Source organism: Streptomyces sp. NPDC107522, from assembly GCF_055657525.1.
Genome location: NZ_JBVKAU010000021.1, coordinates 57,672 through 115,342, shown reverse-complemented (window position 1 = coordinate 115,342; position 57,671 = coordinate 57,672). Strand labels below are relative to the sequence as shown.

Here is a 57,671-nt window from a genome sequence, read left to right as displayed (position 1 = left end):
CTACCGCCGAGTAGGAGTTAGCCGGGCTTGAATTGCGAACGTATTGTTCGCCACGTCTTCCCATGAAAAGAGACCCACGTCACGTGGTGACGTGGGTCCCTCTCTACGTTCATGACACCGACCCGCCATGCTCGCCTCGCGGCAAGTGGTCCCTCTAAGGGACGAAGGTTGGGCCCGGGGGCTTGGATCGAGCCGGTGTCACACCCAGGCTAACAAACAGATCCCGTACGGCCATTCCCGTACCGGTGGTTCATCCGGATCAATCTCTGCCGGATCACTGACGGATCAGTCTCTGAGCAGGTCCGGCACCCCGGTCGCGTCCGGCTCGTCCCGCTCCGCCGAGACGACCGTCAGCTGCTGGGTGGCCCGGGTCAGGGCGACGTACAGCACTCGCAGTCCGGCCGGCGACTCGTCCGCGATCTCCGCCGGGGAGACGACGACCGTCGCGTCGTACTCCAGGCCCTTCGCCTCCAGGCTGCCGAGCGCCACGACCCGGTCGCCGAGCCCGGCGAGCCACTTGGCCGCCTCCTCGCGCCGCTGCATCGCGACGACCACACCGACCGTGCCGTCGACGCGGTCGAGCAGCCGGGCGGCCTCCTCACGGACGGTCTGTGCGAGCGAGTCCCGTACGACCGTGAAGCGAGGCTCCACGCCGGTGGACCGTACCGCCGACGGTGACGTCGAGCCCGGCATCGCCAGCGCCAGCACCTTCGACGCGAGCTCGGCGATCTCGGCCGGGTTGCGGTAGTTCACGGTGAGCTGGAAGCGGCGGCGCGGGCGGGTGCCCAGGGCCTCGTCGCGTGCCTCGGCCGCCTCGTCGGGGTCGGACCAGGAGGACTGGGCCGGGTCGCCGACGATCGTCCAGGTCGCGTGACGTCCCCTGCGCCCGACCATCCGCCACTGCATCGGCGTGAGGTCCTGGGCCTCGTCGACGATGACGTGGGCGTACTCGGTGCGCTCGGCCGCCAGCCGCTCGGCGCGCTCGCGCTGCGACTCCTCGCGGACCGGCATCAGCTCCTCCAGGCCGGTGAGCTGGTCGAGCGGGTCCAGCTCGCGCTTCTTCTTCGGGCGGGCCGGGGTGCCGAGGATCGCCTGGAGCTCGTCGAGCATGGCGATGTCGTGCACCGAGAGTCCGTCCCGCCTGAGCGAGCGGGCCACCTTGCGGACCTCGCCGGGGTTGAGGATCCGGCGGGCCCAGCGGCCGAGCCGCCGCTCGTCGGCCATCGCCTCCAGGACCGCCTTCGGGGTGAGCTCCGGCCACCAGGCGTCGAGGAAGGTGAGGAAGCTGTCCTCCGAGGTCACGTCCTCGTCGAAGGACGAGCGCAGCTCGGCGGCCAGCTCCGGGTCGGTGTGGCGGGAGGCGCCGCCGGACTTAGCCCACAGGGCGTCGAGCAGCAGCTTGCGGGCGCGCGGGCGCAGCAGGTTGACGGGTGCGGTGCCGCCGAGCGCGGTGCGGCGGATACGTTCCAGCTCCTGCGTCTCCAGCTCCAGCCGGCGCCCGAAGGCCACCACGCGCAGGCGGCTGGGAGGCCCGGCCGGGGCCTGCGCGGGCGCGTCGGTGCCGTCATCACCGGTGTCGTCACCGAGGGCGAGCTGCCCCGCCCGGTTCGCCCCGGCGCCCCCGGACACGCCCCGGCCAGGAGCGCCGCCCCCGCCGCCCGGTCCCAGCTCCAGCGCGCCTCGGGCCGCCTTCCGCAGCACCTTGAGCATGCGGTACGAGCCCTTGGCGCGGGCGGTGGACGGGGAGTCGTACAGGGTGGCCTCGGCGCCGTCCACGAGTGAACCGATCGCACGGATGGCGACCTGGCCCTCCTCGCCGAGGGACGGGAGCACGCCCTCGGTGTACGCCACCAGCAGCGGGGTCGGGGAGACGATCAGGATGCCGCCCGCGTACCGGCGCCGGTCCTGGTAGAGCAGGTAGGCGGCGCGGTGCAGCGCCACGGCCGTCTTCCCTGTCCCCGGGCCGCCCTCGACATACGTCACCGAGGCGGCGGGGGCGCGGATGACCAGGTCCTGCTCGGCCTGGATGGACGCGACGATGTCCCGCATGGTGTGGCTGCGGGCCTGGCCGAGGGCGGCCATGAGGGCGCCGTCGCCGATGACGGGCAGCTCGTGGCCGTCCAGGAAGGCCGTGAGCTCGGGGCGCATGAGGTCGTCCTCGACGCCCAGCACGCGGCGCCCCTTGGAGCGGATGACCCGGCGCCGTACGACCCGCCCGGGGTCGACCGGCGTGGAGCGGTAGAAGGGGGCGGCGGCCGGCGCCCGCCAGTCGATGACGAGCGGGGCGTAGTCCTGGTCCAGCACACCGATGCGGCCGATGTGCAGGGTCTCGGCGATGTCGGCGGTGTTGTCGTCGCGGACCGCGCCCTCGGCGGGCTCGACCGCGGTGTACGCGCCGTCGGGGCCCTTCTTGCCGTCCTTGCCGAGCAGCAGGTCGATACGGCCGAACAGGAAGTCCTCGAACTCGTTGTTGAGCCGGTTGAGGTGGACGCCCGCACGGAAGACCTGCGCGTCCCGCTCGGCGAGCGCGCCGGGTGTGCCGACCTGGCCGCGCTTGGCCGCGTCGTTCATCAGGAACTCGGCCTCGTGGATCTTCTCCTCGAGGCGCCGGTACACCCGGTCCAGGTGTTCCTGTTCGACGCTGATCTCTCGATCTCTCAGAGAGTCTTCGAGCGCGGTTTCCTGTTGAGCCTGAGCGGCCACCGGGCCCCCTTCTGACGTGCTGGGCAGCCGTCAACCGTACGCGAAGGGGACCCGGAAAAGCTACGGCACGGCTGGGGCAGGCCCTAGACGTCGACCTCTGCGAGCTTGTTCCCGTCGAAGTCCATGACCTCGATGTGATCGACGTCGTCCGGGGCCATGGACACACCGCCGCTGACGTAGAGCGGATTCCTGGCCTGCTCGGTCTTGGCGTCCGGGATGCCGTAACCCCACTTCGGGACCGACCAGGAGGCGGCCGTCTCGCGTTCGCCGTCCTTGCTGACGAAGATCAGGGAGCACTTGAGCGGCCCCTTGACCCCCTTCAGCTCAAGGGCCGTCTCGGTGCCCCAGAGCTTCTCGGACAGGGCGACGGTCGCGCTGACGCCGGTCGCCGAGTCGGTCCCCGAGACCTTGTTGTCGATGCTGTTGAACAGGTCCTTGGCGGGGTTGGCCGCCTGCACGGTCCTGTTCCCGTCGGTGCCGCCACCGCCGTCGCTGCCGTTCGTCGCCACGGCCACGAACGGACCGCCGACGATCAGGGCGGCCGCCGCGGCCACCATGTAGAAGCTGCGCCGGCGCTTCTGGGCGCGACGCTCGGCGACCTCGTCGACGAGCTTGTTCACCAGACGCGGGCTGGGCTTCGCCGACAGGGACTCACCGATCGCGGGCGAACCGGAACCGGGCAGGTCCGCGAGCGCGGCCAGCATGGGCTCCATCCCGGCGAGCTCGTCCAGCTGCTGAGCGCACCATTCGCAGGTCGCGAGGTGGGCCTCGAAAGCGGTTGCCTCGGCGTCGTCGAGGATCCCGAGGGCATAGGCGCCGACGGTTTCGTGCTCGCTCGGGCCCGGATGTCCCTGCATGGGGCTCATGGATCCAGACATACCCGAACCGCCCATCCCGAATCCCTGGTTTCCCCCGTAAACACTCATCACGCCGTCACCCCCCGCTCCTCCAGAGCCAGCTTCATCGACCGCAGGGCGTAGAACACCCTGGAGCGCACGGTGCCACTGGGTATGCCCAGCGTCTCGGCAGCCTCATTGACGGTACGCCCCTTGAAGTACGTCTCGACGAGAACCTCCCGGTGGGCGGGGGTCAGGTCGTCGAGTGCGTCAGACAGCGTCATCAGCCACAGCGCCTTGTCGATCTCGTCCTCCGCGGGGATGACCTCCAGCGGCGACGGATCGACCTCCTGCGGCCGGGCCTGCCGGCTGCGGTGGCCGTCGATGACGATGCGCCGGGCGACCGTCACCAGCCAGGGGCGTACCGATCCGGTCGCTCGATTGAGCTGTCCGGCGTTCTTCCAGGCACGGATGAGCGTCTCCTGCACAACGTCCTCTGCTCGTTGCCGATCACCGGCGACCAGTCGAAGGACATACGCAAGGAGGGGTCCGGCGTGCTCTCTGTACAGCGCACGCATCAGCTCCTCATCAGGTTCCGAGGGCTGGGACATGCGATGTCGGGCCCTCGATCCACGTTCATTGGCCACGACGGAATCCTTGCGCACGCCCACCTCCGATGTCCGGGGGTTCCCCCAGTCGGTCGCTCGACTACCCGTACGGAAGCGGCCCCTTGAGTGTTCAAAGCGATGCGACAGTTTTCTTGGAAGTGACGTGACGAGCGGGACATGGCAGCACATTCCCACCGTGCGATCTTTACATTTCCACCACATCGGCAAGATCGATGTGCCGTTTCCCTACGGGGGCGTAGGTAAACGACATGTAATCGAAATCACTTCGACACCCGTTTCACAGAAGCCGCATAACGGACTGTCAGGCTCGCGCGAGGGCGGCGCGACGACGGTGCCGGGCGACCCTTTCCCGGTTCCCGCAGACCTCACTGGAGCACCAGCGCCTCCTGCGCCCCCGGGACGTATCGACATAAACGATCGGGCAGTTGTCGCCCTCGCACTCCCTCAGTCCGGCCCGCGCGAGAGGATCGGTGAGCAGTTCCACCGCGTCCCGCGCGAGGGCACCGAGCAGGGCGCCGCACTCGGGCGGGTGATCCAACTGGCGGACGAGTACGCCGCCTTCACCGCGTACGGCACGCGGGGCCGGCGGTGCGGCGCGGGCGATGTCGTTGACCCGGGCGAGCGCGATGTCGTACGACGGCCAGGGCGCGGGGTTGAGGCTGCCTCGCACCAACTGTCCGATGCGTCCGCGCAGTTCGCGGAAGGCGACGAGCCAGGAGGCGTCGGCGTGGGCGAGCGGGGTGTCCGGTGGGACGAGGCCGGCGCCGATGATCCAGGCACGCAACACCGCGACGGAGTCGAACCGTTCCTCGGGATGAGTCGTCGCGAGGAGATCCAGACAGATCCGTCCGGCGCCGAACCGCAGCTCGTACGCGTCCGTGGCCGTACCCAGTGCCATGTGCCTGTCACCGCCTAGGCCGTGAGGAGGGCTGGGGGAACCGTTCCCTCTCACAGTGCCTTCCCGGTGGCGGGGGCGGAACCCCTCGTACCGGGGGTTGGGTACTCAACGCCGGTCACGGCAACTTCAGCCCGTCCGGCGTTTCAGGACGAGGCCCCTTCAGGGCCGACGGGGGTCCAGGGGGCGGAGCCCCCTGGCGGGGTCGAAGGGGCGGAGCCCCTTCAGGAGGGGACGGGTAGGGGCACCGGGGGCGAGAAACGAACGGCTCACGCGTCCGCGTACTTCGTGTCGGCCGCCGGATCCAACGCCAGCCGATACCCCCGCTTGACGACGGTCTGGATCAACTTCGGCGCCCCCAGAGCCGTACGCAACCGAGCCATCGCCGTCTCCACCGCATGCTCATCACGCCCCGCCCCCGGCAACGCACGCAGGAGATCGGCGCGCGGAACCACCCATCCCGGACGACGGGACAGGGCCCGCAGAAGGGACATCCCCGCAGGCGGCACGGGCCGCAACGCCCCGTCGACCAGCACCGCGTGCCCCCGGATCTCCACCTGATGACCGGCGATCGGCAGCGAGCGGGCCCGCCCCGGCAGCTCCTGGCACAGCAACTGCACCAGCGGCCCGAGCCGGAACCGCTCGGGCTGCACCGTGTCGATGCCACGCGCCTGCAACGGCAGCGCGGTGACCGGACCGACGCAGGCCGGCAGGACGTCATGGTTGAGCGCGGCCAGCACCTCCGCGAGCAGCCCCCGCTCCTCGGCCCGCGACAGCAGGGACGCCGCGGCCGGGGCGCTGGTGAAGGTGAGGGCGTCCAGGCCCCGCGAGACGGTGGCGTCCAGCAGACGGTCGACCGGCCCGATGTCCTCCGGCGGCAGCCACCGGTAGACCGGCACCCCGAGCACCTCCCCGCCCCCTTCGCGCAACGCCTCCACGAACCCGGGCAGCGGCTCACCGTGCAGCTGGACGGCGATACGCCGCCCGTCGACGCCTTCCTCCAGCAGCCGGTCCAGCACCTCGGCCATGGACTCGCTGGACGGCGACCAGTCCTCCGTCAGCCCGGCGGCCCGTACCGCCCCCTTGACCTTGGGCCCGCGCGCGAGCAGTTCGACCTCGCGCAGCCGTGCCAGCAGGTCCTCGCCCAGTCCCCACCCGTCGGCGGCCTCGATCCAGCCCCGGAAGCCGATAGCGGTCGTGGCGACCACGACGTCCGGCGTCCGCTGGATGATCTCCTTGGTGGCGGCGAGCAGCTCACTGTCGTCGGAGAGCGGCACAATGCGCAGGGCAGGGGCGTGCAGGACGGCGGCGCCGCGGCGCTGGAGCAGCGCCCCGAGTTCGTCGGCCCGGCGCGCGGCGGTCACACCCACGGTGAAACCCGCCAGCGGCCCGTGTTCCGGTTGCTGCTGTTCGTCGTACATAACTCTCGTCCCGCACTCGAGTTGTGGTGCCTGCGCCAGGCGGTTCGCACCGAGGGTGGCCGGAAGCGGCTCCTGATCGCACCCTTGGTGGGTACACCTGCATGCCGATCGAGCCTGTCAACGGTGCGTGACAGGCTCGGTTCGGCTTGATGTCAGCAGTGTTACGTCACACCTCTGCGTAGCTGAGCTGCGGCTTTGCCTCCGAGGCCGATGTGGCGTGGGTCTCCGAGGCGGCCGGGCGGCGAAGGTATACGGCCCAGGTGACCGCGAAGCAGGCGCCGTAGAAGGCGAGGAAGGCGACGAAGGCGCCGGTGCCGGAGCCCACGGTGAGGAAGGACTGGCGGAAGGCGAGGTTGATGCCGAGTCCGCCGAGCGCGCCGACCGCGCCGATGAGGCCCATGGAGGCGCCGGAGAGCCGGCGGCCGTAGGCGGCGGCGTCCTCACCGGTGAGCCCCTTGGCGAGGGCCTTGTTGTGGAAGATGCCGGGGATCATCTTGAACGTCGAGCCGTTGCCGAGGCCGGACAGGACGAACAGGGCGATGAACGCGGTGGTGAACAGCGGCAGCGACTTCTGCATCGAGGCCACGATGATGACCGAGGTCGCGACGGCCATGGCGACGTAGTTCCACAGCGTGATCTTCGCGCCGCCGAACCGGTCGGCGAGCGAGCCGCCGACGGGGCGGATCAGGGAGCCGAGCAGCGGGCCGATGAAGGTGACGTAGGCGGCCTGCAGCGGCGTACGCCCGAACTGGGTCTGGAGCACCAGCCCGAAGGCGAAGCTGTAGCCGATGAACGAGCCGAAGGTGCCGATGTAGAGGAAGGACATGATCCAGGTGTGGGCGTCCTTCACGGCGTCCTTGGCGGCACCGGTGTCGTTCTTCACGGACGAGATGCTGTCCATCTTCAGCCATGCGAGGGCGGCGGCGATCACGATGAACGGGATGTAGATCCCGAGCAGGACGCGCGGGCCGGCGCTCGCGCCGATGACCGCCAGGCCGACGAGCTGCACCACGGGCACGCCGATGTTGCCGCCGCCGGCGTTCAGGCCGAGCGCCCACCCCTTCTTACGGAGGGGGAAGAAGGCGTTGATGTTGGTCATGCTGGAGGCGAAGTTTCCGCCGCCGACACCGGCCAGCATCGCGCACAGCAGGAACGTGGTGAACGACGTCCCGGGCTCCATCACGGCGAAGGCGGCGACCGTCGGCAGGAGCAGCATGCTCGCCGAGATGACGGTCCACATCCGGCCGCCGAAGATGGCGACGGCGAAGGTGTACGGCACCCGGACGATGGCGCCGACCAGCGTGGCCATCGAGACGATCGTGAACTTGTCGGCGGGGGTGAGTCCGTACTCCGGCCCCATGAAGAGCACCATCACGGACCACAGGGTCCAGATCGAGAACCCGATGTGCTCGGAGAGGACGGAGAAGAAGAGGTTGCGCCTGGCGACCTTCTCTCCGGTCTCCTCCCAGAACGTCTCGTCCTCGGGGTCCCAGTGATCGATCCAGCGGCCTCCCCTGCTTGCGGCGGGGGCTGTGCTAGGGGCTGTCATGACGCCTCCACGGTACTTCGGGGCTCGGTCGCACTACGAGTGGCTGATCCCGAAGGTAGGGAGAGCTCGTTTCCGCCCTGTGGCACCGGGTGACCGGAAAGGAACTTTGCTCTCACCCGGCGAGGAGGGGGGATGAGAGGTTGTGTTGGTCGTCCCTATATAAGGGCGAGATATAGGGACGGGGCGCGGGGCGGGCGCAGAGGTGGGCACAGGGGCCGTGTCAGCGCTGCGGGGGCTGCCAGTGGGGGTTCTGCTGGGGGTGGGGTGGCTGGGGCTGCGGGGGCTGCTGGGGGCTCTGCTGCTGAGGGTAGGGCTGCGGCTGGTACGGCTGCTGGGGCTGAGGTTGGCCGTACGGCGGCTGGGGCTGCGGCTGCTGCGGGGAGGCGTACGGGCCTGAGGTCTGGGGAGCGCCGTAGGGACCCGGTGCCGGCTGGTTCCCGTACGGGCCGGGGGCCGGAGCGGCGGGCTGGCCAGGGTAGGCACCCGGCGCGGCGGGCTGAGCGGGATACGCACCCGGCGCGGCAGGCTGAGCGGGATACGCACCCGGCGCGGCAGGCTGGCCGGCGTACGGGCCGGGGGCCTGCTGCCCGTAACCGGCGCCGGCGGGGTTGCCGGGGGTGGGGGCCGGGGCCTGCTGGCCGTAGGGCCCGGCGGCGTACTGCCCCGGCATCTGCGCGCCGGGCGGCAGGTACCGCACCCGCCCGCTCTCCTCGGTGAACGGTGTGAACCCGGCGGCCTGCAGCCGGGCGGCGAACTTGGCGTTGCGCTTGCGGTTGACGAAGAAGACCACGCCGAGGAACGCCATGAAGAACGCCCACGTGAGGAACGCCGCGATCCAGGCTTCGGCGTCCGCGCCCAGCCGCACCCCGAGGATCCCGGCGCCGATCGTGAGACCGATGGCCGTGTAGCCCGCCCGCTTCTCGTTCTTGCCGGTGAGGTCGAAGTTGATACGGGCCTTGAGAAGCTCGAAGGCGTCCGGGACGAGGGGCGGCAGGGAGACCCCGTCACTGGCGTTCGGGTACTGCGCCCAGTTCTGCAGGGCGCGGGCGCGGGCCTGGGGGCTGGGGTCGGGCGCGATCATCATGATGAGCGCGCCGTTGCGCCCGCTGCTCTGCCGTACGTCCAGGTACTCGTACCCGAACTGCTGGGCGACGAAGGCCAGCGTGGCGAGCTTCTTCACGGAGGCCATGGGACTGGTGAGCTCGACGGGCCCCCCACCCGCCATCAACTGCAGCATCTTCTGCACTTGCCGCTTGCTCATCAGCCACCCACTCCCCCACCGGCCCACTCCGGCGACCCCGTTCACTTCCGCAACCCAGTCAGTGTTCCACGGGGGGTCTGACAGTCGTTACCTGGGCGGGCGGGCTTCACAGGATCTTGGTGGAACCTTGCCGCGGGAGTGGTGGGCCGCCGAATCGTGCAGTGACGCCTGGATGCGCGAGTGCGTAATCGAGTGCGTGATCACGCAGCCACCCCTCGCACTCGCTCCCGCCTATCGCCACCCACCTCGAACCACAGCAGCTTTCCCGCACCCCGGTCGAGCAGGCACCCGTCGCTCAAGGACCAGCCGCCCCAGCAGTCGGCGTACTCCTGGACAAGGAGCAGTCCGCGCCCGCCGAGGGCGTCCGCCGGTGCGGGCGGGACGCGGGCTCCGGGCGGCTGGTCGAAAGGGGACGGGATGTATGAGCTCGTGTCCCAGACACCCACCCGCAGTCGCCCGTCGCTCAGGGCGGTCAGACGGAGGGAGGCGGGACCGTTGGTGTGCCGGTAGGCATTCGTGACCATCTCGGAGACCAACAGCTCAACCTCGTCCAGGACTTCATGTCTTTCGTGGCCGCTCAGCACCGACCGCACGGTCATACGTGCGACCCGTGCCGCGCGGGGGTCGTGGGGCAGGCGGAGGGCGTACACCCAGGTGTCGGCGAGGGATACGGTGCCCATGGAAACCTCCAGAAACTCCATCAGAGAAGGGACTTGGGCTCGCTCAACGACCACGCCTAGCGGTGGCTTTGCCTGGGTTGGTGCGCTTCCGGCTATGGGCGGGGGGAGTTGGGCGGTATGAGGACTAAGGTAGGACCATGACGGGAGATGAATCTTCCAAATCTTGGAGAGATACCCACAGTTCCCTCATGTGGGCTACAGGAGCGCCGCGTCGCGGCTCGGAAGGAGGTGCCCTTGCCACCCACCAACAACCCCACCTTGCGCCTACGGCGTCTCGGCGCCGAACTGCGCAAACTCCGTGAGCGTGCCGGGTTCACCGTCACCGAGGCAGCCGCACAGCTGGGCGTCAACCAGGGCCGCGTCAGCATGATCGAAACAGGCCGCAGCCCCCTGAGCGCTGACCGTGTCCGAGCGGTGGCGTCCGCCTACGACTGCTCGGACGAGGCCCTGATCGACGCCTTGGCGGCGATGACCGGACGTCGTACGCGCGGCTGGTGGGAGGAGTACCGCGAGCACCTGCCCGCCGCGCTGGTCGACCTGGCCGAACTCGAACATCACGCCGCCGGCTTGCGCGTTGCCCTCGCCATGCACATCCCGGCGCTACTGCAGACGACAGACCACGCCCGCGCCCTCTTCCGTGCCGTGGTGCCGCCCATGCGGCAGTACGAGATCGAGCACCGCCTCACCCACCGCATCAAACGGCAGGGCATCCTGCACCGGGAGACCCCGCCTCCGTACTCGGCGATCATCCACGAGTCGGCCCTGCGGATGGGCTTCGGCGGCCCCGCCGTGAAGCGCGGCCAGCTCAAGCATCTGCTCGACATGAGCGAGCTGCCGAACGTCACCGTCCAGGCGATCCCCTTCGACACGGAGTACTACCCGAGCACGGGCCAGTCTTTCGACTACATCGTGGGCCCGGTCCCGCAGCTCGACACCGTGCAACTCGATACGCACCACGGCGGCTGCGGATTCCTGGATGCCGAGGCACAGTTGAGCAAGTACCGTGCCGTGCTCGACCACATGGAGTCCTGCGCCCTCGGCCCTGCCGAGTCGCGCGACTTCATCCAGAGCCTCATCCAGGACACCTGAGAGAGACCGACCGTGCAGACCCTCCACTGGCAGAAGTCCACTTACAGCGGCGACAGCTCGAACTGCGTCTACATCGCCGCCACCCCCACCGGAGCCATCCTCCTCCGCGAAAGCGATGACCCAGAGACGATCCTGACGACCGGCTCCCGGCAACTCGGCGCACTGATATCCGCCCTCGGGGCGCCGGAGCGATCCAGGCAGCCAAGCGAGCGCTGATCACGCAGACGGCCCCCGCCGTTCAGTCTGGCAGGACGACCATGTGGGCGGGAGGTACGCCGGGCATGGGGGGGAGGACGCGGAATTCGCCGGTCACGAGTACGTCTCGCACAACGCGGTAGACGTTCTCGACCGCCGGGCCGCGGTACTCCTGGAACGTCGGCGTGGCCTGAAGGAGCAGCGATCCGTTGGGCAGTGCGATCACGGAGTGAAAGGCCTGCGAATCCCACAGGGCGTCAGCGCCTCCCAGTCTGACGGCAATGCTGGCGGAGATGACCATGAGCCATGAATAGCCCCGCAACTCCGAGCGCCATCGAGGAGTGTTGGCCGTCGGGTCACCGGCCTCGCCCCGGAGGAAACGCTCAAGCTCCGTCATTTCGCCAGAGTGACGGTAGGAGACATGCCCGAACACGACGTTGTACCGATCGCATACCCACCGGGCGGACCTTAGTAGGCGGTCCTGTGTATCCTGGGCCCTTTCCGGATCGAGTAGTTCCGCCTCATCCACGTGAACAACCAACTTCACATATTCCGGTAGGTGCTCATCAAATGTGACTGAGATCCAGACGTCGGGGTCGCCCATTTCGCCGTCAGACGTGAATTCTCCACTCTCAATGGAGATCGACTCCGCCCGCTCGTCGATGAGACTCCTCAGCCAGGGGAAAATCTCCGGCGTGTAAGGGTTGTAGCGGACGCCGAAAGAGTCACGCGGCGCCGCCGAAACATACGACCATTGGTTCGAATCACCCCGTCGTTTCAAAGCGGGAACCCGAGAGAGTCCTTTATCAGAGATTCTGTACCGGCCAGCCCTCTGCAGTATCTCGGCTCCCGCATATTCTCGGACGCCCTCGGTGAGCCAGCGGAACGCACAGTCGTGCAAGGCGCCGGAGTCGGTGTCGAACACCGTGAACTCCATCACCAGCGCATGTGAAAGGTCGGCATTGATCGCATCGAGGATGTCCACTGAACCCGTCTCCCGTTGAGCCTCCTGTTGACTCTACTCAAGACCGAACGGGCTCGTCACCATCTTCCCGACCACATAAAGGGCTGTCGCAGCGATGGCCCCCAGTGCGATGTTTCTCTGCTGTTCGGGAGTCGGCTGCCACACCTGAATGCTCACCGGAGCGTAGACGCTGGAGGCTTCATGCCCCTTGGGGGTCTTGAAGGACTGCTTGCGCGTCCACCAGCCCACCACCCCTTGGAACCTAGGCCCCTTGTGCGGCGATCCTAGCCGCGTTCGCGTCGACTGCACGACCAGTTGCTGCTTGGGGTTCAACGGATCGATCGTCGCCAGCTGGGGGAGTTCATGACCTCGCTGAACGGTCTTGCCGTACTTGCGCTGCTCCCTTTGCATCGCCCTGACATAGCGGTCGAGCTGGGCAGGTGCGTCCTTTTCGGCAGTCTTGGCGGACTTCACTTCCCAGATGAAGATGTAGTCATCGAAGTAAACGACTACATCGGCGGATCCGTCCCCGGTCTTCCCTGTACCACCGCCGGCTATCTTCACATTGGTCCTGACCTGCACTTCGGGATTCTGCCAGTAAATAGCCGACAGATATGCGGCGATCGTTTTGACGGCGGCATTGTGGCGTATGGTGTCGGCCACCATCTCCTTACTGTCTCGGCCCTTTTTGTCCGTTGACGTTTCGCCACCACGGGGTACACCGGGGTTGGTCGGCCGCGAAGTGGCCTCGGGATGTGGCTCGCTGTGGCCCGTTCCGTCGTCGATCCACAGGCCCGTGGGGTCGGCGTGCGAGATCGGGCTGTTGTTGGAGTAGGCGTACCCGTTCATCTGCAGCGGATCCGCAACGTCGATGACCGGGTCCACGGAGAGGAAGCGGCCGGAGTTCTGGTCGTACTCGCGGGCGCCGATGTGGGTCAGACCCGTTGCCGCGTCGTCGATGCCCACGCCCAGATAGCTGCGCTTGTTGGGCCAGCTGGTCGGCTTGGTGCCCCGGGTCTCGCCGTACGGCTTGAAGGCGCGGCGGGTAACCGTCTGGCCGCTCGCCACCTCCACCGACGTGTTCGCGGTGCCCAGGTGGTCCGTGAGCAGGACGTTCAGCTTGTGGCCCGTCGTCGCGCCGTTGCTCGTGGTCCGGGTGAGCGTAGGTGCGCCGGGCTGGGCGTAAGAGCGGGAAGCCTTGGTGATCGTGCCCGTGGCGTCCGTGGTCACCTCGGTCTCGCCCAGGTAGAGCGTCGAGCCTGACGGCGAGTTCTCCAGGATGCGGTTGCCGGCGGCGTCGTAGACGTACGTCGTCTTCTTGCCGTCGTCGGTGATCGTGTCGAGCTTGTTCTCGGACGTCCAGGTCAGGCTCTGTGTGGTGGCGGGCAGGTCACGGGTCTCGGTGTTGCCCAAGGCGTCGTACGTGTAACTGCTGCCCCTGCCCGCCGGGTTGGAGCTGATGGACTTCATCGTGTGCGGCTGGGCGGTGGTGCCATAGCCGTACGTGTAGGTGACGTTCTTGGTCGCGTCCGCCGGGTCGTGTTCCGTCAGCGTGGCGCGGTTGCCCAGCCAGTCGAAGGTGAACGACTGGCGGTATGCCGTCGCACCCGTGGCCACAGTCGTCGCGTCCGCAGCCGTGGCCGCGAGGGTCGATGACAAGGAAGCGTCCGGACTCGACTTGTCGCTCGCCGTGTCTGGGGCATGGGCCACGGGGCCGGAGGAGTTCCGGTAGTCCGTGCGATAGCCCCACGTCGTGCCGTTCGACGCCTTGCAGCCGGTAGCGTTGCCAGCCGGGGTGATGTTCGAGGTCCAGGCGTTCACCAACTCGCCCATCACGTCGTACGTGAAGCACTGGGTGTCCCACGTTTCGCCCGAAGCATCCGACAGCTTGCGGGAGTTCGACGTGATGGTGCCGGTCACGTCGTACGAGTAGTAGCTGTCGGTGATGCGGTGCGGGCCGGACGTCTCGCGGTCGGCGACCGTGCGCTGGAGGCGGCCCGTGTGCGGGTCAACGAAGTTGGTGGTCCAGACCCGGTAGGGCTGGGAGCCGGAGACCGTCCGCAGGACCTCGCCGTACGGCGAGTAGGTGACGTCGGACGTGTACCAGTTGATGCCCGAAGTCGACTCGGCCAGGCCGTCACCGTTGTAGCGGGTGACGACCTTCTCCTTCGCCAGTCCGCCCACGGCAGGCAAGGTGACCGACAGCGGCTTGCCGGTCTGGGAGTAGGTGTACGCGTATGCGTACGTGCCCGCCAGGCCGGCCGTGAGCGTGCTCGACGGGATCACCGTCTCGCTGCCCGTGGGGCGGTAGTCGGTGTCGTAGCCGGTGACGCGGTTGATGTAGTCGCCGTTCGCGGTGTGCCGGGTCGACGCGACCGGCTGGCCCAGTGCGCCCGGCAGGGTGTCGTACGTGAACGACTTGACCGGAGCTGCGGTTGCCGAGCCCTCACGGACGAACCTGACCCGGCCGAGTTCGTCGTACTCCGTGTACGTCGTCCGTGACTTGGCGTCCGTCACCTTCACCGGGCGGTCGGCGTCGTCGTACCAGGTTTCCGTCCTGCCCGTGTCCGGATCGGTAGTCGACGTCACGCGGCCACGGGCGTCGTACGTGTAGCTCCAGGTGTTGCCTGCCGGGTCGATGACCTTTGTGCGATAGCCGCGGGCGTCGTACTCGTACGTCGTCTTGCGGCCGCTGCTCTCGGAGGTGGCGGCGTCCCAGTTGGCCGTGGCTACGTTGTCCTTGTAGTGACGGATCGCGGTGACCCGGCCAAGGGCGTCGGTGTACGTGCGCGTCTGGGGGGCCGTCGAGCCCACCGGGTCCGTGAAGGCGCTGGTGTCCGTATAGAAGGTGTACGACACGTGCCGGAAGGCATCGCCGTGGTACGTCAGCTGTATCGAAGGCCGTTCCAGACCGTCGTAGCGGTTCTCGACCCGGCTCGGGATCAGCGCGTTCGATCTCGGCGCGAACAACTCGGCCGCCGGCTCACCCTTCGCTAGGTAGCCGCTCGTCTGCTCACTGGCCAAGCCGTGGTCGTCATACTTCGTGTCGGTGATGATCCGGCCGGGGCCGTGCGCCTCGGACTGGGTCTGGACCTGGCGCATGAGGCCGTCGTAGATCGTCACCTGACGGCTGTACGTACCGTCGTCCTTCAACGTCTTCGTGGTGACCGCGGCGGGCCTGGTCTCGGCAGAGTTGGCCACAGCTGCCTGGTACGCGATCTCCACATCCGGGGACTTGCCGCCCGAGGAACGCGACGGCGACCACCCCTTCACCAGGCGGCCGAGCGCGTCGTACTCGTTGCGCATGACCCGGCCGTTGGCGTCGGTGACCGTCAGTGCCAGGCTGCGACCCGGATCGAAGGTCGTGATGACAGCGTGGCCCTTGGCGTTGATCGTCTTGACCGAGGTGACCGGCCCGCCCGTATCCCCAGGCGTGTACTGCGTCTCTGTGGTGCCGACCTCCGGATTGGTGATGGTGCGTGTGCGGCCCAGGGGGTCGTACGTGGTCTTGGTGACGACCGAGTACGAGGTTCCCGCGCCGTTGACCCCGGCAGCGGAAGTGACCAGCCCCTTCGTCGGCGTCTCGCCGTACCCCAGGCCGTCGTAGTTGTTCCGCACCGCCTTGATGAGCTTGGTCGCCGGGTCCGCTGTGTCGTGGGCCACGCAGGACGTGCCCGTACTGCGCTGCTCCTTCGGCAGACCGATCAGCCACGCGGATGTGTTGTGCACGTACGACGTCTTGGTGCAGGTCTGGTCGGAGAGGGTCTCGCCGGTGCTGCCGTTCGGCTTGACCACGGCGGTCTCCACCTGGATCGGCAGGCCGTATGTGTCGTCAACCGTCGTCAGGGTCCGGACGGCCCGCCAACTGCTGTCGACCGGCTGGATCTCCTCCGTGCGCTCGATCCCGCTGCGGTGCGCGAGCAGCGGATCCATGTCCGTGCCGTTCTCGGCCTCCCGCGGGCGGGAAGCGGTTTGCTTCGACCAGGGGTAGTTGAGCGTGCGCTTGTGGATCCGTTTGTCGGCATCCCGGTAGGTGATGGTCTCCGCCGTCATGCCCGCGTACTGCGGTGCGTCGTCAGCGAGCAGCGTGTACGTACCCGTGGAGTCCTTGACCGTCCCGCCCACGCCCTGGAAGTACCTGGTCACGGAGTACGACTGAGCCTGCGGGAAGTTCAGCTGGTTGCTGGTGCTGCTGCCCTTGGTGACGGCAACCTGGCGGTAGCCACGCCAGACGCTGTGCGTGCGCAAGGACGGGCGGGTGAACTCGTCGTCGCTCTTGGCCCAGGCGGGGTCCGTGTACTTGTACGTCGTGTGGATCGGCTTGCCGTGGGAGGTGACCTTGTCGGTCTCGGTCACGGAGTGGACGACGTACTTGTTGAACCAGGACTTCGCAGGCGTCTTCTCGTCGCCGTCGGGCGACCAGCGGACGGGGTAACAGGTGCCGTTCCTCTGGCCCTTGTCCTCGGCCGGCTCGGTGGCGCAGCCGCCCTTGTACTCGACCTCGATGTCACCGCCGAATTCCGTGGCGACCGTGCCGATGCGCGGGCGCGTGAACGCGGGGCGCTGGTCGTTCGGGCCGCTCGGCACCAGGTTCGGCAGCTGGCGGTCCTTCAGACGCGCACGCAGGGGCGAGGTGGAACCGACCGAGTACTCGGCGAAGCTGACGCCGTCCTTGTGCTGGAGGGTGCCGGTGGTGTCGCCGGGGGCGAAGCCGCGACGGGTGATCGAGTTCAGCCAGAGGCCGGGCGCCGTGTCGTGTCTGGACGACCCGGGTCCGCGCGACAGGTCAGGCCGAGAGGCGAAGGCGAAGCCCGTGACCGAGGCCGCCGCAGTCGCACGAGCGGCGAAGACAGGCACGTCAGTCGAGGTCACCGCGCTGCGCACCGCGCACTCCACCACGTGGGCGCGGCCCGACGGTCTGATGGCCAAAAAGCTGTACTCGTCGCCGATCCGGGCCAAGGTAGGCGGTGAATGGAGGGACATCGACTACAACCTCCACCGCACCAAGGCCGGCTGGGAGCCCAGGGCCACGAACGCGCGGATCGTGTTCTCGGCCGGCTCCGCGTCGCACGACGGGGAACAGCGCGCCTCCCGCGCCACCATCCGCCGGGTCTCCCTGGTGAAAGGGTTGAAGAGCGCCGCCGCAGACGAGACCGCGAGCCCCCTGGTCACCCTGACCGTCGACGGCCACTCGATCCAGCTCACCTGGCCGGGCACGGTCCCGGCCCCGATCATCGACGGGTCGCGTGCCCTGTACCCCGAGATCTTCCCGGGCGCAGACCTCGTACTGACGGCCGACGACGACGGGTTCGCCCAGTTGCTGGTCCTCAAGAACCGACAGGCCGCGGCCGACCCGCGGGCCCGGCAGATCTCCTACGGCATCACCTCCGCAACGCTGAACTTCCGGCTGGATCCGGTCACGGGCCTCGTCACAGCCGAGGACGCCTTCGCGAACGAGGTCGCGATGTCGCCGACCCCGCTGATGTGGGACAGCAGCGGCAAGCCGGCCGTCACGGACGGATCGGTCGGAGCCACCGCCCAGCCGACCACGTCGGAGAACCCCGCACCGACGGAGTCAACCACCGACGGGCCGAGCGAGAGCCCGAGCCCCACCGAGGAGCTCATCGAGACCGACGAACAGGCGGACACCGCCCCGGAGACCCTGCCTGCGGCCACCGACGGCCCCGAGCCCTCGGTGTCCGAGTCCCCGCTACCGTCCGCCCCGGCCGAGCCGACGCCCTCACCCTCGCAGACCGGCTCGGCAGCCACCCTCAGCCTTCCCGGGCTCGACGGGCCCTCGCCCGACTCGCGCGGCGAATTGGTCGAGCCGAGCCTGTCCGGGGCGACCTGGACGCTTACCCCGGACCCGGCCTTCCTGGACGACCCGGCCACCACATACCCCGTCTTCATCGATCCGTCGGTGAAAAAGCACACGCAGAACTGGACCACCGCCTACAGCCGCCATCCGAACGCCACGTTCTACAACGGCAAGGGCTTCAACAGAGGCGGTACGCACGAGGCCCGCGTCGGCTTCGAGTCCGACACCTGGGGTACCTCCCGCTCGTACTTCAATATCGCCTTCGACAAGAACCTCAAGGGCACGAAGATCACCAGCGCGAAGCTGCGCATGCTGGAGACCTACTCCTGGTCGTGCAGCACCCGTTCGATGAGCGTGCACCTCACCCGCCCCGTCAACAGCAAGACGAACTGGAAGAACGCGCCCAAGCTGCACGACGGCAACAAGTTCGCGACCAAGAGCTTCGCGCACGGATACAAGTCCGGATGCCGGGACGCATACGAGACGTTCGACGTGCGGAAGGCGGCGCAGAAGCAGGCCGACCAGGGCAAGGACACCATCACCTTCGGCCTCCGGGCACGTGACGAGCACTCGCAGTACGCGTGGAAGAAGTTCCAGGCCAACGGGGACAACGCGCCCGTGCTGGAGCTCGTCTACAACCGCAGACCCACCGTCGACTCCAAGTCACTCGACCTCGGCCCGGATGGCAAGTGCACGACCACCGAGCCGTACGTCCGCATGGGCTCGGGGAGCCTGACGTTCACCGCGCGGGGTTCCGACAAGGACAGCAACCTCGACTACCTCGACTTCGACCTGTGGCCGCACGGCAAATGGGAGACGACGGGCGATCTGCTGGGCTCCATCGGCAAGGTCTCCGTCGGCGGTGACAAGGACACCGCACTGCGCACGACGACAGGCTTCTCCACCAGCAAGCTCACCAACGGCACCCTGTACTCGTGGCGGGTGCGCGCCGTCGACGACGCCGGTACCAGCTCGAACTACGCACCGGCCAAAACGCCGTGCCGCTTCGTCCTCGACACCACCGCCCCCAGGCCGCCGAAGGTCAGCTCCACCGACTTCCCCAACGCCGACGGCAGCGAGAACGGCTTCGGCAACGACGCCGAGGACGCCAACTGGTCCACCAAGAAGTTCGGCACACCCGGGTCGTTCACGTTCCGCGCGCTCAACAGCGACGTCGTGCGCTACGAGTACGGCTTCAACTCGCCCAGCTACACCGGCAGCCTCTCCCGTACCGCCGGCACGGCCACCAGTGTCAGTGCGTCCATCTCCAACGCGAAACCGCCAACGGCAGGGCCCAACGTGCTGTACGTCAGGGCCGTGGACAGCGCGGGCAACCCCTCGCAGCCGACGAAGTACTTCTTTTATGTCACACCCCGCGACCAGGCCGACTCCCCCGGCGACTTCACCGGCGACAAGCTGCCCGACATGATGGTCGTGACCGAGGCCGGCAACCTGGCCATGTATCCCTCGCAGGCCTCCACCACCGACGTCAACAAGGGCACCGGCGACCTGGACTACTCGATGCCCGGCGCCTACCGGGAGAACCCCGACAAGGATCCCAACGGTGACGACCTGCCACCCTACGTGGCCGCGCCCAACGGCCACTTCAAGGGCGCGCTGATCACTCACAACGGTGACATCTACGGCGGCGACGGCCTCCAGGACCTGGTCGTCCGCGTCGGAGGCAAGCTGTGGGTGTACCCCGGCGACGGCTACGGCGCCGTCAATATCGACAAGCGTCGCGAGATCCTGCTCCCCGAGGGCGCCCCCAGTCCCGCCGCGCTGACGCAGGTCGTGTCGGCGGGCGACGCCACCGGTGACGGCCGGACCGACTTCTTCGCCACCATCGGCGACGAGTTGTGGGCCTTCACCGGCTACCACGGAGCGACCATCGACCAGGCGACCCGGCTGTGGTCCTCGGGTTGGACCAGCCGGGACATCGTCACCGCGATGGACGTCAGTGGTGACGGTGTCACCGACCTCCTCTACCGGTCCGACACGTCGGGCAAGCTCTGGCTGCGCAAGGGCATCGCCGCCTCTGGAGGCGGGGTCAGCCTCACCTCCCTGGGCAACGCCGGCAGTTCTGCCGGGGGCGAGGACAGCGAGTACGGCGCCTCGGGTTGGGCGGTCAGCAGCTTTCCGCTGCTGATGGGGACGCCTGACGTCAACGCCGACGGTGTTCCCGATATATGGGCCGTGCGGTCAGACGGATCTGTACGGCTCTACGCGGGCGGCCGAACGACCGTCGTGCCAGGGTCCGGCACGGAGATCATCGCGCCGGCGAGTTACTGGAAGACACGCATCGCGATCGGTTGACGCGTCTCTTGGCCGCCAGTGGACGACACTGGCGGCCAGTTGCCTTACCCGCGTGCGTGCGCCTCTGTCAGTAGAACCAGACGACGAGCCGCACCTGCTCCGGTCCGTGCAGCCCGGCCAGGGTCTTCATCACATCCCAGACGGGTGCCCAATGGCTTTCCGCCCCGGCGACCGCACTGCGGCTGCGCGCGCCGGACCCGTCGGTCTCGTTCCAGTCAGCTGCGGTCAACTCAGCCCAGCTGATCCAGGTCGTGCCCCACACGTGCCCGGACCCGCCCTCGGCATGGAACCTGTCCCTCACCCCGCTCGAGACGTCCTCCGGCAGCCCCCGCCCCTCGGCCAGAGGTCGGAATCCGAAGGAATTGCGCACGCCGAAGAGGCAGGCGAGTGCGTCATACGCGTTGCCGGTGTCGAGGACGAAGAGGTCGATGGCTTCGTGCCATATCGCGTCCTCGTCGTCCTCTCCCCAGATCCTGGCGCCGGGCCTGCACTCGATCATTCCGCTCACGTCCGTGGACATGCCCGCATTCTGCGGAGGGCCGGCCGAGGCCGTCACTCCTATTTCGCGCGGTGCCCCGCCCGCGACGAGCGCCTTCTGGTGCTCTTCGTGCCGTTCGGCCACAGCCGCGGGCTCCGCTTCGCCGCGAGGTCCTCGACCCAGCCCACTGCCACGATCATCAGCCCGATCAACGGCCAGACCAGGAAGAACATCCAGATCATGTACGTCGAGTCGAGTGCTGCCGTCGCTCGTTCGTTCTCCATGAACGGGAGGTCGTAGAGCTGGTCGAGGATCGGGACCGTGGCCATGATCAGGAGGTTGTGCCAGAGGTAGATCGTGACCGCGCGGTTGTTGGACAGCGTCACGAGCTTGTCCCACTTCGCGAGTCTGCCCGGCAGTTCCTGCCATGACGGGGAGTACTGGAGAAGGATGACCACGAAACCGAAGGACCAGGTGGCCTGGGCCAGCGGGATGTCGTTCAGGTCCCAGCCGTCGGGGCCCAGGTGGCCCGACGCCCACCACAGGCCGAAGGCCATCACGAGCGCCGAGCCGGAGACCGCCACATAGCGCGGGATCTTCGCCAGCAAGCCCTCGTGGTGGGCGAAGCCCAAAACCCAGCAGCTGCCGTAGACGGCGAAGTCCGTGACCGCGTTGCCCGTTTCGCCGGGGATGGAGACGACTCCCGTGCCCACGACCGCCGTCAGGCCCAGCGGGGCGAGCAGCGTCGGCCAGGGGGCCCTGCGGAAGGCCCACAGGAGCAGGGGGGATGCCACCACGAACCACAGGTACGCCCGCAGGTACCACAGCACACCCGCCGCCTGGACCGCCCATGTGTCCTCCAGCAGGCCGGACTTGGAGCCGATGTGCCAGGGGAACGGCGGTGCGCCGATCGGGACGATGTAGTTGAACAGTTCGAGCAGCGCCCAGGCGGGGCTGTCCTCGGTGTTCTTCGTCGGGTTCCAGCCGCCCGCGAACATCAGCACCAGCACCACCGCGCTGAACGCCCAGAGCGGGGGCAGCAATCGGCGGATACGGCCCCTGATCACACCCCACGCCGGGCGGTTAAGCGAGCGGGCCATCAGCGAGCCGGCCAGGGCGAACATCACGCCCATCGACGGGAACAGCACCGTCAGCCACGCCCAGCCGAAGAGGTGGTAGACGACCACACGGACCAGGGCTATCGAGCGGAGCAGGTCCAGGTAGCGGTCCCGGCCCGGCTTGCCCGGCTTCTTGGGGGCGGGTGGTGCGGAAGTGGGGGACTCCGGCTTCGGCGCCGGCTCCGTCGTGCGCTGCTGCGGGACGCCGTACGGCGCCGTCGTCGGCGGCCATACGGGCTCCGCGGGCCCGGCCTCCGCTCCCGTGGCGCCGGTGGCACCCGTCCCCATCGGCTGATATCCCTGCGTCATCCCACCGGCCTCCGATCACCGTCACGCGTACCTGCCGCCCGCTGCCGCGGCACCGGTCCCCCGGGTGCCTCGACGACACCCGTGCGGCGCAGCTTCTGCCAGCGCAGGCGGCCGCCGGTGAGGGCGGTGATCCAGGACTGGAGCAGGACGACGTACATGAGCTGGCGGTAGAGGATCTGCTGGAGCGGGAGCGAGATCAGGTGGGTCATTCGTTCCTTGTCCAGGCGGAAGGCGTACGCGGCGCAGACCAGCTGGATGGCCAGGACGCCCAGCCAGGCGCCGATCGTCTTCTGCGTCGGGCCGAAGATCAGGCCGTACAGCAAAAACACGTCGATCAGGGGGGCCAGCAGCGGGGCCAGGACCATGAACAGGGATACCAGCGGCAGACCGACCCTGCCGAAGCGGCCCGACGGGCCCTTCTCCACCAGCGCCTTGCGGTGCTTCCAGATGGCCTGCATCGTGCCGTACGACCAGCGGTAGCGCTGGGACCACAGCTGCTGGACCGACTCGGGGGCCTCGGTCCAGGCGCGGGCGTTCTCGGCGTAGACGACGCGCCAGCCGTCCCGGTGCATCGCCATGGTGATGTCGGTGTCCTCGGCGAGGGTGTCGTCGCTCATGCCGCCGACCCGTTCCAGGGCGGTGCGGCGGAACGCGCCGACCGCGCCCGGGATCGTGGGCATGCAGCGCAGGATGTCGTACATACGACGGTCCAGGTTGAAGCCCATCACATACTCGATGTGCTGCCAGGCGCCGATGAGGGAGTCCCGGTTGCCGACCTTCGCGTTGCCCGCGACGGCGCCCACGCGCGGGTCGCCGAAGGGCTGGACGAGTTCGCGGACCGTCGCCGGTTCGAAGACGGTGTCGCCGTCCATCATCACGATGATGTCGTAACGGGCGTTCGCCAGGCCCCGGTTGAGCGCCGCGGGCTTGCCCGCGTTGAGCTGGCGGATGACGCGGACGTTCGGCAGGCCCATCGCCTCGACGATCCTCGCCGTGCCGTCGCTCGATCCGTCGTCGACGACGATCACCTCGATCGGGTGCTCGCTCGCCATCAGGGAACGGACGGTGTTCTCGATGCACTTGGCCTCGTTGTACGCCGGGACCAGCACCGACACAGGTTCGGTGACCGGCGGTCCCCAGCGGAAGCCGCGGCGGCGCACCCGGCGCGCGTGGATGCCCGACAGCAGCAGCATCAGCACGAAGCGGCTGATGACCAGGAAGCCGATCACCGCCAGGCCGACCACCAGGACGGCCGTGATGTTGTCGGACGCCTGGACCAGGAAGATCCAGGCCTTGCCCTTCCACTCGTCGAGGCCGGTGACCTGCGTGTGGGCGCTGGGCGCGTCGAGGGCCTCGGTGAGGTTGTCGAACTCGTAGCCCTTGGCCTTCATGTCCGGCAGGAACGTGTCCAGTGCCTGGACGGTCTGGCTGCGGTCGCCACCGGAGTCGTGCATCAGGACGATCGCGCCCTTGCCGCCCTTGGGGGTGGCCCGGCGGATGATCTCGTCGACGCCGGGCTTCTGCCAGTCCTCGCTGTCGGTGTTGTTGACGACCGTGATGTAGCCGCGCTTGCCGATGTACTCGGTCACCGGCCAGGACTTGTTGTCCATGGCGTCGGCGAAGGAGGAGTACGGCGGGCGGAACAGGGACGTACGGATGCCGGCCGCACCGCTGATCGCCAGCTGGTTCTGGGACAGCTCCCAGTCGATGCGCTTCTTGGTCTGGTAGGAGAGGTCGGGGTGGTTGAAGGTGTGCAGGCCGACCTCGTGGCCCTCCTCGACCATGCGCCGGACCAGGTCCGGGTGGCGCGAGGTCATGGTGCCGGTGACGAAGAAGACCGCGTGCGCGTCGTGCTTCTTCAGTACGTCCAGGACCCTGGGGGTCCAGGTCGGGTCCGGGCCGTCGTCGAAGGTGAGGACCAGTCGGTGGTCCTGCAGCCGCAGGCTCTCGGTGCGGCCGCTGCGGGTGTCGATGACGGGGCCGCCCTTGAGGATCTTCTCCGGCACCTTGTCGGAGGCGGCGGCGGGCTGGACGCGATGGTCGGCCAGGATCTCGTTGTGGACGTAGCCCCGCAGCATCAGCATCGCCATCAGCGCGACCAGAACGAGCGAGGGCAGCAGCAGGCGCATGGGCACGCGGCGGCGCGGGGAGCCGTCACGGGCTCCGGTCGCGGGCCTGCGACGGCGGGTGCGGGAGGCCATCAGAGGGTGTACTCCGGGGACGGGGCGGCGGACGAGGAGGCGGTGTCGTCCGGCTCCTGTGCGAGGGGGGACGGGTCGCTCGGGCCGTTGGCGACCGTGCCGGGGCCCGGGTCGGCGGTGGTCGGCGTGTCGGTCGGCTCCAGGGTGGGGCCGCCGCCGTCCGTCGGGGTGGGGTCGGGGTCGCTGGTGGGCTCGGTGGTCGGGTCGGGGTCCGGGGTGGGGTCCGTGCCCGGGTTCGTGGTGTTCCTCGTGACGGTCGGCCCGGGGTCGGCGGACGCGGCCGGGTCCTCGGCACCGGCGGACGCGCCGGGTGCGGTGGCGTCGGCGTCCGGGGACAGGGACGTACCGGAACTGGCCGTCGGGGAAGTCCCCGGGGAGACGCTGCCGGTGCCGGAGGGCTGCGGTGCGGACTCCGCGGGCAGTGGCGGCGTGTCGACCTGGCCGGCCGGCTGCTCGTCCTTGGGGTTCTCCACGGGCAGCCAGGGGGCGTCGGAGTTGCCGGACAGGAGCGTGGCGAGGATGACCACGGCGTAGACCGCGCAGGCGAGGCCCACGGCCATGCCGATACGGCGGTAGAGGCGGCTGCGGCGGCCCGACTCGTCGACGAACACCGGCCCGTCGGAGGCGTCCGCGGCGCCGGCCGGAGCGCTCTTGGCCGCGCGCAGCATGTTGTCGAGGTGCAGGCCCACGCCGTCGAGCTGGACGGTGACCTCGTGGGGATCGTGAGTGGCGCCGGACGCGGTGGCCGCGTCGGGCCGCGCGGGTTCCTCGGGCTCGCTCCACGGGTCGCGGACCGCGGAGATGCGCGTCTCGGCGGGCGCCGGGTACGCGTCGCTTCCGGCCGAGTGGAACGCGTCGGTTCCGGCCGGCTGGAACGCGTTGGTTTCGGCGGACTGGAACGCGCTGGTTCCAGGGGACCGGGGCGCGTCGCTTCCGGCCGCCGGGAACGCGTCGCTCCTGGGGGCCGCGAACGTGTCGTTTCTCGGGGCCGACGGCCGGTCGAAGGCCGACCACGCGTCCGTCTTCCCGTTCCCGCCGGTCCGGCGCCCGTCGGCCAGGCGCCCGTCGGCCGCCTCCCCGACCGCCGGCAGCACCGCGGTCTCGTCGGCGTCTGCAGCGGCCGCCCTGGGGCGGACTCGCAGGATCGCTGTCTCGTCGGCGCCCGAAGAGGCACGCCCGCCACCGTGAGGTATCTCCGTCTCCCTTGCCTCGGATCGGGAGCGAAGGCCCTGACCAGGGACCTCGGTCTCCCCGGTCGCCGGGAAGGCCTGGGTGTCACCCCTGGCACCCCCCGCGGAAGAAACGCCACCGGACCTGGAGGCGGCCTCGGGCCACTCCGGTTGGGCGTCTTCTCGCCAGTTCTTCACGTGCACGCACATCCCCCCACGGGACCGTTCTGGGTGCGCGCACGACACTGAGCACCCGTCGCCGTACCGAGCCCCCACCCGGCCGAGCGCCCCCCTTTACCACACCGTGCTCAGGCCATGAATGTAGCGCACGCGGAGGTTTCGTGGTTGCCGAGTGTCAGTTGTGAACGCTCCCAGCGGCCAGATCGATGGCCGGAATCCATCCCCCGGCGGGCCTCACCAGCCAGCTCTCCTCGGCGGTGATCTGCGCCGCAGCACGCCGAAGGGCGTCGAGCGCGGGGTGCACCAGGCCCTTTCGCCACACCAGTGACACGGGTGACAGGGGCACGGGATCGGTCAAGGGGCGCAGCACGGTACCGGGCATGGCCGGAAAGTCGACGACGACGAGGACGAGGTTCCGCATCTTGGCCATGATCCGCTGGAACTCCTCGTCACCGACGGCGAGCGGCGCCGGCGGTGCCACCTCTATGCCCCGCCCGTCGAACAGCCGGTGCGCGAGGTCGGTCCACTCCGGGGTACGGGGGTTGCCGGCGCCGGCGTACACGGTCTCGCCGGCCAGCGCGTCCAGCGGCACCTGCTCCAGTTCCGCCAGCGCGTGGTCCTCGGGCAGCAGGATCGCCATCGGCTCGTAGCGGACCGGCTGGTGGTCGAGGCCCGCCCGCAGGGCCGGATCCAGGCCCGCGAACCGGCCGAAGGACGCGTCCAGCCGCCCCGCGACGATCTCGCCGGCCGCACCCGTCAGACCGCTCTCGTAGCGGGCCATCAGCTCGAGCTCGGGGGCGAGTTCACGGGCCCGGTGCAGGACCCTGCGGCCGGTGACCAGGCCGGGCGAGTTCAGGTCCACCAGCAGCGGGCGGGCCTGCCCGAAGGCGGCGAGCAGGTCGTCCTGGGCCTGCAGGGCACGGCGCGCGTACGGCACCAGCCGCTCGCCGTCGCCCGTCAGCGTGACCTGCCGCGTCGTCCGCACGAACAGCTCGGCGCCCAGCTCCCGCTCCAGCCGCCGTACGTCCCGGCTGAGCGCCTGCTGCGCGACGTAGAGACGGGCCGCGGCGCGGGTGAAGTGCAGTTCCTCCGCCACCGCGAGGAAGGCGCGCAGGAGGCGGGGGTCGAGGTGAGCGGGGTGGGCGGGCATGCCGCGAACCTACAACCCGGGTACGACTTACAACACAGGCGCGTGAATCCTCGACGAACAGGTGTTGGACCCCTTGATCCACTCCGGGCGACGGTGGACCCATGCCGCAACCGCCCTACAGGGAAGCCCTGAACGCCTCCAAGTCCTCGAGCTCCTCGAACGCCCCGTCACCTCCCCTGCTCACCGTCACCGCCGACACCCTCGTCGCCGTCGACTTCGGACCCCGGACGAGGAGCCGCCCGCCCGGCCCGTACCGCCGGCTCCTCGCCCGCCCCGGCGCCCGTGCCTTCACCGCCGGGAACCTGATCGCCCGCCTGCCCATGGGCATGTTCAGCGTGAGCGCGGTCGTGATGATCGCCGGTTCGCGGGGGTCGTACGCCCTCGCCGGCGCCGTCACCGCGACCGGCCTCGCGGCGACCGGGCTGGTCGCCCCCTTCGTCGCACGGCTCGTCGACCGGTACGGGCAGGCCCGGATCGCCGTACCCGCCACGCTCCTCGCGGCGCTGGGCAGCCTCGCGCTGCTGCTGTGCGTGCGCCACGACGCCCCCGACTGGACCCTCTTCGCCGCGTACGCCGCCACCGCGACCACGCCCAATACCGGCGGCATGTCCCGCGCCCGCTGGGCTCATCTGCTGAAGGACGACGCCGAGTCCCTGCACACCGCGAACTCCTTCGAACAGGCCGCCGACGAACTGTGCTTCATGCTGGGCCCGGTGCTCGCCGCCTTCCTCTGCGGGACGTTCTTCCCGGAGGCCGGGACGCTGGTCGGCGTGGTGCTCCTCGTGACGGGCGTGCTGGTCTTCGCCGCCCAGCGGTCGACGGAGCCGCCGCCTCGGGGCCGTACGGCCGATGCATCCGGCGATGCCTCCGGCACGACGGCCACCTCGCCCCTTCGCGCCCCCGGCACGCCCCCGCTGCTGGCCGTATGTCTCGCCATGGGCTCGGTGTTCGGCTCGACGGAGGTCGTCACCATCGCGTTCGCGGACGCGCAGGGCCACCGGACGGCGGCGGGCGTGGTGCTCGCCCTGCAGGCGGCGGGCTCCTGTGCGGCGGGCCTGTGGTACGGCCGGCTCCGGCTGTCCGGTCCCGCCGAGTACCGCTACCCCTGGTGCATAGCCGCGATGACCGCTCTGCTGACGCTTCCCCTGCTCGCCGCGTCCCTCACCGGCTCGCTCCTGCTGCTGTCGGTCGCCCTGCTGGTCTCCGGCATGGCCACGGCCCCGACCATGATCACCAACATGGCCCTGGTCCAGCAGCGCACCCCGGACGGCCGCCTCAACGAGGGCATGTCCCTTGCGGTGACCGCCCTGCTCGGCGGCATCGCGTGCGGCAGCGCGACCGGCGGCTGGATGGCGGAGCACCTGTCCCCGACGGCCGGATACGGCGTGCCGATCACCGCGTCGGCAGCGGCACTGCTCATCGCGCTCGCAGCTACCCCCTCAGGAGCGCGGGGCTGAACCGATCCGCGGCATCGCGTGCGGCAGTGCGCACGGGCGCGGCCCCTCGCAGGAGACGTTGTCCCCGCGGCGCGGCGTCGCCCCGGTCGCGGCGGGCCCACAGGTGGGCGGCGAGGGGGTGGTTCAGGAGGTCGTTCAGCGAGCCGAGTAGCGGACTTACCGTCACGATCCACGCCCGGGCGGCCGTCGGCGTCATCGTCACGGGCACCCCTTTCCGGCATAAGCCATTGACGCGCCTTCAGCTCGCACATACCTTCGCCAATCGAAGCGCTTCGACGCTCGCCGTCGAAGCGATTCACCGACCGCAGCGCGGCATCACCGTAGACGCAGTCACGTAAGGACCCCCACATGAAGTTCACCGACGGCTACTGGCTGCTGCGCGAGGGCGTCACCGCGGCCCACCCCGCCGAAGTCCTGGACGTCACCGAGTCGGACGGCTCGCTGGAGATCCACGCGCCGACCCGGCCCATCCGCTCGCGCGGCGACCTGATGACGGGACCGGTCATGACGATCAACGCGCACACGCCGATGCCCGACGTCATCGGCCTCACCCTCACCCACTTCGCGGGCGAGCAGCCCCGCGGCCCCGAGTTCGAGATCGCCGAGTCCGAGGAGACCGCCCCGCAGATCTCGTACGACGAGGAGCACGCGACCCTCACCTCCGGCGCCCTGTCGGTCCGGGTCGCCCGCACCGGCTCCTGGCACGTCGAGTTCCTGGCCGGCGGCCGTACGCTCACCTCCAGCGGGCACAAGAGCATGGGCATCATGCGGGACTCGAGCGGGGCGCACTATCTGCGCGAGCAGCTGAACCTCGGTGTCGGCACGTCCGTCTACGGCCTCGGCGAGCGCTTCGGTCCGCTGGTCAAGAACGGACAGGTCGTCGACATCTGGCAGGCCGACGGCGGCACCTGCAGCGAGCAGGCGTACAAGAACGTCCCCTTCTACCTCACGGACGCGGGCTACGGCGTCTTCGTCGACCACCCGGGCAAGGTCTCCTTCGAGGTGGCCTCCGAGGTCGTCTCCCGGGTGCAGTTCAGCGCGGAGACACAGGAGTTGACGTACTACGTCATCTACGGCCCGACCCCGAAGGACATCATCCGCAAGTACACGGCCCTGACCGGCCGCCCGGCGCTGCCGCCCGCCTGGTCCTTCGGCCTGTGGCTGTCGACGTCCTTCACGACGTCGTACGACGAGGAGACGGTGACGTCCTTCGTGGACGGCATGAGGGAGCGCGAACTGCCGCTCTCCGTCTTCCACTTCGACTGCTTCTGGATGCGCGAGTTCAACTGGTGCGACTTCCAGTGGGATCCGCGGGTCTTCCCGGACCCGGAGGGGATGCTGGCCCGGCTGAAGGCGAAGGACCTGCGGGTCTGCGTCTGGATCAACCCGTACATCGCGCAGCGCTCGCCCCTGTTCGCGGAGGGCAAGGCGCTCGGGCACCTGCTGAAGCGGCCGGACGGCAGCGTGTGGCAGTGGGACCTGTGGCAGCCCGGCATGGCGCTGGTCGACTTCACCTCCCCCGCCGCCCGCGACTGGTACGCAGCGAAGCTGGAGGCGCTGCTCGCGCAGGGCGTCGACTGCTTCAAGACCGACTTCGGCGAGCGGGTGCCGGTCGACGTGCGGTGGTCCGACGGCTCCGACCCGGAGCGGATGCACAACTACTACACCTACCTCTACAACCGCACCGTCTTCGACGTGCTGCGCAAGCACCGGGGCGAGGAGGAGGCGGTGGTCTTCGCCCGCTCGGCGACGGCGGGGAGCCAGAAGTTCCCGGTGCACTGGGGCGGCGACTGCGAGGCGACGTACGAGTCGATGGCGGAGTCGCTGCGGGGTGGCCTGTCGCTGGGGCTGTCGGGCTTCGGGTACTGGAGCCACGACATCGGCGGCTTCGAGGGCACACCGTCGCCGGCGCTGTTCAAGCGGTGGCTGGCGTTCGGCCTGCTGTCCTCCCACAGCCGCCTGCACGGCTCGTCGTCGTACCGGGTGCCCTGGCTGTTCGACGAGGAAGCCGTGCACGTGGCCCGGCAGTTCACCCGCCTCAAGCTGCGGCTCATGCCCTACCTCTACGAGGCCGCCCGCACCGCCCACACCGAGGGCGTGCCGATGATGCGGGCGATGGTGCTGGAGTTCCCGGACGACCCCGGGTGCGCGCATCTGGAGCGGCAGTACATGCTGGGCCCGGACCTGCTGGTGGCCCCCGTCTTCAGCGACGAGGGGGACGTCGCGTACTACGTCCCCGAGGGCACCTGGACCCACTTCCTCAGCGGGGAGACGGTGACCGGTCCGCGCTGGGTGCGTGAGCGGCACGGGTTCCTGAGTGTGCCGCTGCTGGTGCGGCCGGGTGCGGTGATCCCGGTGGGCGTGGTGGACGACCGGCCCGACTACGACCATGCCGACGGTGTCACGCTGCGGGCGTTCGGCTTGGAGCGGGGCGCGCAGGTGACGGTGCGGGTCGGGGAGGTGGCCTTCACGGTCGTACGGGAGGGAGACACGCTGCGGGCCTCCTGCGGTGACCCGTCCGCGCCCTGGGGGTTGGCGGCCGGGGAGCGCGAGGTGCGGGCGCAGGCCGGGACCGGGTTCCTCACGGTGGAGCCGGCCTGATGGTGAAGATCACTGACGTGGCGCGGCATGCCGGGGTCTCCCCCAGCACGGTGTCGTACGTGCTGAGCGGCAAGCGCCCGATCTCCGAGGAGACCCGGCGCCGCGTCGAGGAGTCCATCCGCCGACTCGGCTACCGCCCGCACGTCGGCGCCCGCGCACTGGCCGGCGGCAGGTCGAACGTGCTGGCGCTGGTCCTGCCCCTGCGGGCCGGGATCGATGTGCCGGTGGTGATGCAGTTCGCGGTGTCGGTGGTGACGACGGCGCGACGGTACGGCCATGACGTGCTGCTGATGACGCAGGAGGAGGGCGAGGAGGGGCTGCGGCGGGTCGCGGAGACGGGGCTGGTCGACGCGATGGTCGTGATGGACGTGCAGTTGGACGATCCGCGGCTGCCGCTGTTGCGGGAGCTGGACCCGCCGTCGGTGCTGATCGGGCTCCCGGCCGACTCCGACGGCCTGACCTGCATCGACCTGGACTTCACGGCGGCCGGTGAGGCGTGCGTGGAGCATCTGGCGCGACTCGGGCATCGGGTGGTGGCGTTGGTGGGGTCGCCGCCGGAGGTGTATGTGCGGGGGACGGCGTTCGCTCAGCGGGTGGTGCGGGGGTTCACGGCGGCCGCGGACCGGAACCGGCTGACGTCCGTGGTGCACCCTTGCGAGGCGTCACCGGAGGCGGCCCGCGCGGTCGCCGGGCAACTGCTCCGCGAACAACCGGCGCTGACGGGGGTGGTGGTCCACAACGAGGCCGTACTGGAACCGCTGCTCGACGCCTTCGAGGAGTTGGGGCTGCGGGTGCCGGGCGACCTGTCGGTCACCGCCATCTGCCCCGACGAACTCGCCGGGTCCATGCGTGTGCCGGTCACCTCGATCGCGCTGCCGTCCGCCGAAGTGGGGGCGGGAGCGGTCGAGTTGCTGATGCGGAAGCTGGAGAGGAAGGCCGCCCCGGAGGCGACGTTGCTGCCGCCTAGGATGACGGAGCGGGCCAGTACGGCGCGGCGGGCGGTGGCGTGAACGGCCGTTGGCCTGCACGGCGGTGAGCAGGACAGTGGGGCACGATTCCGGGTGAGCAGCAGGTCGGACCGCGGACGGGAGACCGTCGAGCGGGCGAGGGCGTTGGTGCCGGCGGGTGAGGTACTGCGCGGTGACCACGGGGTCTTCTTGGCCGAACGGGCGCCGAAGCCAGGCTATTTCCGCCGTCCGCGCGCGCTGCGCTCCGAGCGCCGGACGCTCGGGAGCTGGTTGATGCTCCCCCTGTACGGGGTCGCGAGACTCTACGGCGCCACCTGGAATCCGGTGGAGTTGCTCGTGGAAGCGCTCATGGAGCGTGAGCCGAAGAAGCAGGCCGAGCCGGGCAAGCCGTTCCACGGCGGCTGGGACAGCATGGCCGGCGGGCTGGCGCTTGCCGTGGTGCCGCGGACCAAGAACAGCAGGGCCGTGATGCTGCAGGTCACCGACCGTCGCCTGCAGGTGGTGTACGTCTCCCGGGCGCGGTCCTTCAGCGGCAGGCCCGGTGCGGCCGAGGTGGGGTGGAGCACGGATATTCGCAACGTGGCCTGGATCCGGGATCGCAGCGACGTGCGGGGCGGCGACCACGAGATCGGGTTCCTCGACGGGTCGTGGTGCTCGGTGCACTTCGGGGGGCAGGGGTGGAGCCGGATGTCGGACCTGTTTCCGGTGCGGTTGAGTCACCTTGATCCGGGGCCGGTGCCGGTGTCGGGATGAGTGAACAGTCTGTGATCTGTGGTGCCGGGTGGGGGGTGGTGTGCTGTACTTGAGCGCAGGGAGGGTTCCCGTTTGGGCCGTGGAGCCGGACGGTGACCCAAGCTCAGCTCGACGGATGTCCCCAGGCCGTGTGGAGATATCCGGCTGGCTGCTGAGCCACCAGAGAAGGTGGGCCCCGCCCGGAGCCGGTAACTCTGAGCGGGACCCGGCTCACCAGGAGCCTGTCGGATGCCCCCAGCCTGCGCGGGGACATCCGGCTACCTGGTAAGCCACCAGAGCAGCCACCTCCTCGCGCGCTTCGCCGCACACTCCGGCAAAAGCCGAATCAGGCGCATGACGAGAGTCGGTTTCTGCTCCTCATGACAGCACATGCGGGGGCGTCCTCCCTTCAACGTGAGGCGGCCTTAGCAGGGTCCCGGGACCGCTCTCGTCGGTCCGGGCCCCGAGGGGACGGGGCCCGGAGTGAAGGGAGGACGCACCCCATCGGGTGCGTCACGAGGGCAAGACTAGCGGTTACCGCACGCTGTCATGCAACAACGGACAGCTACGAGAAGCGCTTCGGCTGGCAGCTCAACTGTGCCGAGCCCGTGGACAGTTGTAGGCGTGGAGGCGTTCCGAGCGATGACAGAGCTCCCCCGTGACCCGGCCGCCCGGCGTCAGAACCGTGGCATCAGAACCGGGGCGTCCGTCCCGGTAAACGGGCCGTGCGGCAGGCCGACGGCGGCACACGCCGGAAGGGATCGCTGCGGTCTGTGCGGCAAGCCGACCCGCCCGGGACCGCTCCCCCTCGACAAGCGACTGGCGGTCCGGTTCCCTTTGCGCGGGGAACCGACCAAGCTCTGACAGAGAAACAGGCGCGGAGGCATGGCACGTCAAGCACGAGCAATCCAGACCCGTACGTCGATCCTGCTGGCGGCGGCCGAGGTGTTCGACGAACGGGGCTACAGCACGGCCACGATCACGGAGATCATCGCGCGGGCCGGCGTCACCAAGGGCGCGCTGTACTTCCACTTCACCTCCAAGGAGGATCTGGCCCTCGGGGTGATAGCGGCCCAGCTGGAACTGGGACCGTTGCCTGCGCAGCGGACGAAGCTGCAGGAACTCGTCGACCAGGGGCTGCTGTTCGCGCACCAGCTGCAGCACGACCCGCTGACCCGGGCCAGCGTCGGTCTCGCCATGGACCAGTGGAGCGAGAGCGCCGAGGGCGGCAACCCGTTCCACGGCAGGCCGTTCCAGTCCTGGGCGGACCGGCTGACCGATCTGCTCGTCGAGGCGCGTGAGCGCGGGGAGTTGCTGCCCCACGTCGACCCGGCGGAGACGGCGGAGCTGCTCTCCGGAGCCTTCACCGGCATCCAGTGGACGTCCCAGGTCCTGTGCCAGCGCAAGGACCTGACGCGCCGGTTGATCAGCCTGTTCCGCCACCTCCTGCCGAGCATCGCGATGCCGCAGATCCTCCTGACGCTGGAGCTGACCCCGGACCGAGCCGTGTCCCTCCTCGCGTCACGCGACGCCGCCCTGGACGCGGAGGACACACCGGGCGACGAGGAGTATGACGACACCCTGGAAAGGAGAAGCGGCACTGCCCCGGAGGGGGAGGACAGCGCCGCCTGACCGGCCCGCCCTGCGAGGTCACCGCACTCGGCACTGCCGGCGTCGGCCGTACGTCAACGCGGGACCGACGCCTGCTCGGCGGCCTCGTCGAACTCCCGCCTGGCCCGCTCGACCTTCTGGAGGTTCTCCGCGGACCAGTCGGCGAGATGGGCGAAGATCGGCGCCAGGCTGCGGCCGAGCTCGCTGATCTCGTACTCGACCCGGGGCGGCACCTCGGGGTGGTACGTACGCACCACCAGGCCGTCGCGCTCCATCTGACGCAACCGCTGGGTGAGCACCTTCGGCGTGATGGTGCGGATGTTGCGCTGGAGCTCGACGAAACGCTGCCGGCCGAACTCGTTCAGCGTCCACAGGATCGGCGTCGTCCAGCGGCTGAAGACGATGTCGACCACCGGCGAGACCGGGCACGCCAGCTCCGAGTCGGCCTGCCCGCCCTGCGTAACGGCGCTGCCCGTGGCGCCGGTGCCGCTGCCCATGCGAACTCCCAGGAAGTCACTTTCCTCTAGGTACCTACTATACGCAGGATGCTAACGTCGCCGACGCAGCGCCACTCCCCCCAACTCGCCTGTTTCTTCCTGACTTTGGGAGTTCTCATGATCGTTGTCACCGGTGCCTCAGGGAACGTCGGCCGTCCGCTCGTCGAGGCGCTCGCCACGGCGGGCGAGAAGGTCACGGCCGTATCCCGCAGTCCTCTCTCCTACGACCTCCCGGAGGGAGCGCGGCATGTCCGCGCCGACCTCGCCGATCCCGCCACCCTGGGCCCCGCGCTGGAGGATGCGGAGGCCCTGTTCATCCTGCTGGCCGGCGATCTGCTCGGCGGCGGTGCACCCGCCGTCGAGGTCCTGGCCGCGGCCGAGGAGGCCGGCGTGCGGCGCGTGGTGCTGCTCTCCTCGCAGATCAACGGCACCCGTCCGGACGCCCTCTCGCACGGCCGGCTGCGGGAGTTCGAGGAGGCCGTACGCTCCTCGGGCCTGGACTGGACGATCCTGCGCCCGGGCGGCTTCGCCTCCAACGCCTACGCCTGGATCGAGACCGTTCGCACGCGGCGCGCGGTGATCGCCCCGTTCGCCGACGTGGCACTGCCGGTCGTGGACCCGGCGGACATCTCCGAGGTCGCCGCCGTGGTCCTGCGCGACGAGGGCCACTCCGGGCAGACGTACGAACTGACCGGCCCGGCCGCCGTCACCCCGCGCGAACAGGCCGCGGCGCTCTCGGAGGCGCTCGGCGAGCAGGTGGGCTTCGTGGAGCTGACCCGTGAGCAGGCGCGTGAGCACATGGCGCAGTTCATGCCCGAGCCGGTGGTCGAGGGCACCCTCGACATCCTCGGCGAGCCGCTCCCCGCCGAGCAGCGGGTCAGCCCCGACGTCGAGCGCATCCTCGGCCGCCCGGCCGGCTCCTTCGCCGGGTGGGCGAAGCGCAACGTCCATGCCTTCAAGTGACGCGGACGTCTTGAGTGACGCCGGCGTGCACCAGCCACGCCGGCGTCCTCATGCGACACCGATGGCCCCGAGCAGCCCCGGCGTCTTCGAGCAGCCCGCACCGCGGCAAGGGAGCCGCAGGGCGGCCTGGCACGGCGGCTCAGCCCAACCCCCAGGCCCGCCCCATCCGATACGCCGCGCACAGGTTCACGTCGAGCAGATACGCCCCGGCACTCCCGCACTGCTCGCTCCCGCTGCCCGGATCGACGGGCTGCCCGTGCCCCATCCCGGTGACGCTGTACGTCTCCACGACCGCACGCCCGCCCGCGTCCCGGAAGACCTGATGCGGATACCCGGCGACAGTGTCGCTCACGTCGGCGACCTGATCGCTCCCCTGCACATCGGTCCACTGCCGCATCAAGTCCGTCATGTTGACGGGCTTCACGGTGTAGTCGGCCGTGCCCTGAAAGGCGACCAGCGTCGGCCAGGGCCCGCCGTACCCCGGCCGGGCTGCACGCACCCGGTCCCCCCACTGCTTCGGCGTCTGCGTGGCCCCGACGTACATGCACACATACGGCGACCCGGCGGCCTGCGCACACCCGTACGGCAGCCCGGCGACGATCCCGCCCGCCGCGAACTTCTCCGGGTACGCGGCCATCATGACGGCGGCCATCCCACCCCCCGCGGACAGGCCGGTGACATACACACGCGCCGCATCACCGGAGGCGTCGGCGAGCTGCCGTTCGACCATCTCCGCGACGGACGCGGCCTCGCCCTGGCCACGCGCGATGTCCCCGCTCTGGAACCAGTTGAAGCAGGACGAAGCGTTGTTGGCGGACTGCTGCTGCGGCAGCACGACGGAGAACCCCCAGCGGTCGGCTAGCTGGATCCATCCGCTGCCGGTGCCGTACCCGGAGGCGTTCTGCGTGCACCCATGCAGCGCGACGACCACGGGCCGCCCGGCAGGCAGCCCGTCGGGGACGTACCGGAACATACGCAGGGCACCGGGGTTCGTCCCGAACCCGGTGACCTCCTGAAGCGAGGCGGCGGCAGCCCTGCCGGGAGTGAGGAAGGCGGCGATCAGGGCGACCAACAGGGTCCCCAGGACGGCGATACGACGACTTGCGGCTCTGGTCTGTGTCATGCGGAGGGACCGTAGAAGCGTGAACGACCCGCCGATATGGAGTGGGACAACACAACGGACGCCAGACCCATGTGAGGACAGCGGTTCTTACGGCGCCACCGTGGGCCGCTGCGGCGCGGCACCTGCGTCACCGCGGAACGCCTCGTCCTTCTCCCACGCCCCGACCCCGAGCTTCCCCGTCGTCCCGAGGTCGAGTTCCGGCACCACCATCACAGGGCGGGCACCCGGCTTCGCCCACACGCGGACGTACGGCGCGTTCACCGGTTCGCCGAAGTCGGTGGTGTTCCGCCACGCCAGCGCGGCCTGTGCGGCTTCGCCGGGCTGGAGCACGACGGGCTGCGGGCCGCCGGCCCCACCGAGGCCGGTGCTGATCTGATCGGTCCCCTGCAGGACCCGCACGCCGTCCACCGTGTCGTGGTCCTCGTCGAGGAGTTCGAGCTCGGGATAGCCGTTGAGACGGTAGGGCCGCGTACCGCAGTTGACGAGATGCAGCCCGACGACACGCAGGCCCATGGCGGCGTCCCCTTGGTCCGCGTAGACATGCACCCCGGATGCGGAACACGGCCCCGAGGCGGACGACGCCTCGTCGGCAGGCACGCTACGCACCTCTTCCACCTTGACGTTCGACACCTCGCCCGCATCCCCGGGCGACGCCCCCACACCGGAGGCCCCCTTGACGGTCCGCCCCGGCGCGACCCCCTCGACGGTCTGCTCCACGTGGTCGACGATGGTTCCGGACGGCGAGAAGAACCCGAGGGTGACGGTGTAAGTGGCCTTCTTCGTCGAGCTGTTGGTGACCTCGAAGTCAGCAGAGAAATCGGCCCCGCAGCCGCTCTCGCTCGCCCAGGCATACAACCCAGTGACCTTCACGTCGCCCTCGGCCGTACCGTCGGGCGGGGGCAGAGGGATCGGCGTGGGCGTACCGGAGGGATGGCTGCCGCCGGCCGACGAACCGGCCGAAGGCACACTGCCGTACTGCCGAAAGCCCTCCGGACACAATGCCTCAATCCCGACCAGGCCATCACCCCCGCGAGCCCGCCCTTCGCCACCGCCGGGCAAGGCCCTCTCGGAACCACATGCGGCGAGCAGGAGGGCACCGGCGACGACGGCCGGGACGGCGGGAAGGGCGCGGAGGCTGGTAGGCATGCGCCCACCTCAACAGGGGCCGAAACCACAAGCTGTGACGGAACCCACACCTCCGGTAACAGCGATGTCACAGATCCCGCGGCTGAATTCTCTGGTGAGGCCAGCGGGTGGGTGAATGGGCCCGCAACCCTCTCAAAAACTTCGAGATTGATCCCCGGAACGAACGCTGCATCATCGGCCACACGGTCTGGAAGATGCTCCCGCATCTCCTCCCGACACAGCAGAGTCCCATCCGGGACGAGGACCGAACCAATCCGGTCCGCCAAGTCGAGGATGACCCGCCACACCTCGCCCGGCTGTGGACGGTCGACACCCACGCAGCCACCCGACACACCCAACTCCGCTTCGCTTCCATCGGCAGCGCGGATCCAGAACTCCACGTCGGCATCCGTCACCTTGCCGGAGTCGGCGCGGTAAGGCCCTAGGACCGATCGGACCATGACCATGTCCGGAGGGGCGAGCTCGCCGTCGACGAACCGGTACAAGCTCATGACCGCCTCGGCTTCAAGAGGAGTACCAGCGGATCCAGATCGTTCTGCTCCACGGCCACATCCAGCCCCGCCGACCGGATAGTCCCGACGATGACCTTCTCCATGTGGGAGCACACACCGCTACGTAGGTGCAGGAACCCCGGTACATCACGCTCGCCCCTCTGCAGACGCTCCATCGCGGCATCCGACAAGGCCTCGTCCGGTTTCCAGGAGACAAGGGCCCCTCCGGCCGCATCGTCGCCGGTGTCGACCTCGACCTGCGCGCCTGCCTGGTCATCCCGTCCCCCACGGAAGGCGGGTACGCCGGCAGGGTCAATTCCCGGCAGACCTCGTCGGCCAGTGCATTGCGCTCGGCAATGACGTCCTTGGGTGCCTCGCGGTGGTCCAAACCAGGTTCAGGTAACTCACTCTCATCTCAGCACAGTTGGACTACTCAATGACTCGACCGCGTTGCCACGTCCTCGATCGCCTGGCCGGTCATCTCGATGACAGCGGCATCCTGTTGGAATTGGGCGGGAAGATGGGAACGTTCTTCTGCGCGGCAGATGAACGAGCCGTCTCTCGGATCGATGATGACCGCTCCGAGCCGGATGACAAGTTCGGCAAGGATGTCGAGGACACCCCCGGCAGACGGACGCTCGATCCGGATACTGTCCTCATCTGCGAACACGTCGGCGCCCCCGCCATCAGAGGCACGGATTTCGAATTCGGTCTCGTCATCAGTCACCTTCTCAGGCTCTGCAGTGTGGGGCGCAAGAACTTCACGGACTGCGGCCAAGTCCAGGGAAACATGTTCCCCGTCAACGAACTTATGGATCCACAAATCGCGACTCAATGGACTCTCCCTTGGTTCCCCGCTGTAGGACAGGCGACCGTTGGCCTCCTTTCCTTCCCGGGCAGGAGACCAACGATCGTCCACCCTATGGCTTGAACACGACCACGATTCCCTTGATGTCGTTGTCGATCATCATGTGCTTGAAGGCAGTGGCCGTCTTCTCGTCAGCCACGTACCACACCACAGGCGTGCCATGGGCTTTAACCGCTTCGGCTTGCCTCTTCGCCTGTTTGACCGGATCCGTGACAAACGGCAGCAGCTTGCCGTCCTTGCCGATGACATTCTCGAGGTTCTGGTACTTGGCGTCGACAAGAGTTCCGTTCTGGTAGCCGTCGAACTTCACAACGCCCTTCGGCGTCGCGGGTGTCACCGGGACGTCAACCTTGTACGAAATGCCGGACGGGACACCGCCCGTCATCCTCTGCTGATACGCGGCTGCGTCGGCCGACATGCTCTCTGTCTCAGGCAGCCACTTGCCAGGCCCGCCCAGTTCCAGCCACGGGCAGTAGCCGCCGCCAGCGCGTGCTACTCCCTTCGCGCATCCCTCTTCCAGCTCCCTGAGGGCCTTGACGCCGATGCCGGCGACGACCTCGTCGGACACTCCCAGGGCGCGCAGGCCCTTCCACGCGTCCTCGAAGCCGATACCGGTCCTGGCGGCGGCATCCAGGGCCTTGACGGCATCTGAGAGGGCTGCGAGGGGTTTGCCGAGCGGGAGGAACGTGGCCGCTGTCCACGCGCAGGCGCTCCCGCTGCCGTGGAAGCACTTGATGGCGTCCCCGATGATGATTTCGTACAGGATCCCGCCGAGCGTGTCCCCGAAAAGGTTCTGCCAGCCGATCTTGATGATCTCGGGGCCGGAGAAGTGGTGCGACCACTCGACGTCGTTGAACGGGATGGTCTTGTTGTCGAGCCACGTCCACGCACCCTTGGGACAGCCCGCCGGGGAAGCGAGGGCGTCGCTGTCAGTGCACAGATAGAAGTCCGCCCTGACGGTTCCTGTGACCTTGTACGTCGGGGTGCAACCGACGATGAGCGCGTTCGAGGGGCACTCGCCGATCTGCTTCGCGCTGTCGATCTTCGTCGTCTGCTCGTCGATGACGTAGAACACGCCCCCGACACCGGTACCGGCGCCTGTGGAGACCTGCTGGTTGGCCTCCTCGCGTTCCGTTCGGTCGGCGGCGTCCTGGGCTTCCTTGGCGTACTTATCGGCGTCCTTCGCCGCCGCTTCAGCCTCGGTCGCCACGGTGTCGGCGCGGTCGGCGGCGGCACGGGCACCCTTGGCGGCCTCCTCGGCCTCCGTGGCCGCCTTGCGGGCGGCTTCCGCGTCGAGGGCTGCCTGGTCGGCGCTGTCACGGGCCTGCTTGGCGTAGCCTTCGGCGCGGCCGGCTGCCTTATCGGCGGCTGCGGCGTCCTCGGTGGCCTGGCGGTCGTACTCGATGGTGCGGGCCAGTGACGCGGCGGCCTTGGACGCTGCCTTGGCGGCGTCGGCGGCGTAGCCGAGGGCCTGCTTGGCGTAACCACGGGCGTCCGAAGCGTGCTTGGCGGCGTTCGCGGCGTGCTGGTACGCGGCCTTCGCATCGCCCTGCGCCTGGTCGGCGATTGCCTTTGATGCGGCGGCTTCCTCCTGGGCGTTCTTGGCGTGGGCGTCGGCGACGGCCGTCTGTTGCTCGGCGATCGTCTTCGACGCCTGTCCGCTCAGCACCACCAGGCCCGCGGCCGAGTCAGTGGTGATGTACGGAGAGCCGAGCTGGATCGCGTCGTTGGCGGGCTTGGCCACCTGCGCGGCGGCCCTGCTCGCGTCCACCGCCGCCTGGGCGGTGACATGGGCGAAGCCCGCAGCCTTCGCCGAGGCCACCACGGCCTTGGCAGCCTCCTTGCGTGCCTCGTCCGCATGGGACTTGGCGGTCTTGGCCTCCTTCTCCGCCTCGTCGGCCAGCTTGACCGCTGCCCGGGCCTCCGCAGCGGCGTGCTTCGAAGCCTTGATCGCGTCAGCTGCGGCGCTCGTCGCGGTCTTCGCCGCGGCGTCGGCCTTAAGCTTCGCGGCCTGCGCGGCATCCGCGTGGGCGCGGGCCCGCTTGGCGGCCGCTTCGGCGCGGGTGGCCGCGGCGTCGGCGTCGGCCGCGGCCTTGGTGGCCGCGTTGGCCTCGGAACGGGCCTTGGTAGCAGCCGCTTCGGCGTCGTCCGCGTGCTTGTCGGCGTCATTGGCGGCGGCGCGGGCGGCGTCGGCTGCCTCGCCGGCTTCGAGGGAGTCGGCGTAGGCGGACTTCGCATCGGCCTTGGCACGCAGGGCGTCGGCCTTCTGCTCGGCGTCCCAGGCGTCGTCCCTCATGGCCTTGGCGTGGTCGCGAGCCTTGACGGCGTCGTTCTTCTTCTCGACCGCCGTGGTCTCGGACGCCTCGGCCTTGTCCTTGGCTGTCTTCGCCTTCGTCGCCTCGGTCTCGGCGTTCTTCTTGTGCTGAGCGGCCTCGGCCTGCTTGGCGGCGGCCTTCTCCTTCTCCGCCTTGGCCGTCTTCTCCTCGGCCTCGGCGGCCAGGCGCTTGGCGTGCGCATCCGCAGCCGCCGCCTTGGCCTCGCCCTCCGCCTTCAGGGCCACATCGAGCTTGGCCTCCGCGGTCTCCTTGTCCTTCTTGGCGTTGTCGCGATGCAGCTTCGCGGCGTCGGCGGCGGCCTTGGCCTGCAACTCGGCCGTCTCCGCGGCCTTCTTGCGGAACTCCGCCTTCACCTGCGCGGCCTGCGCGAGCGCACGCTGAGCAATGGTCTGGCTGTCGCCTCCGGAGGCGCGGGTGGCAGCCTCGGCGGTCTCGCCGGCCTTCACCATCGCCTCGAGCGCGGCGACCGCTCCCTTGGTGACCTGCCCCTTCTGCTGGCCGACCAAGAGGCCGCGGCCCCGGGGCGCCCCATTGCCGTCGGCGATGGCGTAGGCGGCCTGCTCGGCGCTGTCGCTGGCGGTGGCGGCCTTCTTCGCGGCGGTGAGCTGCGCCTTGAGCGCGGCCAGCTGCTTCGCCGCGCCCGCCTGGGTGGCCGTGATGCCGGCCTTGGCCTTGTCGAACTGCGCCTTCGGCGGAACGGTGCCGTTATGGCCGGTCGGCTTGACGTCGAACTGCTGCGGACCGGTGCCGTTGCACGCCCACAGCCACGAGTTGTAGCCGTTGGTGTACTCGTGCAGGTCGAGGCACTTGTCGGTGCCGACATTGCGCAGGCTGGTGGTGGCGCGGAGGTTGAACTCCCAGGTTTGCGCCGGGCTGCTGTTGCACGTCCAGATCTGGATCTTCGTGCCGTTGGCCGTGCCGCTGTTCGACACGTCCATGCACTTCAGTGAGTTGACGTTCTGAAGGTGCAGGCCCTTGTTGTCCCCGTAGACCTTCCACTTCTGCGCCGCCGACCCATTGCACGTATACAGCTGGACCGGAGTCCCGCTGTCAGTCTTCGCCCCCTCGACATCCAGGCACTTGCCCTGCGCGGCGTGTACCTCGATCACCGCAGGCGCGTCACCGACCCAGCCCGGCCCGCCCGGGGACCAGTAGTCCTGCCAGCGCGCGAGACGGTCGGCCGTCCAGGACTGACCCAGCAGCTCGCCCAGAGCCTTCGAACCCGCCGCGAGAGCCTTGGTGGCGTCCTCGTTGGCATCCAGGATCTGGTTGCGCTGCGTGGCCTGGGAGGCGATCTCCTGCTGCCACTCCGCGGACGCGGCGGCGACCTCCTTGCCGAGGACCTTGGCCGGGTCCACCGGCGTGCGCCAGGCGCACGCCGCGAAGCGGGACTTCAGATCCTCGACCGCGATACGGAACTCCGGGCTGTCCGGCTCCGGCGCGGTACGCGGGAAACCACCTGAGGACAGGAACAGGCGCGCGTTGTCCGCGCCCATAGGCTCAAGCGACCCGTCCGTCAGCCCCTGCCAGGCCTGGTGCTCCGCGTATGCCTGCTGCCACTCCGAGGCGGGCAGCGACGGGTCCGGAGACTTGCCGTACAAGGGAGTGCCGAGGTCGTTGACCGCCTTGACCGTCTTATCGTCGGCCTTCGCAGTCGGATCCTCGTAGAAGTCGCCCTCGTCCTTCCAGAACCGGCCCGAGATCCACTTGGTCAGACCGGTCTGCCCGTAGAAGTCCTCCTCCCCGTCACCCGGCGCCCCCGGCGGCAGGTGGAAGTCGGTCTCGGTGAAACCGGCAGGAGTCGTCAGCCCTTCCAGAGGCTTCTGCCAAGCGTCGAGACGGGCGGCAAGCGCAGACTGCTCCTTGTCCGCGGCGTCCTTGTCCTGGTCGAACGCCTTGGACAGCGGCGTGTCGTTCCAGTACTCGCGGTTGGCCGCGGTGCGCAGCTTGTCGGGAACCTGATTGAGCGCGTCCTGAGCGGCGGTGGACATGGCCGGACCGCCCGTGCGCAGCGCGCTTGTCATCAGGCACTGGTCCTGACGGATCTGTTCGGCTGCCGTGCCGTCGAAGCCGTCGTAGCTGTCCGCGACGGGACTACTGTCGTCCACCTTCCGCTGGGGTGGGGCCGACTGGGCGGTCAGACCGCTCAGCATGGCCACGGCCACAGCGGACGCGACGAGAGGGGTCAGGAGTCGGGATCTTCGTGGTCTGGGTGTGCGGAACCCTGGTCTGGGGCGCAAAAGGGCATCCCTTCTTCGATGCAATGGGGCGAGCCAAGGCCCGCTCGAAGAGGGGGAACTGTGTGCTGCGGGGTCAGGAACGGCGCGCGGAACGGTTCAATCCGGTGTGCGTGTGCGCAGTTGGCCGATACGACGGCATTACGATGCGTTCCCTCCCCGTGGGCGGCACTGTTCCCCCAGCCGCCGATTGCTGCGTGATGGCGGATTGGTCACATCCGCGAGGCGCGGCGATCACCATAGACGTGGGACAGCGGCGCGCGACAGGGGGTGACTCCGGCTCTGCTCCGGCTGGCGGAAAGGAACTCGTGCCTTCTGTGGCATCCGGCAGTGCGCAAAACCCATGCACGAACCAGGAGTTATTCATGTGCAGGCCATGAAAAAAAGGGCGGACGCGAGACCGTGGTCCGCACGGGAATTGACGGAAAGTCACCCTCGAAACGGGTTGGGGCGGCTACACACGTTGGGGTGTGCAGATCGAGGCGCGCACCTGAGTGGCCCGAGCCCTCACTGCCGCAGGCTGCATCCGCAGCGCGCCCTCCTTGAGGCCCGCATCCCGCCCGTCACAGGCACGGCACAGCCCTTCGGGCAGGGCCTCCGGTCGGCCAGGCAGGCCGCAGTCGGTGCACTCCATGAGCGTGCGGGGTGCACGGGGGCCGGAGGAAGCGGGGCGTTCGGGAGGCAGCTTGTCGATGAGCCTGCGCCGGACGAAGCCGCTGGGTGAGTGGACCTGCTCGGGAAGGCCGGCGACGAGGATCTGCGTGAGTTGGTCGGCGGTGATCCCGCGGGCCAGCCAGGCGGCGGCCGACTGTAGCACTGCACCGTGATCGGCCTCGATCGCCATGTACTCCTTGGATCGCGCGGCAAAAGGCTCGGGCTTCAGAAACTCATGCCCGGCCAACAACTTCCCCCGCCCCGCACATCTGATCCGCGACCTGCAACAGCCTGAGCGTCGGTCTCCGTCGCCCGCACTCCATCGACTTGACGTACTCGAAGTCGTACCCGGCCTCGTCGGCCAGCCCCTTACGACCGAACCCCGGCCTCCTCCCGCCACAACTTGATCTGCCCAACCGCAGTACCGCCAGTTCTGCTGCGCCTGCTGGGACTCCCCGGAAGTCACGCACCCACCCGCCTCCCACCGCCACACCGTGTACAAGCACGCTGTGTACTCACTTCGCCACTCCATGAGGCTACGCGCCAGCCATCAGCCTGATCACGGCAAATGACGGAGAATCACGCACAAGGAACCGAGCGCTCATGCCCAAGGGCCGTGAGGACCGCAAGGAGATCGAGGACATCGAGGGGCGTCTCCCCCGCCACGCCCGCAGTGTGAGCCGCGCCCGAACCCTCCTCCGCAACCAGGCCATCTCCTGGAAGCTCCCGGACGAGGTGACGGAGACGGCCGCACTCCTCCTCAGCGAGCTGATGACGAACGCCTACCGCCACGCGAAGGTCTCCTCCGGCCGCGAGATCTGGGCCCGCTGCGCCTTGGAGGCCGACCGCCTCCGCATCTCGGTGTCGGACGCGAACGACTCACTGCTGGCACCTCGCCACGCGTCACTGGACGACGAGTCCGGACGAGGCCTGAGCCTTGTGGAAGCACTGGCGGACGAATGGGGAGCGGAACCCCGCACCGGCGGGATCGGCAAGACGATCTGGTTCACGCTCCGTAACAACGTTCCATGACGCCTACGACGCAGAGCCACCATGTACATCCAGGAGGTCTCGATGTCACCCGCCCCCATCAATAGGGACGACGAGGCCCAGGAAACGGCAAACGCCTGGCTCGCGCCGCGGCCTACGACAAGTACTTCGAGCTGGCCCAGGCATGGGACAGACATCGAGCGAGCCGAACAGGAGCATCGATCGGACAGACAGTCGGTACGTCCGTCGTGATTCCCGCACGCCCCACACGACAAAGGCCCCGCCACCCGAAGGTGACGAGGCCTTGCCCACATGGGTAATGAGTGGAGATGGCGGGAATCGAACCCGCGTCCAACGGTGCAGAATCAGGGCTTCTCCGTGTGCAGTCCGCTGCGATTTTCTCGGCCCCGGCGATCACGCGAACAAGTCGCCGACGGGCCCAGTCACTGTTTGGTTTCCCTTTTCACCCCGTGACCGGGATCAAGGTTTAGTTCCCTAGCTGATGCCAGGATCCGGGTCGGGAACAGCCCCGGGCTGACACTTCGCAAGTCGCTACTTAGGCAGCGAGGGCGAAGGAATCGCGCTTGGTGTTGGCGATTATTTTTTGCGACATATGGTTTACGAGATCATTGCCGCTTCCTCGACACGCTTCCCCTGCTTCAACAGCCGCTGTCGAAACCGATCATCCCCATGTTGATTTTTCAATCCCCGCCGGACGGATCCGGTGGAGGTCGCGCACCCTCTGTGAGGTGCGGTGCCATCGTACGTGACCAACGCACGACGATGCCAGCGTATTCCCGGCAGCCGCCCGCAGGCCCCGCTGTCTGCTAGACGCCCCGCTGTCTGCGCTTCGCCGCCGCGATCGCCCGGTCCGACTCCCGCCGGTCCTGCTTCTCCCGCAGGGTCTGGCGCTTGTCGTACTCCTTCTTGCCTCGCGCGAGAGCGATCTCGGCCTTCGCGCGGCCGTCCTTGAAGTAGATGGCGAGGGGCACGATGGTGTGACCCGTCTCCTGGGACTTGACCTCCAGCTTGTCGATCTCCTCGCGGTGCAGGAGGAGCTTGCGCTTGCGGCGCGCGGAGTGGTTGGTCCAGCTGCCCTGGTGATACTCGGGGATGTGGGCGTTGTGCAGCCACGCCTCGCCCCCGTCGATCTGGACGAAGCCGTCGGTCAGCGAGGTCCGTCCCTCGCGCAGCGACTTGACCTCGGTGCCCATGAGGACGAGGCCGGCCTCATAGGTGTCGATGATCGCGTAGTCGTGCCGGGCCTTCTTGTTCTGGGCGACGATCTTGCGCTTGCCGCCCTTCTCGCCGTCCCTGGCCTTCGCGGCCGCCCCGCCCTGCTTGGGCTGGGACTCCTTGGGTACGTACATTCCCTTGCTCATAGTGCCGTCCATTTTCGCACTACGGAGGGGGTGCGGGGGAAGCCGATTTACGAGCGGAGAGCTGACTTACGACTCGCCCAGGCCGCTCAGGACCGTCTCGGCCCGCTCCAGGACCTGCTGGTCGGCCTCCAGGTCCGGCGTGATGCCCGTGCCGTCGACAGCCCGTCCGCTCGGGGTGCGGTAGTGGCCGACGGTCAGCTCGGCGACGGAGCCGTCGGGGAGGCGGCTCGGCATCTGGACCGAGCCCTTGCCGAAGGTGCGGGTGCCGACGACGACCGCGCGGCCGCGGTCCTGGAGGGCACCGGTGAGCAGCTCGGCCGCGCTCATCGTGCCGCCGTCGACGAGCGCGACCAGGGGCCTGGTGGTGTCCCCGCCGGGCTCGGCGTGCAGGGCCTGCTGCTCGCCGTCGACGTCGTAGGTGGCGACCAGGCCGCCGTCGAGGAAGGCGGAGGCGGCGGTGACGGCCTCGGTGACCAGGCCGCCGGAGTTGCCGCGCAGGTCGAGGACGATGCCGGCGTCGGGCGGGGCCTGCTGTACGGCCGTGCGCACGGTGTCCCCGGAGCCCTTGGTGAAGGAGGAGATCCTGATGACAGTGATGCCGTCGGCGAGTTCTCGAACGGTGACCGAGTCGGTGGACAGGCGGGCCCGGCGCAACGTGAGGTCCCACGCGCGCGTACCGCGCTCCAGGGCCAGCTTCACCGGCGTACCCGCGGGCGCGTCCGTGGCGTCACCGCGCAGTAACGAGACGACCTCGGTGACCGGACGCCCGTCGACCTTCTCGCCGTCGACACTGCGCAGCCGGTCGCCCGCGCGGATCCCGGCGGCCGCGGCGGGTGACCCCGCCCGCACCTTGGTCACTTCGATACGGCCGTCCCGCTCGCGCCGCGCCCACAGTCCGACGCCGGTGTACTCGCCGTCGAGGGCCTCCTCGAACTCCTCGTACTCGCCCTCGGAGTAGACGGCGCCCCAACGGTCCCCACTGCGGCTGACCGCGCGCTCGGCGGCCTCCACGGGGGACTGGCCTGCGGCCATGGCCTCGGCGGCCGCCTCGGCGACCTCCTCATGGTGGCCGGCGGGGGTGGCGGAACGGGTCTCGCCGGGCGGGGATTTCCGGTCAGGGCCGGGCAGGGCGCCGGTCGCGGCACCGGCGACCAGCACGCTCGCGAAGACCAATGTCAGGGCGGCCCCGCGGCCGAAGCGGCGGGGCTGACAGAACAGGTCACGACCTGACATGCCGGTGAGTCTAGGACAACGCAAGGGGCCGTACGGTCCGTTGCCCGTACGGCCCCCTTGGCGTTGGTCACACCTTCAGATACTTGCGCAGCGCGAAGAACGCCGCCAACGCGGGCATCAGCAGACTCGTCGCCAGGATGAGCGGCAGCTTCGTCAACACCGCGTCCCAGCCGATGAAGTTGATCAGGTTCAGCTTCTCCGACAGGGCCAGGCCGTGGTCGATGATGAAGTACCGCGCGATCACCAGGAACGCACAGGCGACCGTCCCGCCGATGAGACCGGCGACCGCGGCCTCCATGATGAACGGCGCCTGGATGTAGAAGCCCGAGGCGCCGACCAGGCGCATGATCCCGGTCTCACGCCGCCGGCTGAACGCCGAGACACGCACGGTGTTGACGATCAGCATCAGCGCCACGACGAGCATGAGCGCCATGACCGCCCGCGCGGCCCAGTTCATGCCGTTGAGCAGCCCGAAGAGGTTGTCCAGGATGCCCTTCTGGTCCTGCACGGACTGCACCCCGTCGCGCCCGTCGAAGGCGGTCGCGATGACCTGGTACTTCTCCGGGTCCTTCAGCTTGATCCGGTACGACTCCTGCATCTGGTCCGGCGTGAGCGAGGCGGCCAGCGGCGAGTCGCCGAACTGCTCCTTGTAGTGCTTGTACGCCTGGTCCTGCGACTCGTACGTCACCTTCTCGACGACCGACATCTTGTCCAGGTCGGCGAGGATCTCCTTCTTCTGGTCCTCGGTGACCGCGCCCTTGGCGCAGTTGGGGTCGGACTCGGCGTCGCTCTTGTTGCAGAGGAACACCGAGACGTTGACCTTGTCGTACCAGTAGCCCTTCATGGTGTTGACCTGATCGCTCATCAGGAGCGACCCGCCGAACAGGGCCAGCGACAGGGCGACGGAGACGATGACGGCGAACGTCATCGTCAGATTACGGCGGAGACCGACACCGATCTCGGACAGAACGAACTGGGCGCGCATGGCGTCTGGTTAAGCCTTTCCGTGGAGCGTGTCGGCGGTCAGTGCTGGTAGCCGTAGACGCCGCGCGCCTGGTCGCGGACGAGGCGGCCCTTCTCCAGCTCGATGACGCGCTTGCGCATCTGGTCCACGATGTTCTGATCGTGCGTGGCCATGACGACCGTCGTCCCGGTCCGGTTGATCCGGTCGAGCAGCTTCATGATGCCGACGGAGGTCTGCGGGTCGAGGTTGCCGGTGGGCTCGTCGGCGATCAGCAGCTTGGGCCGGTTGACGAAGGCCCGCGCGATGGCCACACGCTGCTGCTCACCACCCGACAGCTCACCGGGCATCCGGTCCTCTTTCCCGCCGAGCCCGACGAGGTCGAGCACCTGCGGTACGGACTTGCGGATCTCGCCGCGCGACTTGCCGATGACCTCCTGCGCGAAGGCCACGTTCTCCGCGACCGTCTTGTTCGGCAGGAGCCGGAAGTCCTGGAACACGGTCCCCAGCTGGCGGCGCATCTGCGGCACCTTCCAGTTGGAGAGGCGCGCGAGGTCCTTGCCCAGGACGTGCACCTGACCGTGGCTGCACCGCTCCTCGCGGAGGATCAGCCGCAGGAAGGTGGACTTTCCGGAGCCGGAGGACCCCACGAGGAACACGAACTCGCCCTTCTCCACTTCCAGGGACACATCCCTGAGGGCGGGGCGGGTCTGCTTGGGGTAGACCTTGGAGACATTGTCGAATCGGATCACGGATGCACCACGGGTCGCCGGGGGTAGATGAGCGTGACCATACGCGAACCGGGGCCGACGGCGCAGTCGCCGGGAGGGTTGCGCGAGCCTTGTGCACTTTTGTGCGGGGTTCGCCCTTTGACGGGCGGCGGTGCAGCGCCCCGACAGGGGCGCGGGGAACTGCGCGACCAGCCCCACACGACCCGCAGCCGCGAGACAATGCAAGCCACCCCTCCCAGAGCGCCCGCGCCCTTTCCGAAGGAACCTGGCATTGTGGAGAGGGGAACGTTCTCGGGGCCGAACCCGTTGAACCCCCGGAGGGACTCGCTAGGAGGGTGGCGCATGACGTACGACCGGCTGGTGTGCGCGAACTGTGCCGCACCCGTGAGTGAAGGCCGCTGCCCCGTCTGCCGGGCGAACCGCGAGCGGCTGCAGCAGGAGAACCCGTTCGCGGCCCTGAACCCGATGACGCTGATCGCCCTGCTGGTGATCCTCATCGCAGCGGTGGCCCTGCTGGCGCACCAGACGGCATAGGTCGGCGCGAACGCCGTAGGCATACGCGAGGGGCCCGGAGCGAACGCGCTCCGGGCCCCTCGGCCGTACAACATGCGTCACACAGCGTGACCGAACGGCTGCCGTCAGGCAGCCGCACCGCCACGGCCGCCCACGAGGCGCGGCAGGATACGGAAGCCGATACCGCCGGCGATCATCGTGGCGGCGCCGACCAGCAGGAACGTGGTCTGAGCCGCACCGGTCTCGGCGAGCTCGTCACCGCCGCCCTGGGCCGACGTGCTGGTGCCCGTGCCGGTGCTGTCCGTGTTGGTCTCGGTGAGGGAGGACGAGCCCTCCTCCTGCGGAGAGGTGCCGCCGTCGGGGTCGGTGTTGCTGTTGCCCCCGCCGTTGTTGCCGTTCCCGTTGCCGTTCCCGTTGCCGTTCCCGTTGTCGTCACCCGGGGTTGTCGGGTCGACGGTCGGGTCGTCGGTGGGGTCCGTCGGCTCGGTCGGCTCGACCGTCGGGTCCGTCGGGATGGTGGGGTCTTCGGTCGGGATGCCCGGGTCGGTCGGGATGTCGGTCGGGATGCCCGGGTCCGTCGGAATGTCGGTCGGCGGAGCGGTCGGGTCCTCCTCGCCGCACAGGAGGCCGAACAGGCAGGGCTCCTCCGCCTCGGCAGCAGAAGCGGCACCCGCAGCGGTCAGCGAGGCACCGGCCGCGATCACGGCGCCGGCTGCGAGCCGCGCGATACGGATCCGCGTCTTCTTCGTCATGTGGTTGCTACCCCCAGTAGCTGAATCGTCAGTGAGGCGGCGCTCGGGGGCCGTGATCGACGGGGGTAGCTGAACTTGAGCCCCCCGGTTCACATGCGCCCCAGAGATACGCATGCCACGCTTTACCCTTCCCATTTTTCAAAGACACGTCAAGGCCGTTTGCGGACGCCATGTCCGAATACGGGAACTATGCCGGGGGTTGGAGCCTGTGAGTGTGATGTAAAACCCAGACATGCAGGCACAGAAAAGGCAACTGCCGCCTGGACGACGGCAGTTGCCTTGTCGACAAAGTAACCTCGCTCGCCTGGTTACTTCTCCTGCTGCTTGCGCCAGCGAATTCCGGCTTCGAGGAACCCGTCGATCTCACCGTTGAACACGGCCTCGGGGTTGCCGACTTCGAACTCGGTGCGCAGGTCCTTGACCATCTGGTATGGGTGCAGCACGTACGAACGCATCTGGTTGCCCCAGGAGTTGCCGCCGTCGCCCTTCAGGGCGTCCATCTTGGCCTGCTCCTCCTGGCGGCGCCGCTCGAGGAGCTTGGCCTGGAGGACGTTCATCGCGGTGGCCTTGTTCTGGATCTGCGACCGCTCGTTCTGGCAGGAGACGACGATGCCGGTGGGGAGGTGGGTGATCCGGACCGCGGAGTCGGTGGTGTTGACGCCCTGGCCGCCGGGCCCGGAGGACCGGTAGACGTCGATCCGCAGCTCGCTCTCGTCGATCTCGACGTGGTCGGACTGCTCGACGACGGGGAGGACCTCGACGCCCGCGAAGGAGGTCTGGCGCCGACCCTGGTTGTCGAAGGGCGAGATGCGCACGAGCCGGTGGGTGCCCTGCTCGACCGAGAGGGTGCCGTAGGCGTACGGCGCCTGTACGGAGAAGGTGGTCGACTTGATGCCGGCCTCTTCCGCGTACGACGTCTCGATGAGCTCGGTCTTGTAGCCCTTCTGCTCCGCCCAGCGCAGGTACATGCGCTGCAGCCGCTCGGCGAAGTCGGCGGCGTCGACGCCACCGGCCTCGGCGCGGATGTTGACGAGCGCCTCACGGGAGTCGTACTCGCCGCTCAGCAGCGTCCGCACCTCCATCTCGTCCAGTGCCTTGCGGACGGCGGCGAGCTCGGACTCGGCCTCGGCACGGGTGTCCGGGTCGTCCTCCTCCTCGGCCATCTCGAACAGCACGGCGAGATCGTCGATCCGCGAGCGCAGGGCCTCGGCCTTCCTCACCTCCGCCTGGAGGTGGGAGAGCTTGCTGGTGATCTTCTGCGCCTCGTCCGGGTTGTCCCACAGGGACGGCGCGGCCGCCTGCTCCTCGAGCACGGCGATGTCTGCCCTCAGCTTGTCGAGGTCCAGAACGGCCTCGATCGACTCCATGGTCGAGGAGAGGGACTTGAGCTCTTCGGATACATCGACGACTGCCACGCCTCCAGCGTAACGGCTCCGCCAAGCGGGGAGCTCCGGTGACCGTGGCAGGGGCTCCGCCGCTCGACGCGGGGCACGGCATCCCAGCCCGTCCGGCGTTTGAGGACGAGGCCCTTTCGGGGCCGACGGGGGTCCAGGGGGCGGAGCCCCCTGGCGGGGTGGAAGGGGCGGCGCCCCTTCAAGGATGGGACGGGTAGGGGCGGCGGGGGCGAGGAAAGCTAGGGCGTTGCCGGGGCCGAGTTGTTCGTGTCCTGGGGGGTCGCCCCGGCGTCGTCGTCCGACGTGGCCAGCCACGTGCCCACCCCGGCCGCGGCCACCAGCGCCACCGCGGCCGCCCCCAACGCCACCCGCCGCCTCCGCGTCACGGCCCGATGCCGAGCCGAGCCCGGCCTCGGCGCCCCCGCAGCCCTCGGCACCCGGGCCGTACCCCGCGCACCCCCGGCCAGCTCGTCGGGCCCCGGCACCCTCATCGACGTATGCGTGTCGCGGTTGGAGTCGGCAGGCTTCGCCCCCGGCACCAGCGGCACCGCACCCCGCCGCCGCGCCCGCTCCCCCATCGGCGCCGCTTCCTCCGCGACCGGAGCCTCTTCCTCCACCGGCTCCACATCCGGCTCGTCCACATCCAGCGGCGGCATCCCGGCCACCAGTGGCAGCAGCTCCCGCAGCCGCGTCCCCAGCTCCGACGCCCGCAACCGCGAGGCCGGAGCCTTGGCCAGGCACTGCACGATCAGCTGCCACAGCTCGTCGGGGATGCCGGGGAGCGGGGCCACCCTCTCCGTGACGTGGCGGCGGAGCACCGCGCCGGGGTGGCCGCCGCCGAACGGCGTGAAGCCCGCCAGCAGCTCGTACAGGACCGTGGCGAGGGCGTAGATGTCGACCGCCGCCCTGGGCGGCAGGCCCTCGACGATCTCCGGCGCCAGATAGTCCGGCGTCCCGATGATCTTCGTGGCCCGGGTACGCCGCGGTGAGTCGATGAGCTTCGCCACACCGAAGTCGGTCAGCAGCGCCGGATGGGAGCCGCCGGGTCCGAGCGGGCCCTGCATGTCCAGCAGGACGTTCTCCGGCTTCACGTCCCGGTGCACGACACCGGCCGCGTGCGCCGCCGCCAGCCCGTCCGCGACGTCCGCCACGATCGCCACCGCCGCCTCGGGCGCGAGCCGCCGGTCGCGGTCGAGGCGGGTGCGCAGATCCGTGCCGCGGACGAGGTCCATGACCAGCGCGAGGTCGTTGCCGTCCACCACCAGATCGCGGACCGACACCACGTTCGGGTGCTCCAGGCCGAGCAGCGCCGTCCGCTCCTGCACGAAGCGGCCTACGAGCTCCTGGTCGGACGCGAGATCCTCGCGCAGCAGCTTGATGGCGACGGGGCCGTCGGGCCCCTCACCCAGCCACACCGTGCCGGCGCTGCCCCGCCCCAGAATCTGGTTGGCGGTGTACCGGCTGCCGATCTTCCGTGCCAAGACTGCTCCTACAGACGCGTGTTGTCGCTAAAGCTACGCGCCCGAAGAGCCAACCTTCACCGCCGAGACGGAAATCACCCGTCAGGTGTCGACAAATCCCCAGACTCACGGTCCGGGTGCCGGGTCACTTGCCCAGGTCGCCCAGTTTTCCGAGCCACCCGCCCACGGTGTCGATCATGTCGGTCAGCTGCTGCCAATAGCTCTTGGTCGTGCCGATCCACTCCTGCAACGGGCTCAGCTCCCAGATCAGCCAGCCCGCGACGAACAGGATGACGATCGTGAACAGGCACCCCTTCAGACAGCCGAGTCCGGGAATCCGCATCGGGTTGGCGCTGCGCTGCCGCGGCGGACGCGGCTCGCGCTGGGGCCGCTGCGGCTCCGGCGCGGGCGGCGGGACGTACCGCTGCGGCTGCTGGGGGCGCTGGGGCTGCGGCGGGGCGTACTGCTGCGGCTGCCCCTGCGGGTAGCCGTACCCGGGCTGCTGCCGCTGCGGGGGCCGCTGCTGCTGGGGGCGCGGCTGCTGCTGCGGGCGGGCGACCTGCCGCTGGGGGCGGCGGCGCAGCGGGTCCTCGTTGGGGTCGAGGTACTGGACCTGCGTCTGCTCGTTGCGGTCCCGGGCGGCGCGCAGCTGGTTCTGCCAGGGGTGCGGCTCCTCGGGCCCGGGCTGCCCAGGCTGTCCACCGGGCTGTCCCGGCGGCATCGGCGGCATGACGGCCGTCGGGTCGGCGGCGCCGCGCCCGCCCGGACCGCCCGTGTTCGGCAGTACGGCGGTGGGGTCCGCGGCGCCCGCCGGGCCGGGGGCGCCGGTGTGCGGCAGGACGCTGGTCGCGGCGTTCGGGTCGAACGAGCCCGCGCCGTGCGGCAGCACCTGCGTCGGGTCGGCCGAGCCTGGCACGGTCGCCGGCGCGGGGTCGGGGGCGAGCAGCGCGCCGACGCCCTCGGCCGCGGCGATCTGCGCCGAGTTCGCGTGCACGCCGATGCCCTCGGCGACGACGCGCAGGCCGCGGGCGAGGTTCTCGGCGCTCGGCCTTTCGTCGGGGTTCTTGCGCAGGCAGCGTTCTATGACCGTCCACAGGGGGTCGGGGACCGTGGACGGGCGGCGCGGCTCGGCGCTCAGGTGCTGGTGGAGGACTTCCAGGGCGGAGCCGCCACCGAAGGGCGGACGGCCGGTGACCAGCTCGTACAACAGGATGCCGGCGCCGTAGATGTCGACGGCGGAGGTCTGCGGGCGGCCCTCGGCGGACTCGGGCGCGACGTACGCGGGCGTGCCGACGAACTCGTGGGTGCGGGTCAGGCCCGGGGAGTCGGCGAGGCGGGCGATGCCGAAGTCGGTCAGTAGCGGGTGCATCTGGCCGCCGTTCTGCTGGAGCAGGACGTTGGCGGGCTTCAGGTCGCGGTGGACGACGCCGTCGGCGTGGCTGGCCGCGAGCGCGTCGGCGATCTGAGCGGTGAGCAGGGCCGCGGCCACCGGGGTGAAGGGGCCGTTCTCACGCAGGTAGCGGTGCAGGTCGGGGCCCTCGACGAGGTCCATGACCAGGGCGAGGAGATCGCCTTCGACGACCAGGTCGCGGACCCGGACGATGTTCGGGTGGGTCAGCCGGAGCAGGACGGAGCGCTCGCGCAGGAACCGCATGACGATGTCCGCGTCACTGGCGAGCTCCTCCTTGAGGACCTTGATCGCGACGGTCTCGCCGGGCTGCCCCGCCACTGCCGCCTCGGCGCCCGCGGTCTCCCGCTGGCGGGCTCGCCAGACGGTCCCCGTGGCACCGCGACCGAGCGGCTCCTCGAGGATGTACTTGCTGCCTACCGGCCGCACGTCGCGCTCCCTGCTGCTTGCCTACGTTCCGACCCACTGTAGTGCCGTGCCCCGGGGCACCGGCCTGTCGTCATTCTGTGCGTCTTACGTACGGCTTCCCGTACATGTTCGAAGGAAAGACGCTCGGCTCAGTCTCGTGGTTGCCGCAAGCGGACGTGACCGATCTCAAGCGATCGCCCGCAGGTCAACTGTCAGGCACTTTTGCGGGCAGAGCCGACCAATCAAGATCACTTGCCTCCGGGCGGGGGGCGCGTTGTCAGTGGCAGGTGCGAGGATGCGTGAAGTACGTGGAGTACTGGCCGATGTGCTCGTGTGGGGTGGGGGAAGTCCGCCGCGCCCGCGCAGAAGGGACCGCTGACGCCGATGCAGATCCGGCTGACCGTCGTAGACCCGCTGGCCCCGGCTGCCCCGGCGCGGGGGCGTGCCGCGAGCTGCGACGTGCTGGTCACGGCGCCCGCGGGCACGGCCCTGGCCGCGGTGGCGTCGGCACTCGCCTCTGCGGTGTCGGGAGGCGACGGCCCGGTCGTGCTGTACGCGGGCACGGAGCGGCTCGACGACCGCCGCAGCACGCTGGGCGAGCCCCCGCTGATCGACGGCGCCGTGCTGTCCCTGGGCGCCCCGGCGGCGCCCGAGCCGCACCCCGAGCTGGACGACGCCCCGACCCAGCTCCATGTCGTGGCCGGCCCGGACGCGGGCGGCGTCCATCTTCTGCACGGCGGCGAGATCCGCATCGGCCGCTCGGCCGACGCCGACGTCCCGCTCGACGACCCGGACGTGTCCCGGCTGCACTGCGCGGTCACGGTCTCCGCGGACGGCCGCGTCTCGGTAGCCGACCTCGGCTCCACCAACGGCACGACGCTGGACGGCTCCGGCGTGACCACCCGCCCGGTGCGATTCGCTCCGGGGGCGCTGCTGCGGATCGGCGAGTCGGCGCTGCGGCTGGCTCCGGCCGGGGGCCCGGGGGCGCGCGTGCGGACGGAGCCGGACGGCGAGGGACATGTGCGGGTGCCCGCCGGGGACGACCGGGGAGGCGACCCGCGCGCGGAGAGCGAAGGCCCGGCGGTGCCCGCGCCCCGTGACCCGGCCGTTCCTCACGCGCGCGTGGCGGACGGCGGCAACGCATCCACTCCCTCCGGAGGCCGGTCGGCCGCTCAGGAACACGGCCCCGTCGAGCCGCCCGTAGTGCCGGTACAGGGCGGGGCACCGCGGATCGAGCGGCACGGCGGGGCCGAGCAGCCGCCTCCGGGACCGCGCGGAGGCGACACTCACGGCGCGGGCTTCGGCGTGGGCGCACTCGGCGCGGGCGACGGGGGCCATGCCACCACCGGCGCCGACCACCCGTCGAGCGACAGCGGCCGCGGCGGCACCCCCGCGGACGGCGGCAGCCGTAAAGGCACCCCGCTGCGGGGCACCGACGTACCGCAGGGGGTGCGCAGGCGCGGAGGGCTCACGGCGTGGGCGCGGCGGCTGACCGGCGGGCGTGCGGAGCAGGGCGCGGCCCGGCGGGGGACGTACGACGACGTCGAGCGGACCGAGGCGACCGAGCCCCCCTCGGCGGCGAACGGCCCCCGGCTGCCGGAGGCCTGGCCGGACCCCGCCTCGCTGCTGCTGACGGCGCTGGGGCCCGGGCCCCGGCTGTGGGAGCGCGTGCCGGGTCACCCGGAGGCGCTGACGGTGCGGCTCGGGACGGCCGACCGGGCGGCGCCCGACGGCTCGAGGCTGCTGCCCGCGGTGCCGGTGACCGCCGATCTGCGGGAGGTCGGGGCGCTGGGT

40 protein-coding genes, 1 other RNA gene and 1 pseudogene (1 of these 42 only partly in view) are annotated in these 57,671 nt (G+C 69.5%); 12 read left to right on the top strand and 30 right to left on the bottom strand.

What is annotated here, in order from left to right; genetic code table 11:
• Window positions 1-285 precede the first annotated feature (285 nt).
• The 8 genes from ACZ7L6_RS38840 to ACZ7L6_RS38805 all read right to left on the bottom strand — a co-directional run bounded on the left by ACZ7L6_RS38840 (window position 286) and on the right by ACZ7L6_RS38805 (window position 9,974).
• Window positions 286-2,703 (bottom strand): HelD family protein, encoded by a 2,418-nt coding sequence (locus tag ACZ7L6_RS38840; RefSeq protein ID WP_471932427.1) that lies wholly within the window; start codon window positions 2,701-2,703, stop codon window positions 286-288.
• A gap of 83 nt (window positions 2,704-2,786) precedes the next feature.
• Complete coding sequence (locus tag ACZ7L6_RS38835) at window positions 2,787-3,569, bottom strand: anti-sigma factor family protein (RefSeq protein ID WP_471932425.1); 783 nt, start codon at window positions 3,567-3,569, stop codon at window positions 2,787-2,789.
• Window positions 3,570-3,628: 59 nt separating this feature from the next.
• Entirely contained in the window at window positions 3,629-4,150 is a 522-nt protein-coding gene (locus ACZ7L6_RS38830; RefSeq protein WP_010039908.1) for a sigma-70 family RNA polymerase sigma factor, read from the bottom strand.
• Between the two features lie 319 nt (window positions 4,151-4,469).
• Entirely contained in the window at window positions 4,470-5,066 is a 597-nt protein-coding gene (locus tag ACZ7L6_RS38825; protein WP_471932423.1) for a CGNR zinc finger domain-containing protein, read from the bottom strand.
• 266 nt (window positions 5,067-5,332) lie between these two features.
• Window positions 5,333-6,484: a uroporphyrinogen-III synthase gene (locus ACZ7L6_RS38820; protein WP_471932421.1), complete on the bottom strand. Its 1,152-nt coding sequence runs from the start codon at window positions 6,482-6,484 to the stop codon at window positions 5,333-5,335.
• A 166-nt stretch (window positions 6,485-6,650) separates the two neighbouring features.
• Entirely contained in the window at window positions 6,651-8,033 is a 1,383-nt protein-coding gene (locus tag ACZ7L6_RS38815) for a nitrate/nitrite transporter (protein WP_471932419.1), read from the bottom strand.
• A gap of 220 nt (window positions 8,034-8,253) precedes the next feature.
• Entirely contained in the window at window positions 8,254-9,294 is a 1,041-nt protein-coding gene (locus ACZ7L6_RS38810) for a hypothetical protein (RefSeq protein WP_471932417.1), read from the bottom strand.
• 200 nt (window positions 9,295-9,494) lie between these two features.
• Window positions 9,495-9,974 (bottom strand): ATP-binding protein, encoded by a 480-nt coding sequence (locus ACZ7L6_RS38805; protein ID WP_471932415.1) that lies wholly within the window; start codon window positions 9,972-9,974, stop codon window positions 9,495-9,497.
• Between the two features lie 234 nt (window positions 9,975-10,208).
• On the opposite strand from ACZ7L6_RS38805, the gene ACZ7L6_RS38800 reads away from it, so the two are divergent.
• Together ACZ7L6_RS38800 and ACZ7L6_RS38795 are read left to right on the top strand one after the other, a co-directional pair.
• Window positions 10,209-11,063, top strand: coding sequence for a helix-turn-helix domain-containing protein (locus ACZ7L6_RS38800; RefSeq protein WP_471932413.1), 855 nt, complete (start codon window positions 10,209-10,211; stop codon window positions 11,061-11,063).
• 12 nt (window positions 11,064-11,075) lie between these two features.
• Window positions 11,076-11,279 (top strand): DUF397 domain-containing protein, encoded by a 204-nt coding sequence (locus ACZ7L6_RS38795; protein WP_471932411.1) that lies wholly within the window; start codon window positions 11,076-11,078, stop codon window positions 11,277-11,279.
• A gap of 22 nt (window positions 11,280-11,301) precedes the next feature.
• Here the strand turns inward: ACZ7L6_RS38795 and ACZ7L6_RS38790 are convergent, their stop codons facing one another.
• Both ACZ7L6_RS38790 and ACZ7L6_RS38785 read right to left on the bottom strand, forming a co-directional pair.
• Entirely contained in the window at window positions 11,302-12,243 is a 942-nt protein-coding gene (locus tag ACZ7L6_RS38790) for a hypothetical protein (protein ID WP_471932409.1), read from the bottom strand.
• Between the two features lie 744 nt (window positions 12,244-12,987).
• Window positions 12,988-16,980: pseudogene (locus ACZ7L6_RS38785) on the bottom strand (RHS repeat domain-containing protein); the annotation flags it as partial.
• Between the two features lie 55 nt (window positions 16,981-17,035).
• Between ACZ7L6_RS38785 and ACZ7L6_RS38780 the strand changes: the two are divergent.
• On the top strand, window positions 17,036-20,356 hold the full coding sequence (locus ACZ7L6_RS38780) for a DNRLRE domain-containing protein (RefSeq protein ID WP_471932407.1): 3,321 nt from the start codon (window positions 17,036-17,038) through the stop codon (window positions 20,354-20,356).
• A 67-nt stretch (window positions 20,357-20,423) separates the two neighbouring features.
• On the opposite strand, the gene ACZ7L6_RS38775 is transcribed toward ACZ7L6_RS38780, so the two are convergent.
• From ACZ7L6_RS38775 to ACZ7L6_RS38755, 5 genes are all read right to left on the bottom strand, one after another.
• Complete coding sequence (locus tag ACZ7L6_RS38775) at window positions 20,424-20,876, bottom strand: hypothetical protein (protein ID WP_471932405.1); 453 nt, start codon at window positions 20,874-20,876, stop codon at window positions 20,424-20,426.
• Window positions 20,877-20,914: 38 nt separating this feature from the next.
• Window positions 20,915-22,261 (bottom strand): acyltransferase family protein, encoded by a 1,347-nt coding sequence (locus ACZ7L6_RS38770; protein ID WP_471932403.1) that lies wholly within the window; start codon window positions 22,259-22,261, stop codon window positions 20,915-20,917.
• Window positions 22,258-24,462 carry a polysaccharide deacetylase family protein gene (locus ACZ7L6_RS38765; RefSeq protein WP_471932401.1) on the bottom strand — a complete coding sequence of 735 codons (2,205 nt, stop codon included), beginning with the start codon at window positions 24,460-24,462 and terminating at the stop codon, window positions 22,258-22,260. Before ACZ7L6_RS38765 ends, ACZ7L6_RS38770 begins: the two co-directional genes overlap by 4 nt.
• The gene (locus tag ACZ7L6_RS38760) at window positions 24,462-25,556 is read right to left on the bottom strand and encodes a DNA polymerase III subunit gamma/tau domain-containing protein (protein ID WP_471932399.1); all 1,095 of its coding nucleotides are present in this window, start codon (window positions 25,554-25,556) and stop codon (window positions 24,462-24,464) included. Before ACZ7L6_RS38760 ends, ACZ7L6_RS38765 begins: the two co-directional genes overlap by 1 nt.
• Before the next feature lie 430 nt (window positions 25,557-25,986).
• Entirely contained in the window at window positions 25,987-26,961 is a 975-nt protein-coding gene (locus ACZ7L6_RS38755; RefSeq protein ID WP_471932397.1) for a LysR family transcriptional regulator, read from the bottom strand.
• 101 nt (window positions 26,962-27,062) lie between these two features.
• Between ACZ7L6_RS38755 and ACZ7L6_RS38750 the strand changes: the two genes are divergently transcribed.
• The 5 genes from ACZ7L6_RS38750 (at window position 27,063) to ACZ7L6_RS38730 (ending at window position 34,351) form a co-directional block, all read left to right on the top strand.
• On the top strand, window positions 27,063-28,418 hold the full coding sequence (locus ACZ7L6_RS38750) for an MFS transporter (RefSeq protein WP_471932396.1): 1,356 nt from the start codon (window positions 27,063-27,065) through the stop codon (window positions 28,416-28,418).
• A gap of 348 nt (window positions 28,419-28,766) precedes the next feature.
• Entirely contained in the window at window positions 28,767-31,019 is a 2,253-nt protein-coding gene (yicI, locus tag ACZ7L6_RS38745) for an alpha-xylosidase (RefSeq protein WP_471932394.1), read from the top strand.
• Window positions 31,019-32,029 (top strand): LacI family DNA-binding transcriptional regulator, encoded by a 1,011-nt coding sequence (locus ACZ7L6_RS38740; RefSeq protein ID WP_471932392.1) that lies wholly within the window; start codon window positions 31,019-31,021, stop codon window positions 32,027-32,029. Before yicI ends, ACZ7L6_RS38740 begins: the two co-directional genes overlap by 1 nt.
• Before the next feature lie 147 nt (window positions 32,030-32,176).
• Complete coding sequence (locus ACZ7L6_RS38735; protein ID WP_471932390.1) at window positions 32,177-32,740, top strand: hypothetical protein; 564 nt, start codon at window positions 32,177-32,179, stop codon at window positions 32,738-32,740.
• A gap of 864 nt (window positions 32,741-33,604) precedes the next feature.
• Window positions 33,605-34,351: a ScbR family autoregulator-binding transcription factor gene (locus ACZ7L6_RS38730; RefSeq protein WP_471932388.1), complete on the top strand. Its 747-nt coding sequence runs from the start codon at window positions 33,605-33,607 to the stop codon at window positions 34,349-34,351.
• Between the two features lie 53 nt (window positions 34,352-34,404).
• Here the strand turns inward: ACZ7L6_RS38730 and ACZ7L6_RS38725 are convergent, their stop codons facing one another.
• Window positions 34,405-34,827: a winged helix-turn-helix transcriptional regulator gene (locus ACZ7L6_RS38725; RefSeq protein ID WP_471932386.1), complete on the bottom strand. Its 423-nt coding sequence runs from the start codon at window positions 34,825-34,827 to the stop codon at window positions 34,405-34,407.
• 117 nt (window positions 34,828-34,944) lie between these two features.
• Between ACZ7L6_RS38725 and ACZ7L6_RS38720 the strand changes: the two genes are divergently transcribed.
• Window positions 34,945-35,790, top strand: coding sequence for an SDR family oxidoreductase (locus ACZ7L6_RS38720; RefSeq protein WP_471932384.1), 846 nt, complete (start codon window positions 34,945-34,947; stop codon window positions 35,788-35,790).
• Between the two features lie 139 nt (window positions 35,791-35,929).
• On the opposite strand, the gene ACZ7L6_RS38715 is transcribed toward ACZ7L6_RS38720, so the two are convergent.
• The 5 genes from ACZ7L6_RS38715 to ACZ7L6_RS38695 all read right to left on the bottom strand — a co-directional run bounded on the left by ACZ7L6_RS38715 (window position 35,930) and on the right by ACZ7L6_RS38695 (window position 44,835).
• Window positions 35,930-36,913, bottom strand: a complete 984-nt coding sequence (locus ACZ7L6_RS38715) for an extracellular catalytic domain type 1 short-chain-length polyhydroxyalkanoate depolymerase (protein WP_471932382.1) — start codon at window positions 36,911-36,913, stop codon at window positions 35,930-35,932.
• Between the two features lie 87 nt (window positions 36,914-37,000).
• A complete protein-coding gene (locus ACZ7L6_RS38710; protein WP_471932380.1) occupies window positions 37,001-38,059 on the bottom strand; it encodes a DUF4232 domain-containing protein in 1,059 nt (352 codons plus the stop codon).
• A gap of 924 nt (window positions 38,060-38,983) precedes the next feature.
• Window positions 38,984-39,277: a hypothetical protein gene (locus ACZ7L6_RS38705; protein ID WP_471932378.1), complete on the bottom strand. Its 294-nt coding sequence runs from the start codon at window positions 39,275-39,277 to the stop codon at window positions 38,984-38,986.
• 193 nt (window positions 39,278-39,470) lie between these two features.
• On the bottom strand, window positions 39,471-43,907 hold the full coding sequence (locus ACZ7L6_RS38700; RefSeq protein ID WP_471932478.1) for an RICIN domain-containing protein: 4,437 nt from the start codon (window positions 43,905-43,907) through the stop codon (window positions 39,471-39,473).
• Window positions 43,908-44,445: 538 nt separating this feature from the next.
• On the bottom strand, window positions 44,446-44,835 hold the full coding sequence (locus ACZ7L6_RS38695; protein WP_471932376.1) for a hypothetical protein: 390 nt from the start codon (window positions 44,833-44,835) through the stop codon (window positions 44,446-44,448).
• A gap of 413 nt (window positions 44,836-45,248) precedes the next feature.
• Between ACZ7L6_RS38695 and ACZ7L6_RS38690 the strand changes: the two genes are divergently transcribed.
• Window positions 45,249-45,677 carry an ATP-binding protein gene (locus tag ACZ7L6_RS38690; RefSeq protein ID WP_471932374.1) on the top strand — a complete coding sequence of 143 codons (429 nt, stop codon included), beginning with the start codon at window positions 45,249-45,251 and terminating at the stop codon, window positions 45,675-45,677.
• Between the two features lie 279 nt (window positions 45,678-45,956).
• Here ACZ7L6_RS38690 and ssrA read toward each other — a convergent pair.
• From ssrA to ftsE, 5 genes are all read right to left on the bottom strand, one after another.
• Window positions 45,957-46,325: a transfer-messenger RNA gene (gene ssrA / locus ACZ7L6_RS38685) on the bottom strand.
• Between the two features lie 137 nt (window positions 46,326-46,462).
• A complete protein-coding gene (smpB, locus tag ACZ7L6_RS38680; protein WP_471932476.1) occupies window positions 46,463-47,005 on the bottom strand; it encodes an SsrA-binding protein SmpB in 543 nt (180 codons plus the stop codon).
• Window positions 47,006-47,083: 78 nt separating this feature from the next.
• Window positions 47,084-48,250, bottom strand: coding sequence for a S41 family peptidase (locus tag ACZ7L6_RS38675; RefSeq protein ID WP_471932372.1), 1,167 nt, complete (start codon window positions 48,248-48,250; stop codon window positions 47,084-47,086).
• Between the two features lie 67 nt (window positions 48,251-48,317).
• The gene (ftsX, locus tag ACZ7L6_RS38670) at window positions 48,318-49,235 is read right to left on the bottom strand and encodes a permease-like cell division protein FtsX (protein WP_433041290.1); all 918 of its coding nucleotides are present in this window, start codon (window positions 49,233-49,235) and stop codon (window positions 48,318-48,320) included.
• Between the two features lie 38 nt (window positions 49,236-49,273).
• The gene (gene ftsE / locus ACZ7L6_RS38665; RefSeq protein WP_004000799.1) at window positions 49,274-49,963 is read right to left on the bottom strand and encodes a cell division ATP-binding protein FtsE; all 690 of its coding nucleotides are present in this window, start codon (window positions 49,961-49,963) and stop codon (window positions 49,274-49,276) included.
• Between the two features lie 321 nt (window positions 49,964-50,284).
• Between ftsE and ACZ7L6_RS38660 the strand changes: the two genes are divergently transcribed.
• On the top strand, window positions 50,285-50,476 hold the full coding sequence (locus ACZ7L6_RS38660) for a hypothetical protein (protein ID WP_471932370.1): 192 nt from the start codon (window positions 50,285-50,287) through the stop codon (window positions 50,474-50,476).
• A gap of 104 nt (window positions 50,477-50,580) precedes the next feature.
• Here the strand turns inward: ACZ7L6_RS38660 and ACZ7L6_RS38655 are convergent, their stop codons facing one another.
• From ACZ7L6_RS38655 to ACZ7L6_RS38640, 4 genes are all read right to left on the bottom strand, one after another.
• Window positions 50,581-51,207: an LPXTG cell wall anchor domain-containing protein gene (locus ACZ7L6_RS38655; RefSeq protein ID WP_471932368.1), complete on the bottom strand. Its 627-nt coding sequence runs from the start codon at window positions 51,205-51,207 to the stop codon at window positions 50,581-50,583.
• Between the two features lie 308 nt (window positions 51,208-51,515).
• A complete protein-coding gene (gene prfB / locus ACZ7L6_RS38650; RefSeq protein WP_433041300.1) occupies window positions 51,516-52,622 on the bottom strand; it encodes a peptide chain release factor 2 in 1,107 nt (368 codons plus the stop codon).
• 218 nt (window positions 52,623-52,840) lie between these two features.
• The gene (locus ACZ7L6_RS38645; protein ID WP_471932366.1) at window positions 52,841-54,082 is read right to left on the bottom strand and encodes a serine/threonine-protein kinase; all 1,242 of its coding nucleotides are present in this window, start codon (window positions 54,080-54,082) and stop codon (window positions 52,841-52,843) included.
• A gap of 124 nt (window positions 54,083-54,206) precedes the next feature.
• Entirely contained in the window at window positions 54,207-55,898 is a 1,692-nt protein-coding gene (locus ACZ7L6_RS38640) for a protein kinase domain-containing protein (protein ID WP_471932364.1), read from the bottom strand.
• Between the two features lie 363 nt (window positions 55,899-56,261).
• Here ACZ7L6_RS38640 and ACZ7L6_RS38635 point away from each other — a divergent pair, with 363 nt between their 5' ends.
• Window positions 56,262-57,671, top strand: the 5' end (the start) of a protein-coding gene (locus tag ACZ7L6_RS38635) for an FHA domain-containing protein (RefSeq protein ID WP_471932474.1). It continues 2,631 nt past the right edge of the window; only the first 1,410 of its 4,041 coding nucleotides appear in the window; it begins with the start codon at window positions 56,262-56,264; the stop codon falls past the right edge of the window.

Bases quoted from the DNA above. Each gene is read 5' to 3' on its own strand.
- ACZ7L6_RS38835 (WP_471932425.1), bottom strand. From the start codon at position 3,569: ATGAGCCCCATGCAGGGACATCCGGGCCCGAGCGAGCACGAAACCGTC.
- ACZ7L6_RS38830 (WP_010039908.1), bottom strand. From the start codon at position 4,150: ATGTCCCAGCCCTCGGAACCTGATGAGGAGCTGATGCGTGCGCTGTAC.
- ACZ7L6_RS38825 (WP_471932423.1), bottom strand. From the start codon at position 5,066: ATGGCACTGGGTACGGCCACGGACGCGTACGAGCTGCGGTTCGGCGCC.
- ACZ7L6_RS38820 (WP_471932421.1), bottom strand. From the start codon at position 6,484: ATGTACGACGAACAGCAGCAACCGGAACACGGGCCGCTGGCGGGTTTC.
- ACZ7L6_RS38815 (WP_471932419.1), bottom strand. From the start codon at position 8,033: ATGACAGCCCCTAGCACAGCCCCCGCCGCAAGCAGGGGAGGCCGCTGG.
- ACZ7L6_RS38810 (WP_471932417.1), bottom strand. From the start codon at position 9,294: ATGAGCAAGCGGCAAGTGCAGAAGATGCTGCAGTTGATGGCGGGTGGG.
- ACZ7L6_RS38805 (WP_471932415.1), bottom strand. From the start codon at position 9,974: ATGGGCACCGTATCCCTCGCCGACACCTGGGTGTACGCCCTCCGCCTG.
- ACZ7L6_RS38775 (WP_471932405.1), bottom strand. From the start codon at position 20,876: ATGTCCACGGACGTGAGCGGAATGATCGAGTGCAGGCCCGGCGCCAGG.
- ACZ7L6_RS38770 (WP_471932403.1), bottom strand. From the start codon at position 22,261: ATGACGCAGGGATATCAGCCGATGGGGACGGGTGCCACCGGCGCCACG.
- ACZ7L6_RS38765 (WP_471932401.1), bottom strand. From the start codon at position 24,462: ATGGCCTCCCGCACCCGCCGTCGCAGGCCCGCGACCGGAGCCCGTGAC.
- ACZ7L6_RS38755 (WP_471932397.1), bottom strand. From the start codon at position 26,961: ATGCCCGCCCACCCCGCTCACCTCGACCCCCGCCTCCTGCGCGCCTTC.
- ACZ7L6_RS38750 (WP_471932396.1), top strand. From the start codon at position 27,063: ATGCCGCAACCGCCCTACAGGGAAGCCCTGAACGCCTCCAAGTCCTCG.
- yicI (WP_471932394.1), top strand. From the start codon at position 28,767: ATGAAGTTCACCGACGGCTACTGGCTGCTGCGCGAGGGCGTCACCGCG.
- ACZ7L6_RS38740 (WP_471932392.1), top strand. From the start codon at position 31,019: ATGGTGAAGATCACTGACGTGGCGCGGCATGCCGGGGTCTCCCCCAGC.
- ACZ7L6_RS38730 (WP_471932388.1), top strand. From the start codon at position 33,605: ATGGCACGTCAAGCACGAGCAATCCAGACCCGTACGTCGATCCTGCTG.
- ACZ7L6_RS38725 (WP_471932386.1), bottom strand. From the start codon at position 34,827: ATGGGCAGCGGCACCGGCGCCACGGGCAGCGCCGTTACGCAGGGCGGG.
- ACZ7L6_RS38720 (WP_471932384.1), top strand. From the start codon at position 34,945: ATGATCGTTGTCACCGGTGCCTCAGGGAACGTCGGCCGTCCGCTCGTC.
- ACZ7L6_RS38715 (WP_471932382.1), bottom strand. From the start codon at position 36,913: ATGACACAGACCAGAGCCGCAAGTCGTCGTATCGCCGTCCTGGGGACC.
- ACZ7L6_RS38710 (WP_471932380.1), bottom strand. From the start codon at position 38,059: ATGCCTACCAGCCTCCGCGCCCTTCCCGCCGTCCCGGCCGTCGTCGCC.
- ACZ7L6_RS38700 (WP_471932478.1), bottom strand. From the start codon at position 43,907: ATGCTGAGCGGTCTGACCGCCCAGTCGGCCCCACCCCAGCGGAAGGTG.
- ACZ7L6_RS38695 (WP_471932376.1), bottom strand. From the start codon at position 44,835: ATGGCGATCGAGGCCGATCACGGTGCAGTGCTACAGTCGGCCGCCGCC.
- ACZ7L6_RS38690 (WP_471932374.1), top strand. From the start codon at position 45,249: ATGCCCAAGGGCCGTGAGGACCGCAAGGAGATCGAGGACATCGAGGGG.
- smpB (WP_471932476.1), bottom strand. From the start codon at position 47,005: ATGTACGTACCCAAGGAGTCCCAGCCCAAGCAGGGCGGGGCGGCCGCG.
- ACZ7L6_RS38675 (WP_471932372.1), bottom strand. From the start codon at position 48,250: ATGTCAGGTCGTGACCTGTTCTGTCAGCCCCGCCGCTTCGGCCGCGGG.
- ftsX (WP_433041290.1), bottom strand. From the start codon at position 49,235: ATGCGCGCCCAGTTCGTTCTGTCCGAGATCGGTGTCGGTCTCCGCCGT.
- ACZ7L6_RS38660 (WP_471932370.1), top strand. From the start codon at position 50,285: ATGACGTACGACCGGCTGGTGTGCGCGAACTGTGCCGCACCCGTGAGT.
- ACZ7L6_RS38655 (WP_471932368.1), bottom strand. From the start codon at position 51,207: ATGACGAAGAAGACGCGGATCCGTATCGCGCGGCTCGCAGCCGGCGCC.